Source organism: Arthrobacter koreensis (assembly GCF_009193255.1).
GTDB classification, from domain to species: domain Bacteria; phylum Actinomycetota; class Actinomycetes; order Actinomycetales; family Micrococcaceae; genus Arthrobacter_B; species Arthrobacter_B koreensis.
On sequence record NZ_WACG01000006.1, the window covers coordinates 57178 to 114848 of the forward strand.

A 57671-nucleotide genomic window follows, 5' to 3' on the forward strand; every position below is an offset into this window, starting at 1 on the left:
CCCGTCCGTGGGCCTGTACCCCTAGCTATCGACACCTGTGCCGGTGGTGTTAGGAATTCGGGAAAGATTTTTCAACCATGTTGAGAGCTAGGACACGGCGGCGTTCAGCCCGTGCCCCGGAACGTGGAAAGTGGGTCCGTGGTGCGGATCCTGGCGCGTCAGCCCACCCGCGGTCCACTCCCCTACCGAGGCGAGGTAGGCGTTCCGGCGGGCCGGCGAAATCCGCGACTCGATCGGCGCCGGAGTGTCAGTATCCGAGTAGTGGGTTCCCAGGCCGTCACGGAGCAGGCGAACAGCTTCAGCCCGCTGCTGCGATATAGCAGAGTGCGTAGCTCCCAGTTCAGCGGCGAGATCCTTGACTGACCGGTCATGGAAGTAGACCTGCTCCACGATGTACCGCATCTTCTCCGGCAGGGCCGCCACAGCCGCACGCAGATACTGCATGCGCTCCGCCGAAAGCGCGGAACCTTCAGGTGACGGCAGGGCACTCACCAGCGAATCCGCGGCGGCGTCGTCCAGGTGGGAGACGGTGCGCGAGGCGTCGGAAAGCGCGTCCTCGGCCGTTGCGCGGTCAACGCCCATGGCAGAAGCGATCTCGTCCACCTTCGGGCAGCGGCCCAAGGCAGCCGTCAGTGCTTCCTTGACTGCGAGGGTTTCCTTGATGCGCTTGCGGGCGGTCCGGGTGGCCCAGTCATTCGAACGCATTTCGTCAGCGAAAGCGCCGACAATCCGGCGTCGTGCATAGGCACCGAACGGCACACCCAGCTCCGCGTTAAAGGAGTCGGCGGACGTAATCAGGGCCATTGCCCCAACTGACGCAAGGTCATCCCTGGACAGATGCGTGGCCTTTGCACACACCTCTGAGACCAGGTAACCAACCAAAGGTAAGTTCTCCACAACCAAAAGGTTGCGTTCTTCGCGATTCAACTAGTGGACCCCCAAGTCCTTGTTCCCCAACAAAATACGCTGACCGCTTGGACAGGAGCTGAGTCTCCCGGTACGTCCCTTACTTTGGCGCAATAGCTGCAACATACCACTAACATTGGGAGTACAAGCGCCGATAGGTGTTTCTGACGGATTAAGTTTTCTGGGCCTGCACGCGCGGGTGTCTGTGAACCCGTTGCCGGATGTGCCAACACATCCGTCGGAGACAGAGACATTTGCGTGCGTCGCAGGAGGTGAGCAAGGCATGGGAACCCAGAAATTGTCCGCATTACTCTGGGAAGAACGGGAGCTGCTGGAGCTCTTAACCTTCAAGCTCGAAGAAGAACAACTACTCCTTACCTCCGGAAAAACCCGCTGGCTGCAGCACGCCACCCGGGAAGTCGAACAGGTTTTGGAACGCCTGCGAGCAGCGAATCTGGCCAGGACGGTGGCCGTTTCCGAGCTCGCGCAGGAGTGGGGCATAGCCGAAGATGCAACTCTTCGGCAGATCATTGCCGCCGCTCCTCCCGGACCGTGGACTGAGATCTTCACGGCCCATCTACAGGCGATGACGGAACTGACGGTAAAAATCCGCGATCTGCGCGACACGAACGAGCAGTTCCTGCGGACTGCCGCGCGCTCCGCCCAGGAAACCCTCGCGGGCCTGGGCACTGAAAGCAAGACGTACACGTCCAACGGCACTTCGACCGGCACCGGCAGCGGCGCCCGGATCGTGGACAAGCAACTCTAAAGACCGTGAACAAAGGAACCAGCACGCCATGAGCACCTTCAGCGGCCTGAACACCGCGTATACCGGTCTGAGCGCAGCCCGCAAGGGACTCGACGTCGTCGGCCAGAACATCGCCAACGTCAACACCCCCGGCTATACCCGCCAACGGGTCACCACCTCCGCCATGGGCGGGGCGGCAGTCACCGGCAAGTTCGCCACCGGTGCCCGCGTGGGCCAGGGCGTCTCCGTGGACGGCATCGCCCGCTTGGGCAGCATGCAGCTGGACACCCGGGTACGGGCCACCGCAGCGGCGTCGGGCTTCTCGGCCGTACGCGCCAACGCCCTGGCCGGACTTGAGACCAGCCTCAACGAACCGGGCAAGAACGGCATTTCTGCCTCCCTCACCGAGTTCTGGGCAGCCTGGCAAGGTGTTGCCAACAAGCCCGGCAATGAGGCGGCTGCCACTGCGCTGATCGGGCAGGCCAACATCATCGCCACTCAGCTGGCCACCGGCTATAACTCCGTGAAGGAACAGTGGGCCAGTGCGCACAAGCAGCTGACGGACATGGAAGCCGAGCTGAACGGCGCTGCCTCCCAGATCGCCTCGCTGAACGCGCAGATCCGCACCACGCTGGCCTCGGGCGGTACTGCCAACGAACTGATCGACCAGCGCAACGCCCTCACCACCACCATCGCCGCGCTGGCCGGCGGCACCGTCCGCGAATCGGACAACGGCATGGTGGACGTACTGATCGACGGCAACGCAATCGTTTCGGGGGACCTCGTCCGTCCGGTAAAGGTTGCCGGCGGCAGCGAGATGGGCGGAGAAGCTCCCCGGCTTGAATGGGCGCACCGGCCCGGCAGCAACATGGCCGCCAGCGGTGAAGTCGCCGGCGTGCTGAGTGTCCTGGCACCGGCAGCCGACGGCGGTATCCTCGCCACCGCGGCGGAGGGCTACAACAACTTCGCCAAGGATCTGGCCAGCGCCGTAAACGATGTGCACAACGGCAGCATCAACACGGCCGGGGCTGCGGTGGGCAACTTCTTCAGCCATGACACCGATCCTGCGGCGCTGTCGCTCAAAGTCGTACCGGCCAACGCTTCCGGTATCGCCACCGGAGCGGCGAACATGGGCAACCTGGACAGCTCGATAGCGGACAGGATAGCCCAGCTGGGAACCGGCCCCGATTCCCCCGACTCCGCCTGGGCAAACTTCGTCAGCGGCATCGGTGCAAGCACCCGCGTGGAGATGCAGCAGGCGGAGCTCGCCGGGGTCGCTGCTTCGGCCGCCGTCGACATGCAGCTCTCCAACTCCTCCGTGGACCTGGATGAAGAGAACCTGAATCTCCTGGCCTACCAGCACGCCTATCAGGGCGCGGCCCGGGTCATGACTGCCATTGACGAAATGCTCGACACCCTCATCAACCGCACCGGCATTGTGGGAAGGTAACCCCGTGATCACCCGCACCTCCAACCTGATGCTGACGCGCAACGCGCAGCAGAACCTCCAGGCCAACATGTCCCGGCTGGCCAAGCTGCAGGAACAGGCCCAGACCTCCGCAGCCATCACGCGGCCGTCGGACAACCCCACGGGAACCGCCGACGCCCTGAAGGTGCGCGCAGAAATGCGCGCCAACACCGCGTACAAGACCAACATCTCGGATGCGAACAGCTGGCTCGCTACGCTCGACAACGCGCTGACCCGCACGAGCGACATCCTCACCCGGATCAAGGACCTGTCGATCACCGCATCGACGGCAACCACAACGCCGGCCAGCAAGGCTGCGATTGCCACTGAGATCGAGGGCCTGAAGAAGGACCTGCTGGGCCAGGCCAACACCACCTACCTGGGCCGGAACGTCTTCGCCGGGAATTCCGACGCCGGTGCCGCCGTCGTCGAGAATCCGCCGGCCCCGCCCGCAACGGTACCGACCTACACCTTCACCGGTGACGGGCACGGCACGGTCAACCGGCGGATCGACGCCAATACCGTGGTCCGTGTCGACGCGAGTGCCGAGGAGGTCTTCGGTGACATGTTCACCAGGATTGATTCCCTGGTGGCAGACCTGCGTAACAACGGCAACATCAGTGCCCACCTGGGCGGCATCGATGAGAGCATCAACACCGTGCTGACTTCGCAGACCGATGTCGGTATCCGCCACGCCCGTGTCCTGAAAGCAGAGGAAGCCAACTTGGAGCAGTCCGTCAGCCTGGAGACCCGGCGCTCCGGCATCGAGGACCTGGACACGGCCCAGGTCATCCTGGACCTGAAGCTCCAGGAGCTCGCCTACCAGTCCTCCCTCGCTGTCACCGCTAAGGTACTGCAGCCCACCCTGATGGACTTCCTGCGATGAGCACCGTGACCCCTGTGTCCTTCCTTGCACCGCCTCCCGGCCTGGAACCGCTGACCGAGTTCGCGCTGGAAGATGTCGACGGCGCCACCGGCCTCTACTCCCTCACCGGGACGGACGTCTCCGCTGGCGTGCGGCGCTTCTACGCCATCGATGCCTCGGTCTACCTGCCGGAGTACAACCCGGAAATTTCCGATGAGCAGGCCCGCCAGCTCCAGCTGGAGGACCCGGCCGACGCCCGCGTGCTGGTGGTCGCGAACCCGTCCGACGCCGGGACCACCGTCAACCTGCTGGCCCCGGTGATCGTGAACACCCGGACCTGGCAGTGCGCCCAGGTGATCCTCGAGGGCCGGGACCTTCCGCTGCGGGCACCGCTGGAAGCCGTCGCCGCCGCGTAGGCCCCCTCCCCTTCCCGTTCACCCCCCATCGAGATAGCAGAAAGTGCACGTCCCAGAGCTGGGACGTGCACTTTCTGTTATCTCGTTTTGAGGAGGAGCTAGGCGAAGTCGGACGTTGCCGGGTCCGCACCGAAGCGGGTGCCGTTGTCCAGGGCGTTGATTGCCTGGATGTCCTCATCGGAGAGCTTGAGGTCCAGTGCTGCCCAGTTCTCGCGGATGCGGGACTCGGTGACGGACTTCGGGATCACGATGTTGCCCAGTGCCAGGTGCCAGGCGATGACCACCTGGGCGGGCGTGGCGCCGTCGTACTTGGCTGCGATGTCCTTGAGCACTGCATCGTCCAGCAGGCCCTGGCCGGAGCCCAGCGGAGAGTAGGACTCGTGCTTGATGTTGTGCTTGGCCTCGAACTCGCGCAGTTCGGTCTGGGCCAGGTACGGGTGGGTCTCCACCTGGTTCAGTACGGGGACGACGCCGGTGGCGTCGATGATCTCCTGCAGGGCCTCCACCGTGAAGTTGCAGACGCCGATCGACTTGACCCGGCCGGACTTCTGCAGCTCAACCAGTGCCTTCCAGGTATCCACGTACTTGCCCTGCTTCGGCTGCAGCCAGTGGATCAGGTACAGGTCGAGGTATTCCAGGCCGAGACGCTCCATGGAGGCGTCGAAGGCAGCCAGCGTCTCTTCGTAGCCCTGGTCTGCGTTCCAGACCTTGGTGGTGATGAACATATCTTCGCGCGGCAGGCTGGATGCGGCGATGGCGCGGCCGACGCCTGCTTCGTTGCCGTAGATCTTGGCAGTGTCGATGTGGCGGTAACCGGCTTCGAAGGCCATACCAACGGTCTTTTCTGCGAGTTCGTCCTCAACCCGCCAGACGCCGTAGCCGAGCTGGGGAATCGTGTTGCCGTCGTTAAAGGTGACGAGAGGAGATGTAGTCATGCTCCCCATCCTCCACCCGGTGCGGCGGTCCCGCTGACCAAAAGTGCCGGTGTTTGCTGGGCGCGAAATTACGGCTGCTGCTCTTGTGGAGGGAGTGCCTAGGTGCGGGAGTCCGCCAGGACGCGTTCTGCTTCTGCGACGTCGTCCTGGACCAGCGCCGCCCGGCGACGGACATTTTCAACTCCTGCGGAGGCAATGCCCCAGCGTTCGCCCTCCAGCCGGGACATGGCCGCGGCCTCCGCTGCGGCCGCCAGGGAATTACCGGAGCGGGAGAGCGCCCGGTGGACGGCGATCAATCCGCCGGGAATGTCCTGGCCGGAGCTGGGGAGCTGTTTCTGGGCTCCGGCACAAACGGCCCGGACGCGTGGGAGGAGGGCGGACAGGTCATTGGCAACCAGCGCCAGCTCGTTGTACAGGGCGTCGTCCTCAACCCCTTCCAGCATCTGGTGGTAGCGGTCCAGGCCGCGGGTGAACCGGTCGTGGGCACGGCGCCACACACCCTTGCCGAGTTCGGTGTCGTCCTTGCGCCCCTGCCGGGCTGCTGCGAAAAGTGCCATCCTGCGGGAAATTCTACAGACCCACGCTACAAATACTGCCCCGGACCGGCGTGGGGTTCCACGCGCGCACCGGCTCCGGGCTGCTGGCCGGGCTGTGCGGCCGTGCCGGTCCGCCGCGGTTCACCGTTTTCACCGATGACGACGCCGGGGGCCAGCACGGTGCCCGGTGGCAGCTGGCGCAGCTGGAGCCGGCTCTGCAGCTGCTGGTTGGCGGTTTGCTGCGCGGCGATCGCTGTCTGGATTCCGCGGAAGAGCCCCTCCAGCCAGCCGACCAGCTGGGCCTGCGCAATGCGCAGCTCCGCGTCTGTCGGTGTGGAGTCCTCAGGGAACGGCAGGTTGATCCGCTCGAGTTCGGTCACCAGTTCCGGGGCGAGTCCGTCGTACAGCTCCTTGAGCGAGCGCTCGTGGATTTCGGCAAGCCGGTTCCGGGCTGCATCGTCGAGCGGCGCGTTGCGGACTTCCTCCAGCAGCTGCTTGATCATGGTGCCTATCCGCATGACCTTGGCGGGTTCGTCCACCAGCTCATTAAGCTTTGCCGGCCCCGGCCGGCCGCCGGTGGGCGGAGCAACTCCCGCATCCTGGGACTGTCCGTCAGTGCCGGCGCTGTCCTGGCCGGAACCGTCCTGGCGCGGCCCGTCGTGTCGCGGGGCCTGGACCTGCTGATCCGTCCCGTCCCGGTCCGGGAATTCCGACGGCCTGGCTTCCGGTTCGCCGGGGTTAGCCGGTTCGGGAAATCCCGCAGATCCGTTCTGTTCAGTCATGAATTAATGCTCTCACGCCTGGTGCCGGTTGGGCCGGGAGTCAGTCGCTTTCCAGCTCTTCCTCGCGCATTTGTGCGTATCCGCCGTCGGGGCTCAGCCCGGCAGCGTACTGTCCGGCGTTGAGCTGTCCCGCCGTGTAATGGTGCCCGTCGAACTCGGGGCCAGTCCTGGTGTCCTCCGGGATCCCGGCGTCCTGGGCCAGGTGCTCGTCCTCGTTGTCCGGCTCGGACAGTGGAAGGCTGATGTCTTCGCGCAGGTGGGGATCGTCCGGGAGGTCCTTGTTCTCTGCCATTCCTCCAGCAAAGCAGTATCCGGCAACCGCCTCAACCCTCTCCCCTTACCACCGAGAGGCCAGTTGCGGCTCTTTTCAGGGCTGAAACGAGCCGCAACTGGCCTCTCGATGGGTTGTGCGGGAGGATGCAGCGTCAGCAGCAGCGCCCGCCGGGGTTGGCGTCCTGGCGGTCCATCTTGTCCCGCCAGAACTCCCGCTCGGTCAGCGGCGGAGACGAACAGCCCGACGCCGCGTGGTGCTCCTGGTATTTCCGGTACGCGTCCTCGCCCATCACGTCACGGAAGAAGCGGACAAAGCCACGCAGGTGCCCCACGACGGCGGTCATCAGTGCCCCGTCCGCGCCGGCTGCTGGTCCTCCGGCAGGGCGTCCCACTGCGCCTGGATTTCCTTTTCCTCCGGTGTGGCCAGGAAGCCGGCCGGCGCGAAGGTCCGCGACGGCACGGCCGGGTCTTCGGCACTCGGCGCCCCGCCGGAACGGTAGGAGCGGACCGACGCGATAACGGCCGTGACGATCACGATGATCGCCAGGGTCACGAACAGGATGGACAGCACACCCTGCACGAAGGTGTTCCGGACCACCGCCTCCATGGCCTCAACGGTCTTGGCCGTGCCGAAGCTGGTCTCGCCGGCCTCGAGGGCGTTCCGGAACGCGTTGTGCTGCGCCCAGTAGCCCACGGCCGGGACCGGGGAGAAAATCTTGTACATCGAGGCCGTGATGGTTACGACGGAGGCGAAGCCCAGCGGCAGCACCACCACCCAGATGTACTTGAAGACATTCTTCTTGGCCAGGATCGCCAGGCAGATGGCCAGCGCTATGGCTGCGAGCAGCTGGTTGGCGATGCCGAACAGCGGGAAGAGCGTATTGATGCCGCCCAGTGGATCGGTGACACCCATGATCAGGATCGACCCCCAGCCGGCAACCATGATCGCCGTACATATCCAGGCCCCTGTCCGCCATCCGGTGTCCCGGAACTTCGGGATGAAGTTCCCAATCGAGTCCTGCAGCATGAAGCGGGCCACGCGGGTGCCGGCGTCGACGGCGGTGAGGATGAACAGCGCCTCGAACATGATGGCGAAGTGGTACCAGAACGCCATCATTGCCGGTCCGCCGATGAAGCTCTGCATGATCATCGCCAGGCCGACGGCGAGGGTGGGCGCACCGCCGGTGCGCGAGACCACGGACTCTTCGCCGACGTCGGACGCCAGCGAGGTGAGCATGTCAGGGGTGAGGTTCACGCCCACCAGGCCCAGGGAGTTGACGAAGGCGACGGCGCCCTCCACGGTGCCGCCGGTGGCAGCAGCGGAGGAGTTCATGGCGAAGTAAATGCCGCGGTCCAGGGAGATCGCCGCGACGAGCGCCATGATCGCTACGAAGGACTCCATCAGCATGCCGCCGTAGCCGATGAACCGGGTCTGGCGCTCCTTCATGATCATCTTCGGAGTGGTACCCGAGGAGATCAGGGCGTGGAAACCGGACAGGGCGCCGCAGGCAATGGTGACGAAGAGGAACGGGAAGAGCGGGCCGGCAACTACTGGGCCGTCGTTCCGGGATGCGAACTCGCTGAACGCGGGAACGCTGATCTCCGGACGGACCACAATGATGGCGACTGCCAGCATGACGATCGTGCCGATCTTCATGAAGGTGGAGAGGTAATCGCGCGGGGCCAGGAGCAGCCAGACGGGCAGAACGGCGGCGATGAAGCCGTAGATGATAATTCCCCAGGCGATGGTGACGCGGTCCAGGGAGAAGATCGCCACGCCCCACTCGGTATCGGCGATCCAACCACCGCCAATGATCGCGAGCATCAGCAGCACGAAGCCGATGATCGAGACTTCGCTGACCTTGCCGGGACGCAGGTAGCGCAGGTATACCCCCATGAAGAGGGCGATCGGGATGGTCATGGCGACGGAGAAAACGCCCCACGGGCTTTCGCCGAGTGCGTTCACCACCACCAGGGCCAGGATCGCGACGATGATGATCATGATGGTCAGGGTGGCGATCAGGGCGGCAGTGCCGCCGATCAGCCCGAGTTCCTCGCGGGCCATCTGGCCCAGGGAACGTCCGCCGCGGCGCATGGAGAAGAACATGACCAGGTAGTCCTGGACGGCGCCGGCAAGGATGACGCCGACGATGATCCACACGGTGCCGGGCAGGTAGCCCATCTGCGCGGCCAGGACGGGGCCCACCAGCGGGCCGGCGCCGGCGATGGCGGCGAAGTGGTGGCCGTAAAGCACCCGGCGGTCGGTGGCGGCGTAGTCCTTACCGTCCGCCTTGTACTCCGCGGGTGTGGCCCGGCGGTCGTTCGGCCTGAGCAGGTGCCGCTCGATGTACTTCGAATAGAACCGGTAGCCGATCAGGTACGTACAGACCGCGGCAAAGACGAACCAGATGGCGTTCACGGTTTCGCCGCGGATGATTGCGAGCATGGTCCAGCTGATGCCGCCCAGCAGGGCGATGCCTAACCAGACCGCGATCTTCAGCGGAGTCCAGGTGCTGCGGTTGGCGTCGTCATCGTCGACGGCGACCGGCGGCAGGTCCGGATCCTGCGTGAGGATGTCTGCGCCTCCGGCTGCGGGGTCCGGACGGTCCGGGTCCCTCCGTCGCCGCTTGTCTTCACTCATGGTGCTACCCCTTGTCAGCAGTGCGGTCCCTGCGGGTGCAGGGCGTGATGTGCGCATGAGGGTAGCACCGGGGATGCGATGTGGGTCACATACACGCCGGCAGGTGGGGAAGGGCCCGCCGAGCGGTCCTGTTTCGGCGCCGAGCGGCGGGCGAACGGCGCTGGCGGGCGAGCAGCGGGCGACGGCGGGCCGGCGAACAGCGCCGGCCGGCGGGGCCGGGTGGGCCCCGCCGATCTTCGGGCTACAGCGTCAGCAGGACCTTGCCGGTGTGCTGGCCGGAGTCGAAGTACTCGTGGGCGGCTGCCGCCTCCGCCAGGGGGAACGTGCGGTCCACCAGCGGTTTGACGCTGCCGTCCTTGATCAGCGGCCAGACGTATTCGCCGACGGACGCCATGATGGCGCTCTTTTCCTCTACAGGACGTGCGCGCAGCGTGGTTCCCATAACTGCACAGCGCTTGCGCATCAGTGCATTGAGGTCCAGTTCCGCCCGGGTTCCGCCCTGCAGTCCGATGATCACCAGACTGCCCGCGACGGCGAGCGCGTCGACGTTGCGCTGCAGGTACTTGGCGCCCATCACGTCGAGGATCACGTCTGCCCCGTGCCCGTTGGTGGCGGCACGGACTTCCTCGACGAAGTCCTGCTCCTTGTAGTTGATCAGCACCTTGGCACCGAGGCTCCGTGCCAGCTCGAGCTTTGCCGGGCTTGAAGCCGTCACCATGGGTACGGCGCCGAAGGCAGCGACGAGCTGGATAGCCATGGTGCCAATGCCGCCGGCACCTCCATGGATCAGCACGTATTCGCCTTCATGGACTCCGGCCGCCATGAAGAGATTCGAGAACACGGTGGCAGCCACCTCAGGCAGTGCCGCGGCGGTCACGAGATCCATTTCCGGCGGAACCGGAAGCACCTGGCCGGCTGGAACGGCCACCTGTTCGGCGTAACCGCCGCCGGAAAGCAGTGCAACGACGTCGGCACCCACTTCCAGCCCCTCCACCCCGGTGCCTACCGCTGCCACCCGGCCGGAGACCTCCAGGCCCGGATATTCAGGAGCGCCCGGAGGCACCGGATAGTTTCCGTGACGCTGCAGCACATCGGCACGGTTGAGTCCCGCCGCTGCAACGTCGATGAGGACTTCACCGGGGCCGGGTACGGGTGCGGGCACGTCGCGGAGTGCCAGGACCTCCGGGCCGCCGGGTTCGGTGATGACTATCGCTTTCATGGAACCTCCTGCGGAAGTGGAGAAAATTTTGGTGAACTGCGCTCATCTGCCAGACTACTAAGCGGAGGAAGGTTGTCCGAGCGGCCGATGGAGCTGGTCTTGAAAACCAGTGTGCGGTAACCCCGTACCAAGGGTTCGAATCCCTTACCTTCCGCTCACAGGCACCCCGGTCATCGGCCGGGGTGCCTTTTCCTTTGCCCCCTTCGATGCCATTGCATATTGCGTGCGGATGTTACTTCGCCGATTTATAAGCATGCTTGCGCTGCACATAACCTCTTCTGGTGGTTTCCGGCCCATTGGGGGGTGGATAACCAGGACCAATTACCGCAGAAGGAGCTATTCGCATGAATTCCGCCCGCCAGCTGAACCTGGCCCGCGCCGGAAAAGCCGTCACGGCTGCCGTCTTCGCCCTCGCACTCGCAGGGTGCGGAGCAGCCGCAGACAAGGACGAACCAAAGACCAGTGAATCAGCAGCTTCGGCCTCGCCGGAAGCAGAGACCGTAGCTGACGGGACAGCTGAGGAAGAGGTGTCCGCCGAATCCGTCGACGCCGTCGACCTGAAGGTTGGCGACTGCCTGGTCGATGACCCGGATGCCGAACAGATTGAAGCTGTGGATGTGCTTCCATGCACCCAGCCGCACGATACCGAGGTCTACGCTGCCATGGACATGGACCGCGGCTCGTTCCCCGGCGAGGAAGCCATAGACGCCGCGGCACAGGAATTCTGCCTCGCTGAATTCCAGCCTTACATCGGCACGGACTATTCGGAGTCCGCCCTGGACATCGGCTACCTCACGCCGACCCCGACGTCCTGGACCCTCGGCAACGATCGGGAGATCCTCTGCACGGTCTACCGCATGGACGGCGAGAAGCTCAGCACCACGGTGAAGAACTCGAACGTCTAGTTCATTCACGCCAGAAAGGGGGCCTAACCAAAACGGTTAGGCCCCCTTTCTCGCATTGTCAATAGTTACCGGCCGTTAGGGCACCAAAGGGGTCGAATTCACATGCCTGTCACCCCGGGGTGGTATCCAGAAGGAGTTCACCGCACCCCTTGCCGATCTACCAGGGCCACTACCGCGTGCCCCCACACCGGCATCCGTTCCCCAAAGGAGCAATGAGGCATGAGATTTACCCGATGGAAGGCAGTGCTGGGCACAGCTCTGTCTGCCGGCCTGCTGGCCGGACCGCTGGCGGCGCTGCCCGCCCACGCGGAGGAATTACCTTCCGGCGTCGTTATCAACGAGGCCTATCTGAACGGCGGAAGCGCCAACGCTCCGTTCACCAACAAATTCGTGGAACTTTACAACCCGACCAGCGCCGCGGTCAGCCTGGAGGGCTGGTCCCTTCAGTACCGGGCCGCAGGCAGCACCGGTGCACCCACCGGAATCGCCCGGCTCTCCGGGAACATTCCGGCCGGCGGCCACTACCTGGTCCAGGGCGCCAGCAACGGCACCAACGGTGTTGCCCTGCCGGCACCCGACGCCACCATCGGCGCCAGCTTCTCCGGATCCGCCGGAACCATTGTCCTGGCGAACCAGCCCGGAGCCGTGAATCCGCTGCCCACCGGCTCCGTGACGGACCAGCCCGGCGTGGTGGACCTGCTTGGCTACGGCACCTCCAATACCTTCGAGACCGCTGCGGCCGCCGCCCCGGCCAGCAACTCCGATCCGAAGTCCCTGAACCGCACCGAATACGCGGACACCAACAACAACGCCTCGGACTTCACGCTCAGCGCCTCCGTCACTCCGACGAACACGTCCGGAACCGGAACCGTCCCGGATCCGGAGCCCACCGATCCCGAACCGACCGATCCGGAGCCCACTGATCCTCCGGCCGGGGTGCGTCCCATCGCGGAGATCCAGGGCACCGGCGACGCCAGCCCGCTCGTTGGCCAGACCGTCACCACCCGCGGCAAGGTCACCGCCGCCTATCCCACCGGCGGCTTCAGCGGCTACTACATCCAGACCCCCGGCACCGGCGGCGAACTGGACCCGGCAACACACACTGCTTCCGACGCGGTCTTCGTCTTCTCCTCGGCCACTGCCGGCCAGGTTGCAATCGGCGACTACGTTGAGGTCACCGGAACCGTCGGCGAGTACTTTGGCCTGACGCAGCTGACCGTTCCTGCCGGCGCCATGACCAAGCTCAGCGAACCGGCGGAAGAGGTCAAACCGGCCGCTGTTGCCTGGCCGGCCACCGACGCCGAGCGGGAAACCCTTGAAGGCATGCTGCTGGCTCCGCAGGGCGAGTTCACCGTCACGGACAACTACACCCTGAACCAGTACGCGGAAATCGGCCTGGCCGCCGGCGGTGAGACGCTCGTGCAGCCCACCGCCGTCGCGCCGGTGGGAACGCCGGAGCACGCGGCAGTTGTCGCCAACAATGCGGCGAAGGCCGTAAAACTCGACGACGGCGCTACAACGAACTTCCTCTCGGCCGCCAACCAGGCCAAGCCGCTTCCGTACCTGACGTCCACCGACCCGGTGCGCATCGGATCCTCGGCTACCTTCACCACCAACGTGATCCTGGACTACCGGAACAGTGCCTGGCGGTTCCAGCCGCTGACCGAGCTGACTCCCGCCAACGCGGAGACGGTCCAGCCGGCGTCGTTCGAGAACACCCGCACCGCTGCTCCGCAGAGCGTAGGCGGCAACCTGAAGCTCGCCGCCTTCAACGTGCTGAACTACTTCAGCACCACCGGCAGCGATCTCTCCGGCTGCACCTACTACAACGACCGCTCCGGCGCTCCAGTGACCGTCCGCGGCGGCTGCGATGCACGCGGCGCGGCCAATGATGCGAACCTTGGGCGCCAGCAGGCGAAGATCGTTGCCGCGATCAATGCCCTGGGCGCCGACGTCGTTGGCCTCATGGAAATCGAGAACTCCGCTGAACTGGGACAGGACCGGGACACCGCCCTAGCCCACCTCACGGAGGCATTGAACGCGGCCGCACCGGGCACCTGGGACTACGTCCGCTCCCCCGCAGCCCTGCCGGACGACGAAGACGTAATCCGCACTGCGTTCATCTACCGGACCGCCACCGCCGAACCCGTGGGCGATTCAGTCATCCTGAACGATGAGAGCGTGTTCTCCAACGCCCGCGAACCCCTGGCCCAGGCCTTCAAGCCGGCCGGCGGAGAAGACAGCGAGAGCTTCGTGGCAATCGCCAACCACTTCAAGTCCAAGGGCTCGGCACCGTCCAGCGGAGAGAACGCAGACAACGGACAGGGTGGCTGGAATGCCGACCGCGTCCGCCAGGCACAGGCCGTGGCCGCCTTCGCGGACACCGTGGCGCAGGACGCCGGAACCGAGCGGGTCTTCCTGCTCGGCGACTTCAACTCCTACGCCGCGGAAGACCCCATGCAGGTCTTCGCCGAAGCGGGCTACGTGAACCTGGGCAAGGCGACCGGAAAGCACTCCTACGCCTTCAGCGGTCTGGTTGGCTCCCTGGACCACGTCCTGGCCTCGCCTGCCGCGGCTGAGGATGTCACGGGAACCGATATTTGGAACATCAACTCGGTTGAGTCGATCGCTTTCGAATACAGCCGGTACAACTACAACGCCACGGATTACTACGCAGCGGATCCCTACCGCTCCTCGGACCACGATCCGATTCTCGTCGGCATGGACCTGACCCCGGCCGAAGCCGAAGTCACCGACCTGAACCTGCTCAACATCAACGACTTCCACGGCCGGATTGACGCCAACACCGTCAACTTCGCCGGAACCGTCGAGCAGCTCAAGGCCGCCGCACCTGAGGGCAGCTCACTGTTCCTCTCCGCCGGCGACAACATCGGCGCATCCCTGTTCGCCTCCTCGGTGCAACAGGACCAGCCCACCATCGACGTCCTGAATGCACTCGGCCTGCGGGCCTCCGCAGTGGGCAACCACGAGTTTGACGGCGGCTTCGCGGACCTCACCGACCGGGTGGTTCCTGCCGCGCAGTTCGATTACCTGGGCGCCAACGTGTACCTCAAGGGCACCACCACCCCGGCACTGCCGGAGTACACGATCCTGAACGTGAACGGCGTTCGGGTGGCCGTGATTGGAGCAGTGACCGAGGAGACCGGAACCCTGGTTTCCCCGGGCGGCATTGCCACCCTCGAGTTCGGGGATCCGGTGGAAGCCGTCAACCGGGTCGCCGAACGCCTGGATGCAGAAGACCTGGCAGACGTCATTATCGCCGAGTATCACGAGGGCGCCGGATCGGGAACGCCCGACGGCGCCACACTTGAGGAGGAGATCGCCGGCGGCGGTGCCTTCGCGGAGATCGCGACGGAAACCAGTGCGCTGGTCGACGCCATCTACACCGGCCACACGCACAAGCAGTATGCGTGGGATGCCCCGGTTCCGGGTGTGGACGGCAAGACCCGTCCCGTAGTCCAGACCGGTTCCTACGGCGAGTTCATCGGACAGATAGAGCTGCAGTACAACGCCGAAACGGACGAGGTCCTCTCCTACACCGCAGGCAACGTGGCGCGTACCACCACGCCGGCGGCGGATCTGGTAGCTGCCTACCCGGCAGTCGCCGAGGTTCAGCGGATTGTCGACGCCGCCCTGGCGTTCGCTGCCGAAGTGGGCAACCAGCCCATCGGCTCTGTGACTGCAGACATCACCACGGCGTTCGCCGGGACTTCCCGCGATGACCGCGGCAACGAATCTACCCTGGGCAACCTGGTGGCCGATTCGCTGCTCTCATCCCTCGGTTCTCCCGAGCGCGGCGGTGCCGAGATCGGCGTCGTCAATCCGGGCGGACTCCGCGCCGAGCTGTACTACGGTGAGGACGGCGTGATCACCTACGCCGAAGCCAACGCAGTATTGCCGTTCGTGAACAACCTGTGGACCACCACCCTCACCGGCGCGCAGCTGAAGTCGGTGCTGGAGGAACAGTGGCAGCCGGACGGAAGTTCCCGGACCTTCCTGGCACTGGGACTTTCCGACAACGTGACCTACACCTACGATCCGGACCAGCCGCGCGGCTCCCGCATCCAGTCGGTCACCGTCAACGGTGAAGCGCTCGATCCCAACCGGGCCTACCGGGTAGGTACGTTCAGCTTCCTGGCCCAGGGCGGAGATAACTTCTCCACCTTTGCGCAGGGAACGGACACCCGTGACTCCGGACTGATCGACCGCGATGCGTGGATCAGCTACCTGCAGGCGAGCAGCCCGGTCTCCCCCGATTTCGCCCGCCAAGGTGTCATCGTCAAGGGTGCTCCCGCCACCGCGCAGGCCGGTTCCAGTGTCACTCTCACGGTAGACAAGCTGGACCTGACCTCGCTGGGCAGCCCGGCTAACACCACGCTGGCCGTCAGCTGGGTCCCGGCCGGTGGAACCGCCGTCGCGCTGGGATCCGTTCCGGTAACGGCCGGTGCCGCCAGCGTCACCGCCGCCATTCCGGCGTCGGCGTCCGGCCCCGGTGCCCTGGTGCTGACCGCGGATCCCTCCGGCACCACGGTGAACATACCGGTCACCGTTGATCCCGCACCGGAACAGCCCACCTGCGTCCGTCCCGTCCCGCCGAAGAACTGGTGGGACGTCCGGGGCTGGCTGAAGTACGCGGTGGACTACGCCCGATACCTGGTCTGCACCCTCAGCCGCGGCTAGTGCACACCGGCTAGGCGATAACGGAGCGGCGCCGTCCGGACCTTCGGGTCCGGGCGGCGCCGCTTTTAGTTCGACGGTTTCGGGGGCAGGAGTCAGCTACCGGCCGACCGGCCCAGCCGACCCTTCAGCCGACGGTATCGGCGCCGCAGGAGACTGACCAAACTGGCGTCGCTGATTGAGTTCTCCAGCGCTGTCATCCGTTCCTCCGACCGGATGGCCCGTTCCCGGAGTTCATGCAGAAGTTCCTCGGAGTAGTTGAGCCGCTGGTGGAGGTGGTCGGCCTGCGCCTTGCCCTCACCTGCGAGGAACAGCACCCCTCCAAGCCCGTGCTGCTTGACGTAATCCTGCAGATAACGGTCCCGCACCAGCTTGTCGAACCGCTGATGTTCCTCCTTGCCGGTCAGGACACTGTTGCCCTCAGTACCCTGTGCTCCGTGGCGGTGGTGCCAGAACGCCAGAGGCTCACCGTCGATGAAGCCGAGGGTGTGCTGTTGGAGCAGCCTCAGCAGGAACTCCCAGTCCCCCACGGCATTGAGTGTCTCGTCGTAACCGCCTACTAGGGTGTGCACGTCCCGCCGGTATAGCAGTGAGATGGGCACACAACGGTTGTAGCGCAGCGCATCCCCCAGAACCAGTGACGAAACATCCTCGGCGAAGGGAACCCGGCCTGTCTCCTCGATCCGGCTGCCGTCGATTTCTTCGAGGACGATTTCCGTCCGGACGCCCACGCCGGCGTCGTCGTGGGTACGGAGGTACTCGACGGTCTGCGCCAGGAACTCCGGATGCCAGGTGTCATCGTCGTCGTGGATGCTCAGGAACTCCGACTCGCTGGACTCGATACCGGCGTTGGAGGCGGCTTCCATGCCCAAACTCCTGGCATGGTGGAGGACCGTCACCCGGTTGTTCAGTCCGGTGGCAGCGGCAACGATCGCGTCCACCTCTGCAACTTCGCCGCCGTCATTCACGATAATTAGGTGCCAGTTCGAGAATTTTTGGGCCAGGACATCCTGAACCGCCCGCCGGAGCAGTACCGGCCGGTTCTTGGTGCGGGTGATGATGGCGACTTCAGCAGGGCCGACCGTATGTTCTTTCATTTCTTACCTCTTAGTATCCGCCGTGCCGGGGCCAGTTTCCGCAGCAGAGCAAAGGAACGCGAATTCTTCCAGGCCTGCAGTTCTCCCCGGGCATCATCCCGTTCGCTGGAGGCCTGGACGTAGTTTCCACATAGGTGTTCGTGTTCGATCCGCAGCCGGGCTAGGGCCGAGGCCAGGGGCAGGAACGTGAGGCGGTGGGCAGCGTCCCGGCGCTGCCAGCCGCTGTCCAGCCCCTCCGGGAAGCCTTCCGGGAGTGTCCCTAGGCCCGCCTGCTTGTCTGGTTCGTGTCCGGTCAGTGCCGCGGCAAGAGTGTCCCACCAGGAGTCGAAAACAGCTTTGCGCCCCTGCCTGGTGCGGCCCAGAAAGCTGCTTACGGCGTCGCGGTTTTTCCACACATCCACCGCTGCCTCGGCGAAGGACTCATCGAACAGGGCGGGCAGAGTCAGCGCGAGCCTCCCAGCTCCCCAGTTCTCAAGCGCTCCGCGGATACGCACGTCGCTGTAACCTTCCGGAGCGAGCGCGACCACCGGCACCGCGGTGTCCAGCGCAAAGACCACTGGGTGGTACCGGGAGGTTAGCACCATGGCAGCACGGCCGGTCAGGGCTGCCGTGCGGGCGGCATTTTGGATGGGCAGTATGCGGCTGGGCATTTTCATGCGGGCCGCGATGTCTTGATGCATCTGCTCGTCCACGTCAGAGTTTGTGGCTCCGGGGGCTTTCTCTTCCCCGAAGAGCGCGGTGCGCGGCGTTGCCATATGCGGCAGGAACACCACGCTGCAACCGGTGGTCTCCGCTACCCGGTCGAGGGCACCGGCTAGAGCATCCAGGTAGGCATCCCGGTCCGCTTCACCATGGGCGGGGCCGAACGTTGCAGCGATGAAGGAGCCGTCCGGAACCGCAGGATCCTCACGCTCACCAGCTTCCACTGAGGCCGATGCGAAGAAGGACGCATCATCGAGGCAGTGGACAATGCCGGCTTCATTACCGGCAACATCCTGCATCAGGTGCAGCGAGGGTTCTTCGCGCGCCCCGGTGAGGCCGGCCTGCTGCATCAGGTCCCGGGCAACGTCCCGATCCGGACCGTGAAGGTCAGGCCCCAAGGTCTGCCCGGACACAACCACGTTGAGGCCCAGTTTACGGGCCACGGCGACGGCTGCCGCACGTTCGTAGAGGAGCCAGCCATAGAGGGAGTTCATGTTGCCGCCGCCAGCCACCAGCAGCGCTCCGCAGCCGCGCAGGGTTTCAACGAAGTTCCAAGCCTGGTCCGATTCCGGGAGCGCGGACCTGTCGCCGTCTGCCGCCCGGAGAACCCGGTCCAGGTAATCGGAACGGTCCGCAGGAGGCCAAGGGAAGGGCAGCGTGGGCGCCGAATCAGTTCCGAAGGCGCGGCGGGACTCAGCTGGGTTCCGGCTCAGCACCAACAGGTCCTCGAAACCGCGGCGGCGCAGTTCCGCGACCGCCGCATGGGTCATCGCCTCGTCGCCAACGTGGTAAATCGGCTGTCCAACATCGCCCAGTATGGCTATCTTCATGCCCCCCATTGTTCCCCACTCGCGCGGGGCGGCCCTAACACGGACTCCGGGCACTCCAGAAACTTATGGACAGAAAACCCTCCAAACCCCATAATTGCCGAGGATTACTAAAATGGGGGAAAATTGATTACACCGTCGTGGAAGCCACTCCGCCTTGTTTCGGCCATGGCTATAGTTCTCGCCGGATCCTTGGGGCTGCAAACAGCGGCACAGGCTTTTGCGGGTGATGCCAGCGGCCACGCTTCGACTGAGGTCGTTGTTAACAATGGAACGGCTTTCCGGGACGTAGGCCCCGGAACGCAGTTCTACTCGGAGATCCACTGGCTCGCTGCTGAAGGCATCTCCACGGGTTATCCGGACGGCACGTTCCGCCCGGTGGCACCAGTAAACCGGGATGCCATGGCGGCCTTCCTGTACCGGCTCGCCGGATCACCCGAATTCACGCCTCCTGCGCAGTCGCCCTTCAGGGACGTTGGAATTCATACCCAGTTCTATAAAGAAATTACCTGGATAGCCAGTGAAGGAATTACTACCGGCTACAGCGACTACACATTCAGGCCTCTGGAAAAGGTCAACCGCGATGCGATGGCGGCTTTCTTGTACAGGTTCGCGCACAAACCCGCATATGCGGCCCCGGCCCGGTCGCCCTTCAGGGACATCTCCTCGAACACGCAGTTTTATGCAGAAATGAGCTGGCTCTCGAATGTGGGGGTATCTACAGGCTGGGCGGAGGACAAGAGTTACCGACCGCTCCAGCCGGTCAATCGCGATGCCATGGCCGCCTTCATGTTCCGTTTCAGCACCAATCTCCCACCCAACCGGCAACCGGTACCGGGCGTGAGTGCCGCCCACGTTCTCTCGCAGATCCCCATTAAAGGCAGGGCACCAAAAACCGGTTACTCACGCGACCAGTTCGGGCCCGCGTGGTACGACGTGGACGCCAATGGCTGCGACACCCGTAACGATGTGCTGAGGCTGCAGCTCCAGTGGGTGTCAGGCAACGGCTGTGCTGTTGAAACCGGGGTGCTAGATGATCCGTACACAGGCACACAGATCGACTTTGTCCGTGGCACAACGACTAGTTCCCAGGTTCAGATTGACCATGTCGTAGCTCTCTCAGACGCCTGGCAGAAGGGTGCGCAGCAGCTTAGCTTTGAACAGCGCCGGCGGCTGGCCAATGATCTGCTGAACCTGCAGGCAACTGACGGCCCTACGAACCAGCAAAAGGGCGACGGCGATGCCGCCACCTGGCTGCCGCCGAACCGTTCCTACCGCTGCGAATACGTAGCCCGTCAGATTTCCATCAAATGGGTCTACGATCTTTGGGTGACACAGGCGGAGCACGATTCAATGGCGAATCTGCTCGCCGATTGCCCCGGTCAGCAGGCGCCGAGCAACCGTGAGGCTCCTGTGGTTCTGGTCCCGCCGCCGGCGCCCGCTCCGCCGCCCGCACCGGCACCCGTTCCGGTGCCCGCACCGGCACCTGCCCCGCCGGGACCGAAGATCCCGCCGAATCCCGGGGACTCGAAAAACTGTTCCGATTTCAGGACCTGGCGGGAAGCACAGGACTGGTTCGAGTACTACTACCCCTATTACGGTGACGTTGCACGTTTGGACGGCAACAAGGATGGCATCGCCTGCGAGTCCCTTCCTGGTGCTCCCTGACCTCCCGTTCCAAGTTTTCGCAACGGACCCAGGTCGCGCCTACTGCCGGGGATCCGGGTTCTTTGGATCCTCCGAACCCATGTCCGCGGCGCCGAGCACACTGGCCACCGGGTTGTCCGTCTTCTCATTGGCCCGCGGTTTGAGCTCCGGGTGGTGCAGGTCCAGGGCCGGCCGCTCGGAACGGATGCGGGGCAGGGAGGTGAAGTTGTGGCGCGGCGGCGGGCAGGAGGTTGCCCACTCGAGGGAGCAGCCGAAGCCCCATGGATCGTCCACTTCCACTTTCTTCCCGCGCCGCCAGGTGACGTAGACGTTCCAGAAGAACGGGATCAGGGAGAACCCGAGGATCAGGGAACCGATGGTGGAAAGCTGGTTCATTGCCGTGAAGTTGTCCTCCACCAGGTAATCCGCGTAGCGCCGCGGCATGCCCAGCACGCCGAGCCAGTGCTGGATCATAAAGGTCAGGTGGAAGCCGAGGAACAGGAGCCAGAAGTGGATCTTGCCCAGGCGTTCGTTGAGCATCTTGCCGGTCCACTTGGGCCACCAGAAGTAGAACCCGCCGAACATCGCGAACACCACGGTGCCGAAGACCACGTAGTGGAAGTGTGCAACCACGAAGTAGGTGTCCGAAACGTGGAAGTCCAGCGGCGGCGAGGACAGGATGATCCCGGTCAGCCCGCCGAACAGGAACGTGATGAGGAATCCGAGGGCCCACATCATGGGCGTCTCGAAGGTAATCGAACCGCGCCACATGGTGCCGATCCAGTTGAAGAATTTCACGCCGGTAGGCACGGCAATGAGCATGGTCATGATCGCGAAGAACGGCAGGAACACCTGCCCGGTGACGTACATGTGGTGCGCCCACACAGTCATGGACAGCCCGGCGATCGCGATTGTTGCGAAGATCAGGCCCTTGTAGCCGAAGATCGGTTTGCGGCTGAACACCGGCAGGATTTCCGAGATGATGCCGAAGAACGGCAGCGCGATGATGTAGACCTCAGGATGCCCGAAGAACCAGAAGAGGTGCTGCCACAGGATGGCACCGCCGTTTTGCGGGTCGAAGATGTGCGCGTCGAACCGGCGGTCTGCTCCGAGGGCAAAGAGCGCCGCTGCCAGCGGCGGGAACGCCATCAGCACCAGGATGGCGGTGACCAGCGTGTTCCACGTGAAGATCGGCATGCGCCACATGGTCATGCCCGGGGCGCGCATGCAGATGATGGTGGTGACGAAGTTGACCGAACCGAGGATGGTGCCGAATCCGGACAGCGCCAGGCCAAAGACCCACAGGTCTCCGCCTATGCCGGGGGAAAACGTGGTGTTGGACAGCGGAGCGTACGCCGTCCAGCCGAAGGACGCCGCTCCCTGCGGGGTAAGGAAGCCAGAGATCGCGATGAGGGAGCCGAAGAGGAAGAACCAGTAGGCCAGGGCGTTCAGGCGCGGGAACGCCACGTCCGGAGCGCCAATCTGCAGCGGCATCATGACGTTCGCAAAACCGGCGAAGAGCGGGGTTGCGAACATCAGCAGCATCAGCGTTCCGTGCATGGTGAAGAGCTGGTTGTACTGCTCGCGCGAGGAGACAATCTCGAGTCCGGGCTGGAAGAGCTCGGCCCGGATGATGAGGGCCATGACCCCGGCCAGGCAGAAGAAGACGAAGGACGTGATCAGGTACAGGTAGCCGATCTTCTTGTGGTCGGTGGTGGTCAGCCAGTCGACGACGATGCGGCCGCGCGAAACGGGCACCACGCGCGGCGGTACGGTTGTTCCTTCGTCTGCCGAATACTTCAACGTAGACATTCGCGCCGCCTAGGGGTCCGCAGGAGGTTCAGTCCGTACACGGGCTCCGCCGTCGCAGGCCAGTGTGCCTTGTATCGTAGGACCCGCTCCGGAGCAGGTCCATAGGCTGCAGGGGTTTTCCTGCGTCCGCCCGAGGTTAGCCGCCCGCCTATATTCCCGGAACCCGCTCCCCCGCCCGCCAAACGGCACTGGTCAGCGGCATGCCGGGCCGGTACGCGAGGTAGGCGGCGGACGGCGCGTTGAGCAGGTGGAGATCCGCCCGGTGCCCGACGGCGAGCGAGCCCACCGCCCGCTGCCCGTCGGCGTCGTTCCCTGTGTGCCTGCGCAGCGCCAGGGCACCGCCGTAGGTGGCCGCGCGGATGGCCTCGGCAACGCTGAGTCCCATCTGCAGCACGGCTGTTGTCACGCAGAAGGCCATGGACGTGGTGTAGGAGGTGCCCGGGTTGCAGTTCGAGGCAAGCGCAATTTCGACGCCGGCATCCAGCAGTTCCCGCGCCGGCGCCAGGGGCTGCCGGGTGGAGAGATCGCAGGCCGGCAGGCACGTGGCCACCGTTCCCGGCGTTCCGGTCCCGGTGCCGGCGTTCCAGTTTCCCCAGCTGGCCGCGAGGGACTGGACATCGGCCGCCGAAAGATAATTTACGTGGTCCACGCTCGCTGCACCGAATTCAACGGCCAGCTGCACACCGGCTCCCGGGCCGAGCTGGTTCCCGTGCACGCGCAGCCCCAGTCCGGCGTCCCGGCACGCAGCCAGGACCCGGCGGGACTGGTCTTCGGTGAAGGCTCCGCGCTCACAGAATACGTCCGCCCACCGGACGTAAGGCAGCACGGCCGCGAGCATCGGGCCGCAGACCAGGTCCGTGTAGTCCTCGGCGTCGATGCCGTCCGGCACCAGGTGTGCGCCCAGGAAGGTCACGTCGTCCACCACGCTGGAAGCGATCCGGGCACTGCGGGTCTCCTGCTCAACGTCCAGCCCGTACCCGGTCTTGGTTTCGAGCCAGGTGGTTCCGCCCGCAGCAGCCTCGGCCCGGCGGCCCAGCAGCAGCCGGGTGAGGTCGTAGTCCCCGGCAGCCCGGGTGGCCTCCATGGTCACGGCAATGCCGCCTGCACTGTATTCCTCGCCGGCCAGGCGGGCGGCGAACTCGGCACTGCGGTCGCCGGCAAACACCAGGTGGGTGTGTGAGTCCACCCAGCCGGGCAGCGCCGCCCGCCCGCCGGCGTCGTGCGCTTCATCTGCTGCGGGAGCCTGGGCGGCCGGCCCCAGCCAGGCGATCCGCTCGCCTTCGAATAGGACGGCGGCCTGCGTCAGCACGGATTCCGTTCCGCGGGCGGGGTCCATGGTTGAAAGTTCGCCGATGTTGGTGATCAGCACGGAACCCGTCACAGCCGCCCCTCCCGTCCCGGCGCCGGGACTGCTGCGGCGGCGTCGAGGTTCGCGGCAGCGGCGGCCAGCAGCGGCCCGGGGTCACCGAGGTGCAGGTGCCTGCCGCGTTCGGCGGCCAGGACACCCCCGACGACGACGGCGGTAACGTCCTGGGCGGTCGCTGCCAGTGCCAGCTGGACCGGGTCGGCTCCCGCAGTCCGGGCCGTCGCGGGGTCCATGGCCATCAGGTCGCAGGACCGTCCGGGAGCGAAGCCCGGTGCCCGGCGTCCCTGGGCGGCAGCACCGGCGTCGGACGCCGCACGGTGCAGGGCAGCCGGGGTGAACCGTCCGCGGACACCGGAGGCCAGGCGTTCGCCGTGTTCCAGTGCGCGCATCTCCAGCCACGGGTCCACCACGGCGTGCTGGTCCGAGCCGAGCGCAATGCGCGCTCCAGCGTCCGCGAGCGCCGCCGCCGGGCCGATTCCGTCGGCGAGGTCCGCTTCGGTGCTGGGACACATGGCCACGGTGGCACCGGCAGTCCCGAGCAGCGCGACGTCCTCCGGGGTCAGGTGCGTGGCGTGCACAGCGGTCAGGCGTGGGCCCAGCAGCCCGTAACGGTGAAGCAGCTGCGCGGGAGTCAGCCCGGTGGCAGCCAGGCAGTCCTGGTTTTCGGCCGGCTGCTCGGAGAGGTGAACGTGCAGGGGCAGGTCAGGATCCAGCCCGGAGGCGATGGCCTGCAGTGCGTCGTCGGGGACTGCCCGGACCGAGTGCAGCGCTGCACCGACTGTCACGTACGCCGGATCGAACTCGGACTCCACGGTGTGCCGCAGGTCCTTGAGACGGTCCAGCCACGCACCGGCGGAACCGTCACTGAAGCGGAGCTGGTTCTCCGCCAGCGGCTTCCCGAACCCGCCGGCGAGGTAGCACGTATCCAGCAGGGTGAGCCGGATTCCCGCAGCCTGGGCAGCGCGGCCCAGGGCCAGTTCCATGGCGTGCCCGGGATACGGCGAACCGTCCGGACGGTGGTGCACGTAGTGGAACTCGGCGACAGAGGTGTAGCCGGCCGTGACCATTTCGGCGTAGGCCGCCGTGGCCAGCTCCTCGTACAGCTCGGGTGTCAGGGCAGCCGCGGCCCGGTACATGCCCTGCCGCCAGGACCAGAAGCTGTCCGCCCCTCCGGTGTGGGTGCGGCCGCGCAGCACCCGGTGGAAGGCATGGGAGTGGGCGTTGGACGCAGCGGGGAAGACGACGCCGTTGAGCACCAGGTCCCCCGGCCGCGGCCGGGTGCCGGATTCCACGGCGGCGACGATGCCCGCGGAGTCGACGCTCAGCCGGACGCCGGTCTCAACCCGCCCGTCCTGGACGGCGTGTTCGCACCACACTCCCGTCCTCACAGCAGGCCCTCCAGGACGTCGGCAAGGGCTGTGGCGGAGTAGTCCGCGTCGGCGTCTTCCACGTATTCCTCCGGGGAATGCGAGACGCCGCTGGGATTGCGGATGAACACCATGCCGGCGGGCACGTGTGCGGCCAGGATTCCGGCGTCGTGGCCGGCACCGGTGGTCAGAACCGGCGCCTGCGGCAGGGCGAGCTGGAGCTGGCGCTGCAGTCCCGGGTCAAAGGTGGTGGTGGGGCTGAAGGATTCTTGGGCCAGCGTCACGGAGCAGCCTTCGAAGGCGGCGATTTTCTGCGCCTTGCCGTGGATGGTTTCCACCAGCTGGGCGGTGACGGCGTCCTCCTCATGCCGGGCGTCGAGCCACAGCTCCACCCGCGATGCAATGACATTGGTGCCGCCCGGAACAGCGTGGATCCGGCCGACGGTGGCACGCGCCCCGGGCTGGGCTGACGTAGCCTGCTGCACGGCCGTGATGATTTGCGCGGCGGCCACCATCGGATCTTCGCGGTCTTCCATCAGCGTGGTGCCGGCATGGTTGCCCTGGCCGTGCACGGTCAGTTTCCAGCGGCCGTGCCCCAGGATTGAACTGCCGACGGCGACGGATGGGCCGTCCTCGCCGAGCCCGCGGCCCTGTTCCACGTGCAGTTCCACGAAGTCACCGATCCGGGCGAGTGCGTCCTCGTCCCTGCCAAAGTGTTCGGGGTCCAGTCCGGCTGCACGGGCCGCATCCGCGAAGGTGGTGCCGCCGTCGTCCCGCAGGTTCCGGGCCTTGTCCGCGTCGATGGCGCCGGTCAGCAGCCGTGAGCCCAGGCAGGCCACGCCGAAGCGGGAGCCTTCTTCCTCGGGGAAGACAGTGATGGCCAGGGACCGGTTGCGCTGTACGCCGCGTTCCTTGAGGACGTCGACGGCGGCCAATGCCGCAGCAATCCCGAGCGGTCCGTCGAAGGCACCGCCGCCCGGCACGGAATCCAGATGGCTGCCGGTGACCAGCGCGCCTTTCTGCGGCTCGCCCCACCAAGCCCAGAGGATGCCGTTGCGGTCAGTCTCGACGTTGAGACCGCGGGCCTGCGCCTCCGCTATAAACCAGGCGCGCAGGTCAGTCTCGGCAGTTGAGAACACGGGGCGGCTGTAGCCGCCGCGGACCGGATCGCGGCCGATTCCGGAGATCGCGTCGAGAAGGGAGGTGACTGTGCTCATTGCGGGATGTTCCTCGGGGTGGTGCTTAATCGGCCATGGGGATGCGGACGCCGCGTTCTTTGGCGACCTGCTCGGCCTCGCCGTAGCCGGCGTCAACGTGGCGCATGACGCCCGTCCCTGGATCATTGGTGAGCAGGCGTTCAAGCTTTCGGGCAGCCAGGTCGGTCCCGTCCGCCACTGAAACCTGGCCGGCGTGCAGGGAGCGGCCAATTCCCACGCCGCCTCCGTGGTGGATGGATACCCAGGTGGCGCCGGAGGACGTGTTGAGCAGGGCGTTGAGCAGCGGCCAGTCAGCTATCGCGTCGGATCCGTCCCGCATGCCCTCGGTTTCACGGTACGGAGAGGCCACAGACCCGGAGTCCAGGTGGTCACGTCCGATGACGATCGGAGCGGACACCTTCCCCTCGGCGACGAGGCGGTTGAACAGCAGTCCGGCCTCCGCTCGTTCTCCGTAGCCGAGCCAGCAGATCCGGGCGGGAAGGCCCTCGAACTCCACGTGTTCGGCGGCGGCGTCCAGCCAGCGGTGCAGGTGCTCCTTTTCCGGGAAGAGTTCCTTCAGCGCAGCGTCGGTGACGGCGATGTCCGCGGGGTCCCCGGAGAGCGCCACCCAGCGGAACGGGCCCATTCCCTCGCAGAACAACGGCCGGATGTAGGCCGGAACGAACCCGGGGAAGTCGAAGGCGCGGCCGTATCCGCCGGAGCGTGCCTCGTCACGGATCGAGTTGCCGTAGTCGAAGACCTCGGCGCCGGTGTCCTGGAAGCCGACCATCGCCTCCACCTGCCGGGCCATGGAAGCCTGCGCCTTCTTGGTGAACCCTTGCGGATCGGCGTCCGCTTCGCAATGCCAGTCCTCGACCGCAATTCCTTCCGGCAGGTAGCTGAGCGGGTCATGGGCCGAGGTCTGGTCGGTGACGATGTCAAAGTCCGCGTCCTGTCCGGCTTTTTGGCGGCGGAGCAGTTCAGGGAAGACCTCTGCGGCGTTGCCCACCAGGCCCACGGAGAGTGCCCGTCCCTCGGCCTTGGCCGCCATCACCTTGGCGAGGGCGGCCTCGAGGTCCGTTTCGACGTCGTCCAGGTAGCGTTTGCCGGCGCGGCGCCGCAGCCGGGACTCGTCGACGTCGACAATCAGTACCGCACCCCCGTTGAGCGTGACCGCGAGCGGCTGGGCACCGCCCATGCCTCCGCAGCCGCCCGTCAGGGTGGCGGTGCCGGCCAGGGTGCCGCCAAACCGCTTGTTGGCGATGGCCGCGAAGGTCTCATACGTGCCCTGCAGGATGCCCTGCGTGCCGATGTAGATCCAGGAGCCGGCGGTCATTTGCCCGTACATGGTCAGGCCTTCGGCTTCCAGGCGGCGGAACTCGGGCCACGTGGACCAGTCCCCCACCAGGTTCGAGTTGGCGAGCAGCACCCGCGGCGCCCATTCGTTGGTGCGGAAGACCCCCACGGGCTTGCCGGACTGGACGAGCAGCGTCTCGTCGTCGTCCAGCGTTTTCAGGGTGCGGACAATCGCGTCGAAGGACTCCCAGTTCCGAGCAGCCTTTCCGGTGCCGCCGTAGACCACCAGGTCCTCGGGGCGCTCGGCGACCTCCGGGTCCAGGTTGTTCATCAGCATCCGCAGGGGCGCTTCGGTCTGCCAGCTCCTGGCATTCAGTTCGCTGCCGCGCGGGGCGCGGATGGTGCGCGGGGTTGGTGTTTGGCTCATGGGGTTCTCCGTCATCGTTGTCGGTTAGCCGTGTGTTTGGACTGCATTGGTTTCTGCGGTGAGGACCCGGCAGATCCCCTCCAGCCGGTCGGGAGTGATCCGGTAGCTGGGCACCACTACGCTCATCGCTGCCACGGGTTTCCCGCCGGCCCTCAGCGGGACGGCGACGGCGGTGATGTCCGGTTCGACGCCGTCGCTCACCACGGCGCACCCGGTCCCGTTCACTTCGCCGCGCATCGCCCTGCCGGCGGCGCTGGTTTCGAGGTCGAACCGCCGTCCCACCCAGTTGGCGTGCCGAACGGACTGAGTGCCTTCTGCGATGGCAATGTACAGGCCGTGCCCGCCGGCCGCGGGAATGCTGAGGTAAGTGGATTCACCGGTTTGCTCCACGATGCGGTCCATGGTGTCCCGGTAAGTGGAGATCAGGGATTCCGAGCTGAGGGCGAGGACGCCTAGCTGCACGACCGCCGGGCCGGGACGGTAGGTCCCGTTCTCCTCCCGCCGCAGGAAGTCGGTTCCTTCCAGGGTGCGGAGGAGCCGCAGCGCCGTGCTGGTGGACAGCCCGGCTGCCTTGGCCGCTTCGGACTGCGTGACAGCGCCCTGGCGGCACACGACGCTGAGCAGGGACAGGGCTCGTTCAACTGTCCGGGTGGTGCTGTCCGCCTTGGCTGCCATCCTGCTGCTTTCCTCACGGGTTACGTCACATGGGTTCTTTGCCACCTAGTAAAACAGCAATTTCACTAGGTGGCTAGGCTGCACTGTTGATTGAAGCTTCAATAAAGATGTGTCATAGTAGTTGAAGCTTCAACCTTCCGGTGGCCTTGTTCCCCGGATTACCCACCCTCCAACATGAGAAGAACCCAGTGACTTTCCGTTTCCCCCTCTTTCGAAAGAAGAAGAAAATGACTGATCTCACCATCATCGGTACCGGCAACATGGCCCGCGGACTGGCTGCCCGCGCAGTGGCAGCGGGACGTTCAGTCCAGCTCCTGGCCCACGAGGACAGGGCCAAGGCCGAAGCCCTTGCCACGGAACTGGGCGGCACCATCACCCCCGGCGTCCTGGGCGATCAGCTCACCGGCGCCATGGTCATCCCGGCGGTCTACTTCGATGCCTCCCGGGCCATCGCGGAACAGTACGTGGACGCACTGAACGGCAAGGTGTACGTGGACATCACCAACCCCGTGGACTTCGCGACGTTCGATTCGCTGTCGGTTCCCGCGGACAGCTCCGCAGCGGAGGAACTGCAGAAGGTGACCGGCGCAAAGGTGGTCAAGGCCTTCAACACGACCTTCGCCGCGACCCTGGCCAACGGGACCGTTGCCGGACATCCGCTTGACGTCCTCATCGCCGGGGACGACGCCGATGCGATCCAGGCCGTGGCCGGGTTCGCCTCCGCTGCCGGGCTGAACCCCGTCATCGTCGGCCCGCAGCGCCGTGCCCGCCAGCTCGAGCACATGGGCTTCCTGCACATCCTGCTCTCCGCTAGCGACGAACTTCCCGCGTACCAGTGGAACTCGGCGCTGAAGGTCATCCCGGCCGCGTAGCTTTGAGGTTCGCCAGGTTCTCGTGCAGCCGGCCCGTGCTCCGACCCGGAGTGCGGGCCGGCTGCCGTTTCGTCCGGGTTCCGCTTCATCGGGGATCTGCCGAGCCCCTAGCTCTTGGTGATGAAATAGAACACGACTCCGGCCGCGACCATAAAACCGAATCCTGCCGCCCCGATACGCCTCTGCTGCGCGCGGGTGGGCGGGTTGTTCCTGCGTACGAAAGTCTGGATGAGCCCGAGTGCGCCGAAGCCCAGCCCAATCAGCACCAGCACCACGAAAACGGGCACAAGCGGATCGGATCCCTGAGTCAGGGGGTTGGGGCCGCCGGGAACAGAATGTTGCAGCGCCCCCGTCAGGGACAGAATGACCAGTACCACTCCCATCACCATCCCGCCCAGGATCGGCAGCAGGAGGGCTGCCTTCATCCGCTCCGGGCCGGTGTCAGCCCTCTTCGCCATCTTGTCCCCCAAAAAGAATTCGGGCTGGGAGCTGGCAAAGCCACTGATGGCATCACGCTTCCGAAAAGCGAAGATGCAGGCGGCTGTCATCAGCGTTCCGACTATGAGCCCAGGCCAGAAAATGTCCACGAATCGCTCCTTATTGGTGATTGCCTGCCGGATGGGCGTGCTGGTCACAGCTGGTCACAGACCGACGAACGCCTGCCCATTCCAAACCTGCACATGAATTCCGGGTCGTTGATGTCGCCGCCGTCGAGCAGAAGAATGACCCCCAGCACCATCAAGGCCACGCAGACGGCTGTGATCATCCAGAACCGCCGCCAGTTCACTGCCCGGCCGCCAGCACGGACGCCGCGTTTGCCAAACGGGCTCACTCACCCCTCGTTTCCGCGTTTCTGCGATAAACGAGCCTGACCACATAGATGAGGAACAAGGTGCCGGGGACGCCGAGCAGCGGCGATCCGTCCGGCACGAGGAATGCGAGCAGCACGGTGGCGGCGGCACAGCACAAAAACGCAAGACCGATTGTCTTTGCGAGTCTCATTGCCGCTCCGTTCCGGCGAGACCAGCGCTGGCATAGCGGCTTGGAGCCGTTGCTTCCATCATCGATTCCCCCGGATACGAGACTGTGCCGGAACGGGCGTTCCGGTGGGCAGAATCTAACCCACATCCGACCGGCAGTCTGCGGTTGCAAGTACCTGCTTCCAGCCGTTGCCTACTTGAAACCCAGCTGTTTTTGCTGCTTATCACCGGCCCTGCTCTTCAGAAGCGCACGGATTCCCGACCGCCGTTTCCTCTGGTGCACGTGGGGTCACGATAGGACCCGGCAGCAACAACGGCTGGGAAACCGCGCGGACTTTCGGAGGTTGTTGGAACGCAGAAAGCTCTGGGATCCAGTTCGCCTCGCCTGAACCGGAACCCTCGGTGGTTTAACGTCGTTTAGGCGTCAGGTGCTCGAACCTTCGGTGACTTACGGTCGCTTAGCCGCACCCAAAGCGACGTTTACTCCCCGAAGGTTTCGCCAAGCACCCCCAAAACAGCCGCATCTCCCCGAAGGTTTCGTCCGGGCAGACCCCCGGCAGTCCGCTGCTCTCCACCGCGGCCACGGTGACCCAGCAGCCCGGACCTCCAGCGAAACCGCTTCCCACCCAAAACCCCAGAACCGGGAACAAGAAGTAAGCATGCTTGGTTATACCCGGCATCGTCAGAAACGTACCCTTACAAAGGAGAGCGCCCATGACCGCCGCTAACCCCGCAGCATCCGGCTGGATCCCGGCCAAGCAGTTCATCGCCGGAGAATGGCGCCAGGGCCGCTCCGAGAAGACCCTGCCGGACACCAACCCGTTCACCGGCGAGGATCTCCTCGGCCTGCAGCTGGCCTCCATCGAAGACCTTAACGACGCCTATGACAGCGCACGGGATGCCCAAACCGAGTGGGCCGCCGCTCCCCCGGCCGAACGCCGCCGCGTCCTGGAACGCGCTGCCGAGATCCTGGATGAACGGCGGGACGAAATCGCCGCGTGGCTCGCAGCCGAATCCGGCAGCACCGTGGTGAAGGCCAACATCGAGATCGATTCCGCGATCGGCATTACCCGCGAAGCAGCGTCCTACCCGCACCGGGTCCACGGGCAGATCCTCGACTCGGACATTCCAGGCAAAGAGGACCGCGTCTACCGGGACCCGCTCGGCGTCGTCGGTGTCATTAGCCCGTGGAACTTCCCGCTGCATCTCTCCCAGCGCTCAGTGGCACCTGCCCTGGCACTGGGCAACGCCGTCGTGCTGAAGCCGGCCAGCGATACCCCGGTGACCGGAGGCCTGCTTATCGGCAAGGTCTTCGAGGACGCCGGGCTGCCGGCCGGCCTGCTGAGCGTCGTGGCCGGCGCCGGGTCGGAAATCGGTGACGCGTTCGTGGAGCACCCCGTCCCGTCCCTCATTTCCTTCACGGGCTCGACGGCGGTGGGCAAGAACGTTGGTGCCCTTGCCGCCAGCGGCGAGCACCTGAAACACACGGCCCTGGAACTCGGCGGCAACGGTCCGTTTGTGGTCCTGGCGGATGCGGACGTGGACCAGGCCGTCCGGGCCGCGGTGATGGGCAAGTTCCTGCACCAGGGCCAGATCTGCATGGCCATCAACCGGATCATCGTCGAGGACGCCGTCCATGACGAGTTCGTGCAGAAGTTCACCCAGCACGTCCGGTCCCTGCCTGCCGGTGACCCTACCGATCCGAAGACCGTGATTGGCCCGATCATCAACGCCAAGCAGCTCGAAGGCCTGGAAGGGAAAATCAGCACCGCCAAGGACGAGGGCGCGAAAGCAGTTCTGGAGGGCAGCACCGACGGACAGGTGCTCAGCCCGTGGGTCTTCACCGGCGTCACCCCGGAGATGGAGCTGGCCCGCGAGGAGATCTTCGGCCCGCTTGCCGGCATCCAGCGCGCCCGCGACGCAGAGCATGCCCTGGAACTGGCCAACGCCACTCCCCAGGGACTCTCCGGAGCGGTCTTCACCGAATCAGCCGAGGCCGGCCTGAAGTTCGCCCGGCGGCTGCAGGTGGGCATGGCCCACGTGAATGACATGCCGGTTCACGACGAGCCGCACGTGGCGTTCGGCGGGGTGAAGAACTCCGGCCTGGGCCGGTTCAACGGCAGCTGGGCCATTGATGAGTTCACCAAGGACCAGACGCTTACGCTCCAGCACGAACCGCGGCAATACCCGTTCTAGCCCTTTCCCCGCTGTCCTGCTCCCGGGGGACGCTGTTTCCCCGGGAGAGGATGGCGGCGGCTATGTCGTCGGCGTCGCGCAGGGTCCGGGACCCGGCCGACGCTGGCGCACCGGCTTCGGCGGCGATGGCAGTTCCCCACTGAACCGAGGACAGCTGCAGGCCAAGAATGTAGAGGTTCTCCTGAGGCTGGCCCTTCACATCCAGCGGGCGGTACGGCGGCAGGGAAACGTCCAGCCCGGGAGTCAGCACCGGGGTGCCGTTGGGGGCCATCATGACCTTGGGCCGTGCTTCACCGCGGTGCAGCAGGTCTCCAAGCAGCGGCGAGAGCGTGGCATTAACGCGGTTCGGCGGCATCATTGCTTCCACCAGCGTGGACGCCGCGTATTCCCCTGTCACCCAGGGTGAGGACGCGGTGAAGACGGCACGTGCCTCATCGACGTCGAAACGCGGATCAGGCCCCACGAAATGGACCAGCCCGGCACGGACCAGGGCGGCGAGCTGTTCGATCCGCTCCGGCGGCGGCCCGGAGGCCAGGCCTTCCACCAGGGGTTCAAACCAGCCCCGCAGCTCCGTGAGCCAGGACTCTTCCGCCAGCCCGCCGTCGGCCACTACTGCCTTCAGGACGGAACGGCCCGCGTTCAGCGCACCGATCGCCATCTTCAGCGGATCGTCCTCGCCCTTCGCCGAGCCGGCGGCGTCGTCCTCCAGGTACCGCAGGATTTCGGCATCCAGGTCCTCGGGACCGGCGAACGGCCGGCGCCCCAGCGGTTGTGCCAGCGCTTCCATGCTGGTCCGCCGGGCCGGCGGGACACAGCGCGCCAGCACGTCTTCCTTGGCCGCGTCCCACTCCGGGCCGGGAAGGCTGAGCGCGGTTTCCAGCTCCGCCAGGAAGTCACCGGCCGGGACATTCAGGCACTGTGGGTTGGTGCGGGCCAGGGTTGAGTAATACGCCCACACCGAATCGCGGTGGAGCAGCGGCCAGAGGTCGTGGTCGAAACCGGGCTGGATGCCTTCCGCGGCGAACCTACCGGCAGTTTCCTCGGTAAACCAGCGAAGCGTCACGCTGCGCGGCACATAGCTCTCAAGCTTTGCCTTGGCACGGTACGGGGTTCCCCGGCGCGAGGCAGCAACCAGCACCGGTTCACGCCCGGAGGGTTCGTAGCGCAGGGCATGCCCGGCCGGTTCCCCGGTCGGCACGAAGACGCCGCCGCGGCCCAGGGTCACGTGCGCCATGATGTCGAAAAAGTTCAGGCCCAGCCCGCGCACCAGCACCGGTTCCCCGGAGGGAAGCACTGAAAAGTCCGCGTCGGACGGCACGGCAGGCGGCAGGTACTGCAGCCCCAGCCGGGACGCGGCGTCGCTCAGCCGGTTCTGTTCCGGTGTGAGCGCGGCCGGCAGGTGGCCCACGGCCAGCACGACGGCGTCCGCGGCCAGCGGGTCCTCGCCCGCCAGTTCAACGGTGAATCCTGTGCCTTGGCGGTGCAGTGCCAGCGCTTCGGCACGGTAATGCACGACGGCGGCGCCGGCCTGGGCTGCGGCGTCCACCAGGTGCGCGTAGGTCCACTCCAGATACCGGCCGTACAGGGCGCGGCTGGGGAACTCGGCAGGACCGAGCCGTGCGATTTCTTCCCGGTCTCCGGCACTTAGCGACGGTGCCGGCTCCCGGGCCATGCGGCGCACCCAATCGCCCAGCGAAAGACCCGTGGCCGAGGGAGCGAACTCCGTGGCCGTCCTGCCGGCCGGTACCACGGTGGGAAAAAGGCAGGGGGTGTTCATCAGGAACTGGCGGGACTGGCTGGTGCGCCAAACGTGCCCGGGGCCCGGATTGAACGGATCAACCATGCAGACCTGCAGCGCAGGCCGGTCTTCAGCGGGCATTTTCAGGTAGCGGGCAAGCAGCCGGTCAAGGACCGAGACGCCGCGGGGGCCGGCACCGATGACGGCAACGCGGAGATTTTGGCCTTTGTCCATTCTTCTAGGGTATCCGCCGCTCCTGCCCCGGTTGATCCCCCCATGCAGAGGGCGGATGTCAGGTGAAGGACAGATAAAAGAAGATGGCGGCTACGAAGACTCCCAGGATCCAGAACCAGCGGTTCACCCGCTTGCGCCGCGCCACATCCTCCACCGGAATGCGGGACCCGCGGAATATCAGCACAATCAGGATGACTGACGCGATGATGCCGGCCAGCGACAGCACCGGAGCGAGGATCGACACGGGCAGGGTTCCTCTCACAGGGGTCTGCGTTCCCAGCACCCTACGCGCAGGGCCGCCGCGGCGGAACGGCCCGGCCCCGGATCCAAGCCGCGAAGGGCAAACCGCAGGGATTTTGTTATGGTCCGCCCGCCCTGCGTTAGGAATGCGTGAGGATTCGCCCAGGGGTCCGGATAGGGGGTTCTACTGAGTTCGGCGCTCCACAGCGCCCTCCTGCCGAAGCGGTGGGAGCAGAACGATTTTGTGGGGGCACCCCTTGCTGGATGTACTGATAACCGCAGGAACGGCGGCGTTCTTCGCCGGACTCACCCTGCTGGCCCGGGCGGTGGAGAAGCTGTGACCTTCTTCGACTACGCCGCGCTGATCCTGGCCGCCGGCTCGGCGGTCTACGTACTGGCTGCGCTTCTGCGGCCGGAGAAATTCTAATGGCGGGCTGGCTGGCGCTCGGCCAGTTCCTCGCCGTCGCGCTGGTTCTAGCCCTGGTCCACCGGCCGCTGGGCGACTATCTGGCACACACCTACACCTCGGGCAAGGACCTCGCGCCCGAGCGGGGCGTGTACCGGATGCTGGGTGTGGCGCCGCGCTCGGGACAGACCTGGCAGTCCTACCTGCGGTCTGTCCTGGTGTTCTCCGCACTCGGAGTCCTGGCGCTCTATCTGCTGCAGCGTATGCAGCCGCTGCTGCCGGCGTCGCTGGGACTGCCCGCCGTTCCCGAAGGCCTAGCCTTCAACACGGCGGTGTCCTTCGTGACCAACACGAATTGGCAGTCCTACTCTCCGGAAGCAACCATGGGCTACGCCGTCCAAGCCGCGGGGCTGGCGGTACAGAACTTCCTTTCCGCCGCCGTCGGGCTCTGTGTGGCCCTTGCCCTGGTGCGCGGATTCGCGGGCCGCGGGGCACAGACCATCGGCAATTTCTGGGTGGACCTCACCCGCTCCGTGACCCGTGTCCTGCTGCCCGGAGCCGCGCTGGGAGCACTGGTCCTGCTGCTGGGCGGGGTCATCCAGAACCTCAACGGTTTTACGGAGGTTGCCACCCTGGCCGGCGGCACCCAGTCCATACCGGGCGGTCCGGTAGCCACACAGGAAGCCATCAAGCTGCTGGGCACCAACGGCGGCGGTTTCTTCAACGCGAACTCTGCCCACCCCTTCGAGAATCCGAACGCGTTCACCAGCCTGGTCTCCGTGCTGCTGATGCTCATCATTCCGTTCTCACTGCCCCGCACGTTCGGCACCATGATTGGGGACCGGCGCCAGGGGTACGCCATCCTCGCTGCCATGGCAGGCATCTTCGTCCTGTCCCTGGCCACGATGACGGCGTTTGAATTCGCCGCCGCGGATGGTCCCGCCGGTTCCATGGAAGGCAAGGAAACCCGTTTCGGGATTGCCGGCTCCACGCTGTTCGGCAGCACCAGCACCCTGACTTCCACGGGTGCCGTGAACTCCATGCATGACAGTTTTGGGGCGCTGGGCGGCATGATGGCCATGCTGAACATGATGCTGGGCGAGATCGCCCCCGGCGGTGTGGGTTCCGGGCTATACGGCATGCTCGTCCTGGCCGTGGTGGCGGCCTTCGTGTCCGGGCTGCTGGTGGGACGCACCCCCGAATACGTAGGCAAGAAGATCGGCCCGCGGGAGATCAAACTGGCCTGCCTCTATGTGCTGACCATGCCCGCCCTGGTCCTTGCGGGCACCTCGCTCAGCTTCGCCCTGCCGGGTATCCGCACGGAAATCGAAGAGACCTCCATGCTCAACGACGGCCAGCACGGCTTCAGCGAGGTTCTCTACGCGTTTACGTCCGCCGCCAACAACAACGGTTCGGCCTTCGCCGGCCTGACCGCCAACACTCCGTGGCTGAACACGGCCCTCGGCCTGGCCATGCTGCTGGGCCGCTTCCTCCCCATCATCTTCGTCCTCGCGCTCGCCGGAACCCTGGCGGCCCAGGACAAGGTGCCGGTAACCGCCGGGACCCTGCCTACCCACCGGCCGCAGTCGGTGCTGGTGCTCAGCGGTGTCACCGTCCTCGTCACCGCCCTCACGTTCTTTCCCGTACTCGCGCTGGGTCCCCTGGCAGAAGGACTGATCTGACATGTCCACCCTTACCAAGCAGCAATCTCCGCGGCCCGGCAACGCCCAGGCACCCGTGCCCGCTCCGCCGTCGTCGTTGGGCCTGAAACAGGCAGCCGCCGCCTTCCCGGTGGCCGTGCGCAAACTGGATCCCCGCAGGATGTGGCGCACGCCGGTCATGTTCGTCGTGGAAGCCGGAGCCGTCCTGATCACCGCAATCGCCGTGGCGGAATCCTTCTCCGGCTCCTCTCCTTCGTCCGGCGGCTCGCCCGTGCCAGCCGGATTCACCTGGCTCATAGCCCTCTGGCTCTGGCTCACGGTGCTCTTCGCGAACCTGGCCGAAGCCGTGGCCGAGGGACGCGGCAAGGCGCAGGCCGCTTCGCTGCGCGCCACCCGCACCACCACGGCCGCCCGCCGCGTCCGCGGCTATGATCCGGATTCCGATCCCGGCGCGTTGCAGGCCGCGGTGGAAGACGTGGCGTCGGCAGACTTGCTGCTGGGCGACGTAGTAGTCGTGAGAGCAGGGGAGGTGATTCCCGGCGACGGCGACATCGTGGAAGGTATCGCTTCCGTGGACGAGTCGGCCATTACCGGCGAATCCGCCCCCGTGGTGCGAGAATCCGGCGGCGACCGGTCCGCGGTCACCGGCGGAACCCGCGTCCTGTCGGACCGGATCGTCGTCCGGATCACCAGCCGCCCGGGCGAAACGTTCGTGGACCGGATGATCTCGCTGGTGGAAGGAGCAGCGCGCCGCAAGACCCCCAACGAGGTGGCACTGGACATCCTGCTCTCCACCCTCACCCTCGTGTTCCTGCTGGTGGTGCTGACCCTGAACCCGATGGCCGAGTATGCCGGTGCCGCCATCAGCGTCCCCGTGCTCACGGCCCTGCTGGTCTGCCTGATCCCCACCACCATCGGCGCCCTGCTCTCAGCCATCGGCATCGCGGGAATGGACCGGCTGGTGCAGCACAACGTGCTGGCGATGTCCGGCCGGGCCGTGGAAGCGGCCGGGGACGTGACCACCCTGCTGCTGGATAAGACCGGCACCATCACCTATGGCAACCGGCAGGCCGCGGAGTTCTATCCGGTGGCCGGTGCTCCGCTGGAGGAACTCATCCGCGCCGCTGCGCTGTCCTCGGCGCTGGACCCCACTCCGGAGGGCAGGTCCATCGTTGAACTGGCAGCATCCCGGGGCGTGGCCGCTGTTCCTGCTTCGGGCGCGGCCGGGATTCCGTTTACGGCCCAGACCCGGATGAGCGGACTGGATTTCCAGGATGGTTCCAGCGTGCGCAAGGGCGCGGGTTCCGCGGTGATGGACTGGGCGGCAGAAGGCGAGGGAATCGCCGTCGACGTCCTCTCCGACCTCACCTACCGGGTGGACACTGTCTCCGCTGCCGGCGGTACCCCGCTGGTGGTTGCCGAACGGGACGCGACAGGCACTTCCCGCATCCTCGGCGTCGTCTACTTGAAGGATGTGGTGAAACAGGGCCTGAAGGAGCGCTTCGCCGAACTGCGCCGGATGGGCATCCGGACGGTGATGGTTACCGGTGACAACCCCCGCACCGCCAAGGCCATTGCCGCCGAAGCCGGGGTGGACGACTACCTGGCCGAAGCGACTCCGGAGGACAAGATCGCCCTGATCCGCCGGGAGCAGGAAGGCGGGCGGCTCGTCGCGATGACCGGCGACGGCACGAACGATGCGCCTGCCCTCGCCCAGGCGGACGTGGGGGTCGCCATGAACACGGGAACCTCCGCTGCCAAGGAAGCCGGCAACATGGTGGACCTGGATTCGGACCCCACGAAGCTGATCGACATTGTCCGGATCGGCAAACAGCTGCTCATCACCCGCGGTGCGCTGACCACGTTCTCCATCGCCAACGACGTCGCCAAGTACTTTGCGATCATCCCGGCCATGTTCATGGGGCTTTTCCCCGGGCTGGCGGTCCTGAACATCATGGGGCTGCACTCGCCCGCCTCGGCGATCCTCTCCGCAGTGATCTTCAACGCCGTCGTCATCCTGGCCCTGATTCCGCTGGCGCTGCGCGGCGTGAAGTACCGCGCGGCGGGCGCCGCCGGTGTCCTCAGCCGGAACCTGCTTGTTTTTGGTGTTGGCGGAGTGGTGGCCCCGTTCCTCGGCATCAAACTGATTGACCTTGCCGTTTCCCTGCTTCCCGGTTTCTAGCACCCAAGGATTTCCCATGACCACGTTCCGTTCCACCGCCCGGCAGATCGCCGTCGCCGCCAAGGCCCTGGCGCTGTTCACCCTGCTGCTGGGCATCGCCTATCCGCTGCTTGCCACCGCCGCTGCCCAGACGGCCGCCGGCCACCTGGCCAACGGCTCACCCGTCTCCGCAGCGGGGAGCGCCGGCGGGAATGCCGCCGGCTCAGTCCTGCTCGGCCAGTCCTTCACGGACAGTTCCGGTGCTGCCCTGCCGCAGTGGTTCCAGTCCCGCCCCGGAACGTACGACGGCGCTGCCTCCGGCGGCAGCAACCTTGGCCCGTCCAGCACCGAACTGGCGGCGGCTCTCGAGGACCGCCGGCAGGCTGTGGCCGCGCTCGAATCGGTCCCGCCTGAAGACGTCCCGGCCGACGCGCTCACCGCCTCGGCATCCGGACTGGATCCGCACATCAGCCCGGAATACGCGTACCTCCAGGCGGCGCGGGTGGCACGGGTCCGGGAGCTGCCCGAACCCGCCGTCCGGGCCCTCGTGGATGCGGCGGTGCAGGGCCGGATTGCAGGCTTCCTCGGCGAACCGACCGTAAACGTGTTGGAACTGAACATGGCCCTTCAGGAGCTGGACACTTAAGGAATGACACGAGGAGAACTCCGGGTGTTCCTGGGCGCTGCCCCGGGCGTCGGGAAAACCTACACCATGGCCGAGGAAGGCCACCGCCTGCGCAGCGAGGGCCGGGACGTGGTGGTGGCCGTGGTGGAAACCCACGGCCGGGCCGCGACGGCCGCGGCAGTGCAGGGCCTGGAACACGTGCCCCGGCGCCGGCTGGATCACCGCGGCCTGGTCCTGGAGGAACTGGACCTCCCCGCGGTCCTCGCCCGGCACCCGGAGTATGCGCTGGTGGACGAACTGGCGCACACCAACGCCCCGGGCCTGGAGCACGCCAAACGGTGGCAGGACGTCCAGGCACTGCTCGACGCCGGAATCAATGTGCTCTCCACCGTGAACATCCAGCACATCGAGTCCCTCAACGACGTGGTGGAAGGCATCACCGGCACCATCCAGCGCGAAACCGTACCGGACGGCGTGCTCCGTTCAGCGGACCAGATTGAACTGGTGGACATCGCCCCGGAACTGCTGCGCGGCCGTCTGGCCGAGGGGATCATTTACCCGGCCGCCCGGGTGGATGCGGCGCTGTCCAACTACTTCCGCGTCGGCAACCTGACCGCCCTGCGCGAGCTGGCACTGCTCTGGCTCGCGGATGAGGTGGACAGCGCCCTGAACCGGTACCGGACGCAGAAGGGAATCCGCAGCAAGTGGGAGGCCCGCGAGCGCGTAGTGGTGGCGCTCACCGGAGGCCCTGAGGGGCAGACCCTGCTGCGCCGCGGCGCCCGCATCGCTGCACGTTCAGCGGGCGGCGAACTGCTGGCCGTGCACGTCACCAACCCGGACGGGCTGCGTGGAAGCCATCCTGGCGAGCTGGCCGTACAACGGGCCCTGGTGGAGAAACTCGGCGGTACCTTCCACCAGGTGGTGGGAGCGGATGTTCCCGGTTCCCTGGTGGATTTTGCCCGCTCCGCGAACGCCACTCAGCTGGTTATTGGAGTCAGCCGCCGGGCCAGGCTGAAGGCCCTGTTCGGCGGACCCGGCATTGGCGCCACCGTGATTCGGCTGTCCGGGGACATCGACGTGCACATCGTGAACCACGGCGCCGCCGGAGGCAACCGCGGGCTGCCCCGGCTGGGCGGGGCGCTGAGTGCCCGACGGCGGCTGGCCGGGTTCGCCCTCGCCCTCGCCGGGGGCCCGCTGCTCACCTGGCTCCTGGTGGGGGTGAGCACTCCTGAATCCGTCACCAGCGATGTACTTTCCTACCAGCTGCTGGTGATCCTGGTGGCGCTGGCCGGCGGGATCTGGCCTGCGCTCTTCGCGGCCCTGCTCTCCGGAGTGACGCTGGACTACTTCTTCATCCAGCCGCTGCACACCGTGACGGTCTCCGAACCGCTGCACCTGTTCGCCCTGGTGCTCTACTCCGCCAACGCCATGCTGGTCAGTTTTGTGGTGGACCGCGCGGCCCGGCGCTCGCGTGCCGCCCGCCGGGCCGCGTCGGAATCGGACCTGCTTGCCTCCGTGGCCGGCAACGTGCTGCGCGGCGAAGATGCGGTGGAAGCCCTGGTGGGCCGGGTCCGCGAAGCATTCAACCTGGACGCTGCCCGGCTGCGGACCGGGGACACGGACCTGGCTGTCTCCGGGACTCCGCGCGGCAGCGCCGCGCACCGGGTTGAGGTGGACGAAGCGGTCCTCGAGCTCTTCGGCAGCGTTCCCGGGCCGGCGGATCTGCGTCTGCTGGAAGTGATCACCGCACAGCTGGGTGCGGCGCTGGATTACCGGGAACTGTCAGAGCGGGCCGAGGGCATGGGACCGCTCGCCGCCGCGGACCGGGTCCGAACCGCCCTCCTCGCCGCCGTCGGGCATGACTTGCGCCGTCCGCTGACTGCGGCAACCGCAGCCGTGACCAGCCTGCGGGCCGAGGACGTGAACTGGAGCGAGGCGGACCGCCAGGAGCTCCTCGCCACCGCGGAGGAATCCCTGGCCACCCTCTCCGAACTGGTGACCAGCCTCCTGGACGTGAGCAGGCTCCAGGCCGGGGTCCTGGCCGTCTCCCTGGCCCCGCTGGAGACTGCCGACGCGGTTCTTCCCGCACTGGAGGAACTGCGGCTGGGCCCGGGACAGGTGCAGCTGGACCTGCCGCCCGGGCTCCCCCCGGTGCTGGGCGATGCGGTGCTGCTGCAGCGGGTGCTGGTGAACGTGCTGGCGAACGCCGTGCGGTTCTCCCCTCCGCAGGAAAAGGTGCTGCTGGCGGCGAGCGAGTTCGGCGGCAAAGTGGAAGTGCGCGTCATAGACTGCGGGCCAGGGATTTCCCCGGAGCGGGGGGATGAAATGTTCGTTCCCTTCCAGCGGCTTGGGGACACCGATAACCAGACCGGGCTGGGCCTGGGGCTGGCAGTGGCAAAAGGATTCATGGAAGGCATGGGCGGGACCCTGGAAATGGAAACGACCCCCGGCGGCGGACTCACCATGGTGCTGGGCCTGCCCGCGGTCCCCGCGGCCGCGCCGGCAGAAAGCGCGGAGCTGCGGTGAGGATCCTGCTGGCGGACGACGACGTCCAGATCCTCCGTGCCCTCAAGATCACCCTGTCCGCGTACGGATACGAGGTGGTCTCGGCGTCCGACGGCGCAGCGGCGGTGCGCCGGGCGGTGGACTGCCATCCGGACCTGATGGTCCTGGACCTCGGGATGCCCGGGCTCAGCGGCATGGAAGTCATTGAAGCCGTGCGCGGCTGGAGCACCATGCCCATCCTGGTGATCTCCGGCCGGTCCGACTCCGCGGAGAAGGTGCGGGCACTGGATCTGGGGGCGGACGACTACGTCACCAAACCCTTCTCTGCCGAGGAACTCCTGGCCCGGATCCGTGCCCTGAAGCGCCGCACCGGCGCTGCCCAGGACAGCCCTGCGGTGACGTTCGGCGACGTCACCGTGGACCTCGCTGCGCGCCGGGTGTCCCGGCTCAGCGACGGCACCGCCATCCGACTCACCCCCACTGAATGGCATCTGCTGGCGGCATTGCTGCGCAGTCCCGGCCATCTGCTCACCCAGGCCCAGCTCCTCAACGATGTTTGGGGACCGGGCACCAGCGATTCGGGCTACCTGCGCCTGTACATGGCCCAGCTGAGGCGGAAGCTTGAACCGGATCCCTCGCATCCGGTCCACTTCCTGACCGAGCACGGCATGGGGTACCGGTTCCAGCCCTAGATGCCGAGGACTCTCCGGCGCGGGGACAAACGGCACCGTGCCGCCTGCGCCCGCCCAAACACGGGTAAGCCGACACACAGATCATTTGTCCCGTAGAACATCTACTCCTCCGCATTGCAGGGCTAGGATGTTCTGCATGACAATCGGCGGCACCTCCAGCCCGGACGTCCGGCCAGGAAGCCTGGGCTGGGACCTCGGCATGGTCGCGGGCGGCTATCAGTCCAGAATGGAAGCTGCCCTGGGCGGTTTCGCCGGCGGGCTGCGCGGCTTCCTGGTCCTGTCCACGGTCGCCTACTGTGATCCGCCCAATCAACAGGCACTCGGCGCCCACCTGGGCATCGACAGGACGGTCCTGACCTACCTGATCGATGCGCTGGCAGAGGCTGGAGAAGTTGAACGGATTCCGGATCCGGCTGACCGGCGGGCCCGCAAAGTGGTGGCCACCCCGGCAGGGCTCGCCAGACTGGCAGCCTGTGAAGAACGCATTGCTGCAGAGGAAGCGGCGCTGCTCTCCGGGCTCGAAGCCGAAGACGCAGACCTGTTCCGCGCCCTGCTCCACCGTCTCGCGGGGCAGGCCCACCAACCGGCGTCGGGCCTGAATCCCTGCGCGGCCATGGACCACGCCTAACCAGTCCCAACTGGCCATTTGGCCGCAGACTTCGTAGAGTCGGCTGCAGTGACACGGGGTGCCGCAAGGCTGAGATGAGACCCGTCGAACCTGATCTAGTTAGAACTAGCGAAGGGATGTCGCCGATGACTATTGGCCTGACACCATTTTCTGTATCCACCCTCCTTTCCCGCGTGCGCAGCGAACCGCCGCTGGTGCAGTGCCTGACCAACGCTGTGGTCACCAACTTCACCGCCAACGTGCTGCTCGCCCTTGGCGCGGCACCGGCCATGACGGACATTCCAGGTGAAGCGGGGCCGTTCGCGCGGATCGCTTCAGGAGTGCTGGTCAATCTGGGTACCCCGCACGCCGAGCAGCGCACGGCCATGCTGGAGGCCGCCTTGGCAGCGAACGACGCCGGCACTCCCTGGGTCCTGGACCCGGTGGCAGTGGGCAGCCTCCCGGTCCGCACCGCCCTGGCCGCCGAACTGCTGGCGCTGCGGCCCACCGCCGTGCGTGCCAACGCGTCCGAGATCATGGCCCTGGCCGGTCTGGGTGCCGGCGGGCGCGGGGTGGACGCCACGGACAACCCCGAAGATGCCCTCCCCGCCGCCGACCTACTGGCCGCCAAGTACGGCTGCGTGGTGGCGGTCTCCGGTCCCACGGACGTGATTACCGACGGCGAATCCACCCTGCGGATCAGCAACGGAGATGTACTGCTGACCAAGGTGACCGGAGGGGGCTGCGCCCTGGGCGCGGTGACGGCCGCGTTCCTGTCCGCGGCGGAGGACGGCGAAGGACTCACCGCCGCCGCGGCGGCTACGGCCGTGTACACCATTGCCGCCCAGCAGGCCGCGGCGGGCGCGGCCGGGCCCGGTTCCTTTGCGCCGGCCTTCTTGGACGCCCTGGCCGGTCTTTCGGACGAACAGATCACCACGATGCTGGTGAGCGCATGAGCGCCGAGGCGCAGTCCGGGCTGACCCGCCGGCCCCGCGCCCTGGCACGGAACACCGGCATTTACCTGGTCACGGACACCACGCAGTGCGGGGACCGGGGCGTTGCCGCGGTAGCGGCCGCTGCCGTGGCCGGCGGTGTGCGGACGGTCCAGGTGCGGGAGAAACATGCCTCGGCGGCAGACTTCTACGCGCTGGTCCTGGCCGTGGCGGACGCCGTCGGGAACCGCGCCCTGGTGCTGGTGGATGACCGGGTGGATCTATACCTCGCGGCCCGGGCCGCCGGTGCCCGGGTGCACGGCGTCCACGTGGGCCAAAGCGACCTTCCCGTCTCATCCGTTCGCTCCCTGGTGGGCCCGGACGCCGTCGTGGGCCTGACCGCCAATACGCCCGCCCACCTGGATGCCGTGCGTGCACTGGCTCCGGGAACCGTGGACTACCTTGGCGCCGGGGTCATCCATCCCACCAGCACTAAACCGGACCATCCCGCACCGCTCGGCGTGGACGGGTTCCGCGCCTTCGCTTCCGCCGCTCCCGTGCCCACCGTGGCGATCGGTGGGATCGGGCTGTCCGACCTCCGTGGCCTGCGCGCCGCCGGCGCCTCCGGTGCCGCCGTCGTATCCGCCATCTGCACCGCCGCCGATCCGCGGCGCAGCGCCGAAGAACTGGTGGCAGCATGGGAGGGGTAAGCGTCCGGGACGTTCCGCGGATCCTGAGCATCGCCGGAACCGATCCAACCGGCGGAGCCGGAATCCAGGCCGACCTGAAGTCCATCGCTGCCAACGGCGGGTACGGGATGGCAGTCGTCACCGCTCTCGTTGCGCAGAACACCCACGGCGTCCGTTCAGTGCACACCCCTCCTGCGGCGTTCCTGCGTGAAGAGCTGGACGCGGTGAGCGACGACGTCGTTCTTGACGCCGTGAAAATCGGCATGCTGGGCAGCGCCGGGGTCGCCCAAACGGTGGGCGCCTGGCTGGCCGACGTCCGGCCCCCTGCCGTGGTGCTGGATCCGGTGATGGTGGCCAGCAGCGGTGACCGGCTGCTCAGCCGCGACGCCGAAGACGCTTTGCGCGGGCTGCTGCACGGTGTTGACCTGGTAACCCCGAACCTTCCAGAACTGGCTGCGCTGCTCGGGGAAGAACCCGCGCGGGGGTGGGAACAGGCGCTGGACCAGGGACGCCGCCTCGCCGGTGCGTATGACACGGCCGTGCTGGTCAAGGGCGGGCACCTCGCCGGAGCCGCGGCACCGGATGCGCTGGTGATGCCCGACGGCGGCGGCTTCACTGTCTGTGAGTTCAGTTCAGTGCGGGTGGAGACCAAGAACACCCACGGCACCGGCTGTTCGCTTTCCTCCGCAGTAGCCACGCTGTTTGCGCGGACCGGCAGCTGGGTGGCGGCGCTGGGGGCCGCCAAGGCCTGGCTCCAGGAAGCCCTGGAAACCGCGGACCTGCTGGAGGTGGGGACCGGGCACGGACCGGTGAACCACTTCGCCGGGCTCTGGCGGCGCGGCCTTGCCCCGCTGCCCATCCCCTCCGGCACCGGTGTTCCTCCCGCCGGGGACCGTACTGCGGAGCTTTGGTCCCGGACCGCGGGCGTCCGGAAGGAAATCGCCGCCCTGGACTTCGTCCGCGGCCTCGGCGACGGGACCCTGGATTCGGCAGTTTTTGGAAGATATCTCGCCCAGGACGCGATATATCTGCGCGGATATGCCCGTGCCCTGGCACGGGCCAGCGAACTCGCACCGACGCTCCAGGAACAGCTGTTCTGGGCCGAAAGCGCCCGCGGGGCACTGGAAGCTGAACTTGAACTGCACCGGAACTGGCTGCATGCCATCGCCGGACACGGCGGTGTCCCCGGTACCCGGGACGTGCCGGCGGATCCCGCCGAGGGGCTTGCCCCCGGACCGGTGACCCGCGGCTACCTGGACCACCTGCTGGGAACCGACCGGCACCGGGATGACCGGCTGGAGTACGCGCGGCTGGTGGGCGCGGTGCTCCCCTGTTTTTGGGTTTATGCCGACGCCGGTGCGGAACTCGCCGCCGGGAACCACGCCTCGCATCCGTACCGCGAGTGGCTGGACACCTATGCCGATCCGGCCTTTGCCGCGGCCACTGTCCGGGCTGTCGGCATCCTGGAGGGTGTGCTCGCCGGGAATGAGAACCAGCGGCGGGCGGCCGAGGAAGCGTTCGCCCAGTCAGTGCAGTGGGAGCACGACTTCTTCGCGGCCGGCTAGGATTCCTGCCGCTTGGTGCCTTCGTCAGCCCTCGACGTCGGTTTCAGTATGCGCGGCACCCACCGGCTTCGATTCCGGAGAACCACGCTGCCGCAGATACACCGCGAGGATGACCATCGAGGCCACAGCGAGGAACTCGGACTGCCAATTCTGCAGGGTCCGGGCCCAGAACTCCGGCGACAGGACGTATTCGCCCCATGTTCCCGGATCCTGCAGGTTGGCAAGCTGCTGCTCCGCAAAGGCGCTGAACCCGGCAATTGATTGGGCCAACCAGGACAGCAGGAAAATCGTGCCCATGACGAGGGCCAGGGAGTTTGAGTACACCAGCGTCCGCCAGCCTCCTGCGCGGGCCCAGGAGGGCGAAGCAGCGGTGGCATGCTGTCCGAGCAGCTGGTCCTTATCAGTTTCCAGTCCTCGCCTCCCGACCTTCTTGGACTCAGGCGAGCCCTTCTGCACGAACCAGACCGATGCGACGATGAGCAGGAGGAACTGGAGGAACTCGGACTGCCAGTTCTCGGCGACGTCCACGGCGAAGCTGGACGTCGCCAGGTACTGCCAGATGCTGACCTTCTCCAGCCCGGCAGCAGTCTGCTGCTCGTTGAAAAGGGCTACGCCTGCGGCTGCCTGTCCTGCCAGGGAAAGCAGGAACAGGGCGAAGAAGACGAGGAAGAGGCCATTGTCCCGGAGCGTCTTCATCGAGCAAGCACCCCCAGCGTGATCATGTAGGCAAGTCCAACACTGATGAAGGACAGGCACAGAACGAATGCCCAGCGTGCGCGCAAGTCAATCTCCTTCCACCCTGCAGCTGTACGGGCGGTCTCCCCGGGCCGTGCATCCAGCGGCCATCACTTTCCAGTTGGAGCTGGACAGCGTGAGGAACACCGTCTCCGAGCCGAACTCCACCTGTGCGTTCCGGCCGAAAGCCTGCGCGGAAAGAGGCTCGCCGGGGTCCTGCAGCGAGACCTCCCGGAGCCCGTCGGCACAATCTTGGTCTCCCCCGTTTTCAGACTGCTGGACACCCTCGAGTGTCGCCGGGGCCAGCATTGCGCATGCACGGGCGTAGTCGCCGTTTTCCAGGGCGGCGTAGAAGGACTCTGCTGTCTCCTCCGCACCGTCCCGCGCCGGACCACTGCCGCCGCAGGCTGTAACCGCCAACAGCAAACCCGCCGTACACAGCGCCAGCCCCAGGGAACGCAACACGACTCCTCCCGTCTTAGGACACCTGCAGGTCTCCTAAGTTAGTCCAAGTCCCCCAGCAATATCACGGCTGCGCGTTTCGGCCGGCTTCCGTCCGGCCGGCCAGCGGAATCCGCCACCCGTAGCGCAGGGAGAGGATGCGCAGCGTGAACACCAGCGCCGCGACGGCAATGCCCAGGACAGGGCCGAACACGCCGAGGGCCGTGAACAGCGATACCAGCCCGGCGCCCAGCAGGGCCGGAATGGCGTAGACGCCGCGCGGGTTGAAGACCTGCGGCACTTCATTCGCCACCACGTCACGCAGCAGCCCGCCGCCCACCGCAGTGGTGACCCCCAGCAGCGCGGCAGACACCGGGTTCAGCCCGGCCTGGTGCGCGGTCAGCGTACCGGTGACGCAGAACAGGGCCAGCCCCGCGGCGTCGAACACCAGGAGGGTACGCCGGTACCTCTGCACCCCCAGGGCGTGGGTGAACACCAGGATGGCAGCAAGGAGCGGAGGCAGCAGGTAGACCGGTTTCGAGAATGCCAGCGGCACGCCCTGGTTGATGATCAGGTCCCGTATCACCCCGCCTCCCAGCCCCACGAAGGAACCGAGCATCAGGGAGCCCACAATGTCGAAGTTCCGCCTCGCCGCGAGGAGGGAACCGGAGACGGCGAAGAAGAAGATTCCTGCCAGGTCAAGGATCAGGAGTGTCACGGCTGCCCTCCCCGATAAGCGGCTAGCGCCGTTCCAGCCGGGACAGGATGGCCGCCACCGCGGCTTCTACGGCCGTGGAAAGGGTCGGTTCCAGGACGGGGGCGAAGTAGGGCGAGTGGTTCATGGGAACCTTTTCCCTTTCCAGCGTTTCGGCGCTGTGTCCGCCGAAGAACCAGTAGACCGAGGGAACACCAATTGCTTGGGCGAGGTGGCCAAAGTCCTCCGATCCCATCAGCGGGGCCACCTCGGTCACGCGTTCATCTCCCAGTGCTTCCCGCATGGCCTCCATGACCCCGGCTGTTTCCTGCGGGTCGTTGTAGTTCAGGGGAAAGGTGTAGAGCTCTTCGATCTCCGGTTCCGGTGCCGCGGACGCCGCGGCCTCGGCGGAAATGATGCGGCGCAGGGCATCCAGGACGTGGGTGCGGACGCCGTCGTCGAACGTGCGGATGTTGAGGGTGAACTCCGCTCGGTCCGGAATGATGTTCTCTTTCAAGCCGGCATGGAAGGTCCCCACGGTGACGACGGCGGCACGCCGGGGGTCCAGCTCCCGCGAGACGATCGTCTGGATGCGGGTGATGAGGTGCGCCCCCAGCACAATCGGGTCTACCGAGTCTTGGGGCTGTGAGCCGTGGGACTGGCGTCCGTGGAGCGTGACCTTCCAGGAGTCTGCCTGGGTCATGGCGTTCCCCGAGGCGTACTGGATGGTTCCGGCGAGACCGGGCATCACGTGCTGTCCAAGCACGACCCCCGGCCGAGGGGCTTTGTCCCACAGCCCGTCCTGCACCATGGCTGCCGCGCCGGCTGCGGTTTCCTCCCCGGGCTGGAACAGGAGCACCACGGTGCCTGCCCAGGCATCCCGGCTCCGTGCCAGCAGCTTTGCGGTGGTGAGCAGCGCAGTGACATGGGTGTCGTGGCCGCAGCCGTGCATCACGGGAACCTCGGTTCCGTCCTCCAGCCTCCCCGTAGCAGTGCTGGCATACGGCAGGCCGGTGTCCTCCCGGATGGGCAGGGCATCGGTGTCGGCCCGGAACGCGACCACCGGGCCTTCCCCGTTGGCCAGCACACCGACCACCCCGGTGCCGCCGCAGCGGAAGCTGCGAATGTCCAGGGCTGCGAGGCGCTCTTCGATGAAGGCTGCCGTGCCGTGCTCCTGCATGGACAGCTCCGGAGCGGCATGCAGGGTCCGGTAAAGCTCGTGCATCTCCGAGGAGTCCTCTGGCGTGAGGGCGGGGTGCGTGGGGTTCGGCATGGGTTCCTCTCGTTCAGCTCCGCCCGGGGGCGGCAGGTGCACTGCGGGGTGCGCGTTTGCGGGTAAACCAGGCGATCAGGATAGTCCCGATTACCGAGATGGCGGTGGAGATCATGGCAAGACCGGGGACGAGGGGCAGAAGTATGTACTGCACGGCAAGGACCACGCCCAGCGCCGCAAGGGTGGGACGGAGTGCCTTCATGGACACGATGGCCTGGACAATGACGGCCCCCATCACCGCGGGCAGGACGTAGACCCGGGCCAGGGCGGTGAGTTCCGCGGGAATGACGCTGACCAGCCAGGTGCCGAGCAGGCCCACAAAAACCAGCAGGGACAACAGGTGCACTGCGGCCGCTCCGCAGATCGCCATCACGGCGGCGAGGTCTCCGCGCTTTGAGCCGGGGAGGGCGCCGACGCTGGTCTGGGCGACCAGGGCCGAGGGCAGCAGCTTGTTGGAGATGTTGCCGATCATAAAGGCCTGGTACATCGCCGCAGGTCCCAGGATGGGGTAGTAGGTCAGCGGCTCCACAAGCCAGATGACGAAGAACGTTGCGGCAACGGCGCCGAACGCTGTCCAGAGCTGGGCGGAAGTTACCCCGAGATTGCCGAAGAGGACCAGGTACACCGGCCCACCCACCGAGATGAGCAGGCCGGCGATCATGGTGAGCCGGCCCCACCGTGACGTTGTTCGGTCAAACCTGTCCAGTTCGGCTGCGGCAGAGCGCCCGGTTTGGGCGGTTCCTGTTTCCAGCATGATGGTTCTCCTTAGGTCCGGGGAGCTCATTTAGGCGGGTCCGAGGCCGGCTGTGTGGGCGGTGTAGGCCGCCAGCAGTCCGGCAACGATGGCAATGCCCAGGCCCCACTCGCGCAGCCATGGCCGGTGCAGGATCCGTGCCAGCAGCAGGCAGGCACCCATGGCGGCGGCTGCCGCCAGCAGGGTCAGGGCGTGCGCGGTGCTCTTGGGCGCTTCGGCCAGCCCCAGGGAGATAAACGCGGCAAGCAGGGCCGACGCCGGCACAATGGTCATGACCAGCGGGTTCACCGTGGCAAGGCGGTGTCCGCCGCGCTTAAGCAGCGGGGTAAAGACCAGCGTGGCGAGCATCCACATTGCCCCGCCCAGGCTCATGGCAAAGAACGCGATGGCGAAGACCTGCTGGGTGTAGGTATCCCCGCCCAGTTCGGCCCCGACAGTGGCTGCGGCGACATTCGCGGCTCCGGTTTCATACGCTGCTGAACCGATCAGGCCAATCCGCACCAGGACTGCCGGCGTTCCGAACAGTGCCAGCAGGGCGATGGCCACCAGGACGACTGCCAACGAGGGCCCGATCGCTGCCACGGCTCCGGAGCGGAAGGAGATCCGCAGCTCGTCCGGCGTCATTCCCACCGCAGGCGCCACCCGCCGCGCCGCACGCATGTAGATGAGTGACTGGACCACGACGACGCCGAAGACACCCAGCGCGCAGATCCACAGGACAGGCGTGTTGGCTATGGCCAGGACATCGGTGGAACTTCCGTTCAGGGGAAGAACGCTGTGCATCGGAATTCCTTTCGCTCGGCCCGGCGGGAAACCGCCGGTGCCCGGTACTGCGATAGGAGCAATTGTTGGGTTTACTTCGCCGTATCGATGAAAACTTCTGAAATATTGCACAAAGATCCGATAATCATGAGAAAACAGACACATGAACCGCCAACTGGACGAGGATGACCTGCTGCTCATCAATGCCCTGCAAATCGGTCCGCGCCTGCCGTGGACGGCCATTGGTGCAGTCCTCGACCGGCACCCGACGTCCCTGGCCCTGCGGTGGGAAAAACTGGTGGCCGCCGGTGCCGCCTGGATCACCTCCCACCCCGTGGGCGACCCGGAACAGATGTCCCTCTCATTCCACGACGTGCAGTGCGATCCGGCCCAAAGACGCTCCGTGGTACAGGCGCTGGCGGCCCTGCCGGACGTGTTCAGCATTGACGAATGCCACCGGAACCGGGACATGATGCTCACAGTCATCACTCCCACCCCTGCGTGGCTGGCGGAGTCGGTGTATCCGCTCTTCGACCGGATCCCCGGGCTGACCCGCTATGAAACGTCCTTCTGCACCCAGCTGCACCACGGTGCCGACTCGTGGCAGCTCGGTGCGCTGAATGCCGCTCAGCGAAAGAAGCTCAGCCAGCTGGCCGGGAACCAGACCGCCTACCGGGGCCCGCTGCCACCCGCATACGGGGAAATCCTTCAGGTCCTGTCCCGGAACGGACGCGCCTCGGCCGCAGACATCGCAGCCGAAACCGGACTGCATCCCGCCACCGCCAGGCGGCAGCTGCAGAAAGTACTCGGCAGCGGATCGCTCGCCCTGCGCTGCGAAGTTGCCCACGGGCTGGCGGGGTTCCCCATCATTTGCCAGTGGTTCGCCCGTCTTCCTGCGGCAGAACACTCCCGGACGGCGTCCGCACTCGCAGACTCCGGGACGCTGAGGCTGTGCGCCTCAACTACCGGACCCACGAACTTCACCTTCATGATGTGGCTGCGCAGCGCGGCGGACATCATGAACACCGAGCGATCCCTCGGGGAACGGTTCCCGGCCCTTGAGATCACCGAAAGCGTGGTCGTGGCAACCGTGGCCAAACGGGTGGGGTGGATCCTGAACCGGAACGGGACGGCCGCCGGGAACCTCACTGTTCCCGGAGAAGCCTGGAAACACGGAGTCTCCTGAGCGGTGTGGTGCAGCGCACAGGCCAATGTCTCCGGGCACCCTAGGATTGGCTCATGACTTCAGCGAGCGCAGAAATTCCGCAGGACACCGAGGACGAATTCCTATGGCTTGAAGACATCTACGGGGACAGGCAGCTGGACTGGGTCCGGGCGCAGAACGCCGAAACCGAAGCACTGCTCTCCGACTCCGGCTTTGAACAGACCGAAGAGCGGCTGCTTGAAGTCCTGGATTCAACGGACAGGATCCCCATGGTGGTCAAGCGCGGGGACTGGTACTACAACTTCTGGCGGGATGCGGAGCACCCCAAGGGCCTCTGGCGCCGCACCACGTGGCAGGGATACACGGACTCCGCCACCGAGTGGGAAGTCCTGCTGGATGTTGACGCCCTGGCTGCTGCCGAAGGCACCGAGTGGGTCTGGGGCGGCGCCCGGTTCCTCCGGCCGGCGGACGGCACCTCCTACCGGCGCGCCCTGGTAATCCTCTCCCCCGACGGCGGGGATGCTGCCCGCTACCGGGAGTACGACGTCGAGGACCGCGCCTTTGTGCCCGGAGGTTTCGACCTGCCCGTCGCCAAGACCCAGGTCTCCTGGGCCGGGCCGGACACCCTGTACGTGGCCACGGACTTCGGGCCGGGGAGCATGACTACGTCTTCCTATCCCCGGACCGTCCGGACGCTGCACCGGGGGGAGGATCCGGACTCCGCCGAACTCTACTTCGAAGTCCCCGAGGACCACATGATGGGCTACGTCCACCATGACCAGACTCCGGGCTTCGAACGGGACGTTGCCGTGGACATCATCGACTTCTACGACAGCGTCACCCATCTGCGGCAGGACGCGGGATGGACGCGGATCGAGGTGCCGCTGGACGTGAACGTGGATTTGCACCGGCAGTGGCTGGTGCTGCGCCCGCGCACCGACTGGCTGGTGGGCGGCACCCTGCACAAAGCCGGTTCGCTGCTGGCCGCAGAGCTGACCGCTTTCCTGGCCGGAGACCGGAACCTGCGCACCCTGTTCACCCCGGAACCGGCTGTTTCCCTGCAGTCCTGGAGCTGGACCCGGGACTATCTGCTGCTGAACCTGCTCCGTGACGTCTCCTCCGAGATACAGGTGCTGGACCCTGCCGCGGACTGGCGTGCCACGGAGCTTGATGCCTGCCCGCCGCTGCACACCGTGGACGCGTACGCCGTGGACGATGAGGATGAAGCAGCCGGAAACGACTACTGGCTGGTGAGCACCGGTTTCACCACGCCGTCTACGCTTTCGCGCGGAAGCCTGGGCGAGCAGGGAGAACCGGCAGTACCGGTCAAGACCTCCCCTGCGTTCTTCGATGCCTCGAGCTGCACCGTGGAGCAGCACTTTGCAGTATCCGAGGACGGCACCCGCGTGCCGTATTTCCAGGTGGGGCACAAGGACATGGTGCTCGACGGCGGCAACCCCACGGTCCTGTCCGGTTACGGCGGGTTCGAGCAGGCCCTGACACCTGCGTACTCCGGCGTGGTGGGGCGCGGCTGGCTGGAACGCAGCTTTACCGACGGCTCAGGGATTCTGCGGCGCGGAGTCTATGTACTGGCCAACATCCGCGGCGGCGGCGAGTATGGCCCGGACTGGCACCGCGCCGCACTGCAGCAGAACCGGCACCGGGCGTACGAGGATTTCGCCGCCGTTGCCCGCGACCTCACCGCTCGGGGTGTTACCTCCCGGGAGCATCTGGGCTGCACCGGCCGCAGTAACGGCGGCCTGCTGGTCGGCAATATGCTCACCCTGTACCCGGAGCTCTTCGGCGCCGTGTCCTGCGGTGTCCCCCTGCTGGACATGCGCCGGTACACCAAGCTGTCCGCGGGCGCGTCCTGGATTGCCGAATACGGCGACCCGGATGATCCCAAACAGTGGGAGTTCATCAAGACCTTCTCCCCTTACCACCTGCTGCGCGAAGGCGTCCAGTACCCGCCGGCGCTGATCTGGACGGCCACGAGCGATGACCGCGTGGGGCCGGTGCAGGCACGGAAAATGGCAGCCCGGATGAAGGCGCTGGGAGTGGACCGGGTGTGGTTCCACGAGGCCCTGGAGGGCGGCCATGCCGGTGCCGCCGACAACCGCCAGTCAGCTCGCATGCACGCGATGTCCTATGAGTTCCTGTGGGAGGCGCTGACCGGCCGGTTGTCCTGAACCTGTTTTGCTGAAAGCGCCCCGTTGTGGGTAGTCTTGACAGGCTGGCAGCGTGAGTTTGCCAGGGCAATTGGAGACGTGCCAGAGCGGCCGAATGGGCTTCACTGCTAATGAAGTGTGGGCCTAAAGCCCACCGGGGGTTCAAATCCCCCCGTCTCCGCCAGTGGAACACCCCGGTCTTCGGACCGGGGTGTTTTCTGTATCGGACCGCTCCCCCACGAGCTGCAGGAGGTGAACCGCACGCATGGATGACGGAAACAGTCGATCTACCGCGCCGCGCGGGCCTCGCCAGCGCATGAGGGAAGCCCTTCTCCCCAGCCTCTCCTAAGGCTGATTCCGGTCTGCGTCATCACGCAGCACCTGCTTTCCTGTGCCGGCCGCCCGTACGGCTGCGGTCTTCAACCGGCACCACCTCACCACTGATGCACACCCGCGGTTCTCCGCGGCCTTGCCTGTGTGCGCCCCGTAGGAAAGCGGATCATGATCAAGTCACCGAGCCTCTCCTTCGACACCACCGCTGCGTTACTGGCCCAGGCCCTCAGCAGCGGCAATCTGTCCCGCGTAGCCCGCGCCCTCCAGCCGCTGGACGTAGCGGAAACCCTGGAACAGCTTGAACGCCTGAGCACCATCGACCGGGCGGTGGCCTACCGCACCCTGCCCAAGGACCGGGCGCTGGACGTGTTCGAGCGTTTTGACGCACCGGTGCAGGCAGACCTCCTGACTGGACTGCAGGATGCCCAGGTGGCAGAAGTCTTCTCGGCGTTAAGTCCCGAAGACCGGGTGCCGCTGCTGGATGAACTGCCGGCGACCGTGGCCAGCCGCCTGGTCCAGGGACTGGGTGAAGAAGACCGGGCGCTCACCACCGCTGTGCTGGGCTATCCGCGCCGCGCGGTGGGCCGTTACATGAGCCCGCGGGTTGTTACCGCCCGTCCCGAAATGACGGCCTCCGAGGCGCTGGACCGGGTACGGCAGCAACTGGACGAGGCGGAGAGCGTCTACGTTCTTGCCGTGACCGATTCCAGCCGCCACCTGCTCGGCGTCGTGCCGCTCCGGGATCTGCTCCGTGCCGGCGGCACGGAGCAGGTCGCGGACCTCATGAAGCCGCCGTCCTTCGTTCCTGCCACACTGAACGCGGAGGAAGCAGCCCGCTACTGCGCCGACGCCAAGGTCCTGGTGCTTCCCGTCGTCGACGCCGAAGGCCGGCTGGTGGGTGTGCTGACCGTGGACGATGCGCTGCGGATCCTCGAAAGCGCGGAAAACGAGGACTCGGCGCGCTCCGGCGGCTCCGAGCCCCTGCGCCGGCCGTACCTCGCCACGCCGATACGGTCGATCGTCCGCGCCCGGGTCGTCTGGCTGCTGGTCCTGGCCCTCGGGGCCACCCTCACGGTCCAGGTCATGGATATCTTCGAGACGACCCTGGCCGAGCAGGTAGTGCTGTCACTGTTCATCCCGCTGCTGATCGGCACGGGCGGGAACACCGGCAACCAGGCTGCGACCACCATCACCCGGGCGCTGGCGCTGGGCGACGTGCGCCCCCGCGACGTCGTCAAGGTGGTTGCCCGCGAGGTGAGGGTGGGCGCCCTGCTGGGCCTGCTGCTCGGCGGCTCGGGATTCGTCATCACGTCCGTGATCTTCACCGTGCCGCTCGGGACGGTGATCGGTTTGACGCTGCTGGGCGTGTGCACCATGGCTGCCGCTGCGGGCGGGCTCATGCCGATTCTCGGGAAGACCCTGAAGGTTGATCCGGCGGTGTTCTCCAACCCGTTTATTTCAACTTTCGTGGACGCTGCCGGCCTGATCATCTATTTCCTGATCGCGTCTGCCGTACTGGGGATCTAGCTCCTGCCATCGCTGACTGTTCCCGGCGCGCCCCGGCCCGGCCTGTTCCGCGCCGCCGAAAGCGGCATAGGCTGGAGCGCACCACCACGAACCGGCCGGAAGGAAATACCCATGGAGATGCGCCTGCTGGGCAACAGCGGAACAGCTGTCAGCAACTACGCCCTAGGCACCATGACATTCGGCAACGAGACCGATGAGAAGACCTCGCACCGGATGCTGGAGGATTACCTGGCAGGGGGCGGCAACTTCATCGACACCGCGGACATTTACAACGAGGGCGCCTCGGAGGAAATTGTCGGCAAATGGCTGCATTCGAACCAGGCTGCGCGCAACACCGTGGTCCTGGCCACCAAGGCCCGCTTCCCTACCGGTGGCAACGTGAACGACGCCGGCAACTCCCGCCGCCATCTGCGCCGCGCCCTCGAGGCATCGCTGCGGCGGCTCGGAGTTGACCACATTGATCTGTACCAGCTGCACTCCTGGGACCCGCTGACGCCGCTGGAGGAGAGCCTGGGCTTCCTCCAGGACGCCGTGGCCTCCGGGCTGATCAGCTACTACGGTTTTTCCAACTTCACCGGATGGCAGCTCACCAAGGCAGTCTGGACGGCGAAGCTGCACAACTGGCAGCTTCCGGTCACCCTGCAGCCGCAGTACAACCTGCTGGAACGGGAAATCGAATCCGAGATTGTGCCGGCAGCGCTCGACGCCGGACTGGGCCTGCTCCCCTGGTCACCGCTGGCAGGCGGCTGGCTGACCGGCAAGTACCACCGCGAGACCGTGCCGTCAGGAAACACCCGGGTGGGAGAAAACCCCACGCGGCAATTCCAGGGCTGGGAACTGCGCAGCTCCAACCCGCAAACCTGGGACGTGCTGGATGCCGTGCACCAGATCGCGTCGGCCCACGGCTCGGCG

General features: G+C 66.3%; 50 protein-coding genes, 2 tRNA genes and 1 riboswitch (1 of these 53 running past the window's edge). Of the genes, 25 read left to right on the forward strand and 27 right to left on the reverse strand.

Annotated features, from left to right (window positions below; all coding sequences use genetic code 11):
• Positions 1-87: 87 nt before the first annotated feature.
• Entirely contained in the window at positions 88-927 is an 840-nt protein-coding gene (locus GD628_RS12905; RefSeq protein WP_091608105.1) for a sigma-70 family RNA polymerase sigma factor, read from the reverse strand.
• 262 nt (positions 928-1189) lie between these two features.
• Here GD628_RS12905 and GD628_RS12910 point away from each other — a divergent pair, with 262 nt between their 5' ends.
• Genes GD628_RS12910 through GD628_RS12925 form a run of 4 tightly spaced genes read left to right on the forward strand, consistent with a single transcriptional unit; the run spans position 1190 to position 4403 of the window.
• Positions 1190-1675, forward strand: coding sequence for a flagellar protein FlgN (locus GD628_RS12910; protein WP_152274998.1), 486 nt, complete (start codon positions 1190-1192; stop codon positions 1673-1675).
• A 28-nt stretch (positions 1676-1703) separates the two neighbouring features.
• Complete coding sequence (flgK, locus tag GD628_RS12915) at positions 1704-3104, forward strand: flagellar hook-associated protein FlgK (protein WP_152274999.1); 1401 nt, start codon at positions 1704-1706, stop codon at positions 3102-3104.
• 4 nt (positions 3105-3108) lie between these two features.
• On the forward strand, positions 3109-4008 hold the full coding sequence (gene flgL / locus GD628_RS12920) for a flagellar hook-associated protein FlgL (RefSeq protein WP_226802546.1): 900 nt from the start codon (positions 3109-3111) through the stop codon (positions 4006-4008).
• Positions 4005-4403: a flagellar assembly protein FliW gene (locus GD628_RS12925; RefSeq protein ID WP_091608112.1), complete on the forward strand. Its 399-nt coding sequence runs from the start codon at positions 4005-4007 to the stop codon at positions 4401-4403. Before flgL ends, GD628_RS12925 begins: the two co-directional genes overlap by 4 nt.
• A gap of 98 nt (positions 4404-4501) precedes the next feature.
• Here the strand turns inward: GD628_RS12925 and GD628_RS12930 are convergent, their stop codons facing one another.
• The 7 genes from GD628_RS12930 to GD628_RS12960 form a co-directional block, all read right to left on the reverse strand.
• Positions 4502-5338, reverse strand: coding sequence for an aldo/keto reductase (locus GD628_RS12930; RefSeq protein ID WP_091608115.1), 837 nt, complete (start codon positions 5336-5338; stop codon positions 4502-4504).
• A gap of 98 nt (positions 5339-5436) precedes the next feature.
• Positions 5437-5895, reverse strand: coding sequence for a hypothetical protein (locus GD628_RS12935; protein WP_091608117.1), 459 nt, complete (start codon positions 5893-5895; stop codon positions 5437-5439).
• Positions 5896-5921: 26 nt separating this feature from the next.
• Positions 5922-6656 (reverse strand): bacterial proteasome activator family protein, encoded by a 735-nt coding sequence (locus tag GD628_RS12940; RefSeq protein WP_226802547.1) that lies wholly within the window; start codon positions 6654-6656, stop codon positions 5922-5924.
• Between the two features lie 40 nt (positions 6657-6696).
• Positions 6697-6948 (reverse strand): hypothetical protein, encoded by a 252-nt coding sequence (locus GD628_RS12945; RefSeq protein WP_091608120.1) that lies wholly within the window; start codon positions 6946-6948, stop codon positions 6697-6699.
• Between the two features lie 133 nt (positions 6949-7081).
• Positions 7082-7273 carry a YbdD/YjiX family protein gene (locus tag GD628_RS12950; RefSeq protein WP_152275148.1) on the reverse strand — a complete coding sequence of 64 codons (192 nt, stop codon included), beginning with the start codon at positions 7271-7273 and terminating at the stop codon, positions 7082-7084.
• The gene (locus GD628_RS12955; protein ID WP_152275000.1) at positions 7273-9570 is read right to left on the reverse strand and encodes a carbon starvation CstA family protein; all 2298 of its coding nucleotides are present in this window, start codon (positions 9568-9570) and stop codon (positions 7273-7275) included. The genes GD628_RS12950 and GD628_RS12955 overlap by 1 nt, the downstream gene beginning before the upstream one ends.
• A 241-nt stretch (positions 9571-9811) precedes the next feature.
• The gene (locus GD628_RS12960) at positions 9812-10789 is read right to left on the reverse strand and encodes an NAD(P)H-quinone oxidoreductase (RefSeq protein ID WP_152275001.1); all 978 of its coding nucleotides are present in this window, start codon (positions 10787-10789) and stop codon (positions 9812-9814) included.
• A 66-nt stretch (positions 10790-10855) separates the two neighbouring features.
• On the opposite strand from GD628_RS12960, the gene GD628_RS12965 reads away from it, so the two are divergent.
• From GD628_RS12965 to GD628_RS12975, 3 genes are all read left to right on the forward strand, one after another.
• Positions 10856-10943: transfer RNA gene (locus GD628_RS12965), tRNA-Ser, on the forward strand.
• Positions 10944-11133: 190 nt separating this feature from the next.
• Positions 11134-11694 (forward strand): septum formation family protein, encoded by a 561-nt coding sequence (locus GD628_RS12970; protein ID WP_152275002.1) that lies wholly within the window; start codon positions 11134-11136, stop codon positions 11692-11694.
• 219 nt (positions 11695-11913) lie between these two features.
• Positions 11914-16395, forward strand: a complete 4482-nt coding sequence (locus tag GD628_RS12975) for an ExeM/NucH family extracellular endonuclease (protein WP_152275003.1) — start codon at positions 11914-11916, stop codon at positions 16393-16395.
• Between the two features lie 92 nt (positions 16396-16487).
• Here the strand turns inward: GD628_RS12975 and GD628_RS12980 are convergent, their stop codons facing one another.
• Together GD628_RS12980 and GD628_RS12985 are read right to left on the reverse strand one after the other, a co-directional pair.
• A complete protein-coding gene (locus GD628_RS12980; protein ID WP_091608131.1) occupies positions 16488-17489 on the reverse strand; it encodes a glycosyltransferase family 2 protein in 1002 nt (333 codons plus the stop codon).
• Positions 17486-19021, reverse strand: coding sequence for a polysaccharide pyruvyl transferase family protein (locus tag GD628_RS12985; protein ID WP_193313275.1), 1536 nt, complete (start codon positions 19019-19021; stop codon positions 17486-17488). The genes GD628_RS12980 and GD628_RS12985 overlap by 4 nt, the downstream gene beginning before the upstream one ends.
• Before the next feature lie 189 nt (positions 19022-19210).
• Between GD628_RS12985 and GD628_RS12990 the strand changes: the two genes are divergently transcribed.
• A complete protein-coding gene (locus GD628_RS12990) occupies positions 19211-20686 on the forward strand; it encodes an S-layer homology domain-containing protein (protein ID WP_193313276.1) in 1476 nt (491 codons plus the stop codon).
• A 39-nt stretch (positions 20687-20725) separates the two neighbouring features.
• On the opposite strand, the gene ctaD is transcribed toward GD628_RS12990, so the two are convergent.
• The 6 genes from ctaD to GD628_RS13020 form a co-directional block, all read right to left on the reverse strand.
• Positions 20726-22477, reverse strand: coding sequence for an aa3-type cytochrome oxidase subunit I (gene ctaD, locus GD628_RS12995; protein WP_152275006.1), 1752 nt, complete (start codon positions 22475-22477; stop codon positions 20726-20728).
• A 148-nt stretch (positions 22478-22625) separates the two neighbouring features.
• On the reverse strand, positions 22626-23813 hold the full coding sequence (locus GD628_RS13000; RefSeq protein ID WP_152275149.1) for an amidohydrolase family protein: 1188 nt from the start codon (positions 23811-23813) through the stop codon (positions 22626-22628).
• Between the two features lie 41 nt (positions 23814-23854).
• Entirely contained in the window at positions 23855-25231 is a 1377-nt protein-coding gene (locus tag GD628_RS13005) for a formimidoylglutamate deiminase (protein WP_226802548.1), read from the reverse strand.
• Complete coding sequence (locus tag GD628_RS13010; protein WP_152275007.1) at positions 25228-26427, reverse strand: allantoate amidohydrolase; 1200 nt, start codon at positions 26425-26427, stop codon at positions 25228-25230. The genes GD628_RS13005 and GD628_RS13010 overlap by 4 nt, the downstream gene beginning before the upstream one ends.
• A gap of 25 nt (positions 26428-26452) precedes the next feature.
• On the reverse strand, positions 26453-28129 hold the full coding sequence (gene hutU, locus GD628_RS13015; RefSeq protein ID WP_152275008.1) for a urocanate hydratase: 1677 nt from the start codon (positions 28127-28129) through the stop codon (positions 26453-26455).
• Between the two features lie 24 nt (positions 28130-28153).
• Positions 28154-28804 carry an IclR family transcriptional regulator gene (locus GD628_RS13020; protein WP_152275009.1) on the reverse strand — a complete coding sequence of 217 codons (651 nt, stop codon included), beginning with the start codon at positions 28802-28804 and terminating at the stop codon, positions 28154-28156.
• A gap of 227 nt (positions 28805-29031) precedes the next feature.
• Between GD628_RS13020 and GD628_RS13025 the strand changes: the two genes are divergently transcribed.
• A complete protein-coding gene (locus GD628_RS13025; RefSeq protein ID WP_152275010.1) occupies positions 29032-29676 on the forward strand; it encodes an NADPH-dependent F420 reductase in 645 nt (214 codons plus the stop codon).
• Positions 29677-29783: 107 nt separating this feature from the next.
• Here the strand turns inward: GD628_RS13025 and GD628_RS13030 are convergent, their stop codons facing one another.
• The 3 genes from GD628_RS13030 to GD628_RS16540 are packed head-to-tail and all read right to left on the reverse strand — an operon-like array spanning position 29784 to position 30678.
• On the reverse strand, positions 29784-30263 hold the full coding sequence (locus tag GD628_RS13030) for a hypothetical protein (protein ID WP_193313277.1): 480 nt from the start codon (positions 30261-30263) through the stop codon (positions 29784-29786).
• 44 nt (positions 30264-30307) lie between these two features.
• Positions 30308-30508 (reverse strand): hypothetical protein, encoded by a 201-nt coding sequence (locus GD628_RS13035; RefSeq protein ID WP_091608157.1) that lies wholly within the window; start codon positions 30506-30508, stop codon positions 30308-30310.
• Positions 30505-30678: a hypothetical protein gene (locus GD628_RS16540; protein WP_176697657.1), complete on the reverse strand. Its 174-nt coding sequence runs from the start codon at positions 30676-30678 to the stop codon at positions 30505-30507. Before GD628_RS16540 ends, GD628_RS13035 begins: the two co-directional genes overlap by 4 nt.
• Positions 30679-31370: 692 nt before the next feature.
• Between GD628_RS16540 and GD628_RS13040 the strand changes: the two genes are divergently transcribed.
• On the forward strand, positions 31371-32852 hold the full coding sequence (locus GD628_RS13040; protein WP_152275012.1) for an aldehyde dehydrogenase family protein: 1482 nt from the start codon (positions 31371-31373) through the stop codon (positions 32850-32852).
• Here GD628_RS13040 and GD628_RS13045 read toward each other — a convergent pair.
• Together GD628_RS13045 and GD628_RS13050 are read right to left on the reverse strand one after the other, a co-directional pair.
• The gene (locus GD628_RS13045; protein WP_152275013.1) at positions 32815-34824 is read right to left on the reverse strand and encodes an FAD/NAD(P)-binding protein; all 2010 of its coding nucleotides are present in this window, start codon (positions 34822-34824) and stop codon (positions 32815-32817) included. The genes GD628_RS13040 and GD628_RS13045 overlap by 38 nt on opposite strands.
• Positions 34825-34882: 58 nt before the next feature.
• Complete coding sequence (locus tag GD628_RS13050; protein WP_152275014.1) at positions 34883-35068, reverse strand: hypothetical protein; 186 nt, start codon at positions 35066-35068, stop codon at positions 34883-34885.
• A gap of 333 nt (positions 35069-35401) precedes the next feature.
• Between GD628_RS13050 and GD628_RS16545 the strand changes: the two genes are divergently transcribed.
• The 10 genes from GD628_RS16545 to GD628_RS13100 all read left to right on the forward strand — a co-directional run bounded on the left by GD628_RS16545 (position 35402) and on the right by GD628_RS13100 (position 46907).
• A complete protein-coding gene (locus tag GD628_RS16545) occupies positions 35402-35491 on the forward strand; it encodes a potassium-transporting ATPase subunit F (protein WP_176697658.1) in 90 nt (29 codons plus the stop codon).
• On the forward strand, positions 35491-37152 hold the full coding sequence (kdpA, locus tag GD628_RS13060; protein WP_152275016.1) for a potassium-transporting ATPase subunit KdpA: 1662 nt from the start codon (positions 35491-35493) through the stop codon (positions 37150-37152). The genes GD628_RS16545 and kdpA overlap by 1 nt, the downstream gene beginning before the upstream one ends.
• 1 nt (position 37153) lies before the next feature.
• Entirely contained in the window at positions 37154-39313 is a 2160-nt protein-coding gene (gene kdpB, locus GD628_RS13065) for a potassium-transporting ATPase subunit KdpB (protein WP_152275017.1), read from the forward strand.
• Positions 39314-39329: 16 nt separating this feature from the next.
• A complete protein-coding gene (locus tag GD628_RS13070; protein WP_152275018.1) occupies positions 39330-39938 on the forward strand; it encodes a potassium-transporting ATPase subunit C in 609 nt (202 codons plus the stop codon).
• Positions 39939-39941: 3 nt separating this feature from the next.
• A complete protein-coding gene (locus GD628_RS13075) occupies positions 39942-42443 on the forward strand; it encodes a DUF4118 domain-containing protein (protein WP_152275019.1) in 2502 nt (833 codons plus the stop codon).
• Complete coding sequence (locus GD628_RS13080; RefSeq protein WP_091608181.1) at positions 42440-43114, forward strand: response regulator; 675 nt, start codon at positions 42440-42442, stop codon at positions 43112-43114. Before GD628_RS13075 ends, GD628_RS13080 begins: the two co-directional genes overlap by 4 nt.
• 136 nt (positions 43115-43250) lie before the next feature.
• Positions 43251-43742 (forward strand): MarR family winged helix-turn-helix transcriptional regulator, encoded by a 492-nt coding sequence (locus GD628_RS13085; protein WP_193313278.1) that lies wholly within the window; start codon positions 43251-43253, stop codon positions 43740-43742.
• Between the two features lie 44 nt (positions 43743-43786).
• Positions 43787-43876, forward strand: a riboswitch (TPP riboswitch).
• A complete protein-coding gene (gene thiM / locus GD628_RS13090) occupies positions 43868-44677 on the forward strand; it encodes a hydroxyethylthiazole kinase (RefSeq protein ID WP_091608187.1) in 810 nt (269 codons plus the stop codon). Its footprint overlaps the riboswitch before it by 9 nt.
• Positions 44674-45363, forward strand: a complete 690-nt coding sequence (gene thiE / locus GD628_RS13095) for a thiamine phosphate synthase (RefSeq protein ID WP_152275021.1) — start codon at positions 44674-44676, stop codon at positions 45361-45363. The genes thiM and thiE overlap by 4 nt, the downstream gene beginning before the upstream one ends.
• Complete coding sequence (locus GD628_RS13100; RefSeq protein WP_152275022.1) at positions 45351-46907, forward strand: bifunctional hydroxymethylpyrimidine kinase/phosphomethylpyrimidine kinase; 1557 nt, start codon at positions 45351-45353, stop codon at positions 46905-46907. The genes thiE and GD628_RS13100 overlap by 13 nt, the downstream gene beginning before the upstream one ends.
• A 24-nt stretch (positions 46908-46931) precedes the next feature.
• On the opposite strand, the gene GD628_RS13105 is transcribed toward GD628_RS13100, so the two are convergent.
• The 6 genes from GD628_RS13105 to GD628_RS13130 form a co-directional block, all read right to left on the reverse strand.
• Entirely contained in the window at positions 46932-47603 is a 672-nt protein-coding gene (locus tag GD628_RS13105; protein ID WP_152275023.1) for a DUF6766 family protein, read from the reverse strand.
• An 87-nt stretch (positions 47604-47690) separates the two neighbouring features.
• The gene (locus GD628_RS13110; protein WP_091608193.1) at positions 47691-48107 is read right to left on the reverse strand and encodes a hypothetical protein; all 417 of its coding nucleotides are present in this window, start codon (positions 48105-48107) and stop codon (positions 47691-47693) included.
• Between the two features lie 61 nt (positions 48108-48168).
• On the reverse strand, positions 48169-48801 hold the full coding sequence (locus GD628_RS13115) for a trimeric intracellular cation channel family protein (RefSeq protein ID WP_091608196.1): 633 nt from the start codon (positions 48799-48801) through the stop codon (positions 48169-48171).
• 22 nt (positions 48802-48823) lie between these two features.
• Positions 48824-50050 carry an amidohydrolase gene (locus tag GD628_RS13120; protein ID WP_152275024.1) on the reverse strand — a complete coding sequence of 409 codons (1227 nt, stop codon included), beginning with the start codon at positions 50048-50050 and terminating at the stop codon, positions 48824-48826.
• Positions 50051-50063: 13 nt separating this feature from the next.
• Entirely contained in the window at positions 50064-50804 is a 741-nt protein-coding gene (locus GD628_RS13125) for a hypothetical protein (RefSeq protein WP_091608200.1), read from the reverse strand.
• Between the two features lie 30 nt (positions 50805-50834).
• Entirely contained in the window at positions 50835-51587 is a 753-nt protein-coding gene (locus tag GD628_RS13130; RefSeq protein ID WP_152275025.1) for a DUF5058 family protein, read from the reverse strand.
• 142 nt (positions 51588-51729) lie between these two features.
• Here GD628_RS13130 and GD628_RS13135 point away from each other — a divergent pair, with 142 nt between their 5' ends.
• The 5 genes from GD628_RS13135 to GD628_RS13155 form a co-directional block, all read left to right on the forward strand.
• Positions 51730-52752 carry an Lrp/AsnC family transcriptional regulator gene (locus GD628_RS13135; RefSeq protein ID WP_091608204.1) on the forward strand — a complete coding sequence of 341 codons (1023 nt, stop codon included), beginning with the start codon at positions 51730-51732 and terminating at the stop codon, positions 52750-52752.
• Between the two features lie 53 nt (positions 52753-52805).
• Positions 52806-54920, forward strand: coding sequence for a prolyl oligopeptidase family serine peptidase (locus GD628_RS13140; protein ID WP_152275026.1), 2115 nt, complete (start codon positions 52806-52808; stop codon positions 54918-54920).
• A gap of 72 nt (positions 54921-54992) precedes the next feature.
• A tRNA-Ser gene (locus GD628_RS13145) sits at positions 54993-55083 on the forward strand.
• Between the two features lie 317 nt (positions 55084-55400).
• Complete coding sequence (mgtE, locus tag GD628_RS13150) at positions 55401-56759, forward strand: magnesium transporter (RefSeq protein ID WP_152275027.1); 1359 nt, start codon at positions 55401-55403, stop codon at positions 56757-56759.
• 111 nt (positions 56760-56870) lie between these two features.
• Positions 56871-57671, forward strand: the 5' portion of a protein-coding gene (locus tag GD628_RS13155; RefSeq protein ID WP_152275028.1) for an aldo/keto reductase. It continues 219 nt past the right edge of the window; only the first 801 of its 1020 coding nucleotides appear in the window; its start codon is at positions 56871-56873; its stop codon lies off the right edge, out of view.

What these genes read in the sequence shown, in the direction of transcription:
- GD628_RS12910 (WP_152274998.1), top strand. Translation starts at nt 1,190, where the DNA reads ATGGGAACCCAGAAATTGTCCGCATTACTCTGGGAAGAACGGGAGCTG.
- flgK (WP_152274999.1), top strand. Translation starts at nt 1,704, where the DNA reads ATGAGCACCTTCAGCGGCCTGAACACCGCGTATACCGGTCTGAGCGCA.
- GD628_RS12925 (WP_091608112.1), top strand. Translation starts at nt 4,005, where the DNA reads ATGAGCACCGTGACCCCTGTGTCCTTCCTTGCACCGCCTCCCGGCCTG.
- GD628_RS12930 (WP_091608115.1), bottom strand. Translation starts at nt 5,338, where the DNA reads ATGACTACATCTCCTCTCGTCACCTTTAACGACGGCAACACGATTCCC.
- GD628_RS12935 (WP_091608117.1), bottom strand. Translation starts at nt 5,895, where the DNA reads ATGGCACTTTTCGCAGCAGCCCGGCAGGGGCGCAAGGACGACACCGAA.
- GD628_RS12940 (WP_226802547.1), bottom strand. Translation starts at nt 6,656, where the DNA reads ATGACTGAACAGAACGGATCTGCGGGATTTCCCGAACCGGCTAACCCC.
- GD628_RS12945 (WP_091608120.1), bottom strand. Translation starts at nt 6,948, where the DNA reads ATGGCAGAGAACAAGGACCTCCCGGACGATCCCCACCTGCGCGAAGAC.
- GD628_RS12950 (WP_152275148.1), bottom strand. Translation starts at nt 7,273, where the DNA reads ATGACCGCCGTCGTGGGGCACCTGCGTGGCTTTGTCCGCTTCTTCCGT.
- GD628_RS12955 (WP_152275000.1), bottom strand. Translation starts at nt 9,570, where the DNA reads ATGAGTGAAGACAAGCGGCGACGGAGGGACCCGGACCGTCCGGACCCC.
- GD628_RS12960 (WP_152275001.1), bottom strand. Translation starts at nt 10,789, where the DNA reads ATGAAAGCGATAGTCATCACCGAACCCGGCGGCCCGGAGGTCCTGGCA.
- GD628_RS12970 (WP_152275002.1), top strand. Translation starts at nt 11,134, where the DNA reads ATGAATTCCGCCCGCCAGCTGAACCTGGCCCGCGCCGGAAAAGCCGTC.
- GD628_RS12975 (WP_152275003.1), top strand. Translation starts at nt 11,914, where the DNA reads ATGAGATTTACCCGATGGAAGGCAGTGCTGGGCACAGCTCTGTCTGCC.
- GD628_RS12980 (WP_091608131.1), bottom strand. Translation starts at nt 17,489, where the DNA reads ATGAAAGAACATACGGTCGGCCCTGCTGAAGTCGCCATCATCACCCGC.
- GD628_RS12985 (WP_193313275.1), bottom strand. Translation starts at nt 19,021, where the DNA reads ATGAAGATAGCCATACTGGGCGATGTTGGACAGCCGATTTACCACGTT.
- ctaD (WP_152275006.1), bottom strand. Translation starts at nt 22,477, where the DNA reads ATGTCTACGTTGAAGTATTCGGCAGACGAAGGAACAACCGTACCGCCG.
- GD628_RS13000 (WP_152275149.1), bottom strand. Translation starts at nt 23,813, where the DNA reads ATGGACCCCGCCCGCGGAACGGAATCCGTGCTGACGCAGGCCGCCGTC.
- GD628_RS13010 (WP_152275007.1), bottom strand. Translation starts at nt 26,427, where the DNA reads ATGAGCACAGTCACCTCCCTTCTCGACGCGATCTCCGGAATCGGCCGC.
- hutU (WP_152275008.1), bottom strand. Translation starts at nt 28,129, where the DNA reads ATGAGCCAAACACCAACCCCGCGCACCATCCGCGCCCCGCGCGGCAGC.
- GD628_RS13020 (WP_152275009.1), bottom strand. Translation starts at nt 28,804, where the DNA reads ATGGCAGCCAAGGCGGACAGCACCACCCGGACAGTTGAACGAGCCCTG.
- GD628_RS13025 (WP_152275010.1), top strand. Translation starts at nt 29,032, where the DNA reads ATGACTGATCTCACCATCATCGGTACCGGCAACATGGCCCGCGGACTG.
- GD628_RS16540 (WP_176697657.1), bottom strand. Translation starts at nt 30,678, where the DNA reads ATGAGACTCGCAAAGACAATCGGTCTTGCGTTTTTGTGCTGTGCCGCC.
- GD628_RS13040 (WP_152275012.1), top strand. Translation starts at nt 31,371, where the DNA reads ATGACCGCCGCTAACCCCGCAGCATCCGGCTGGATCCCGGCCAAGCAG.
- GD628_RS13045 (WP_152275013.1), bottom strand. Translation starts at nt 34,824, where the DNA reads ATGGACAAAGGCCAAAATCTCCGCGTTGCCGTCATCGGTGCCGGCCCC.
- kdpA (WP_152275016.1), top strand. Translation starts at nt 35,491, where the DNA reads ATGGCGGGCTGGCTGGCGCTCGGCCAGTTCCTCGCCGTCGCGCTGGTT.
- kdpB (WP_152275017.1), top strand. Translation starts at nt 37,154, where the DNA reads ATGTCCACCCTTACCAAGCAGCAATCTCCGCGGCCCGGCAACGCCCAG.
- GD628_RS13070 (WP_152275018.1), top strand. Translation starts at nt 39,330, where the DNA reads ATGACCACGTTCCGTTCCACCGCCCGGCAGATCGCCGTCGCCGCCAAG.
- GD628_RS13075 (WP_152275019.1), top strand. Translation starts at nt 39,942, where the DNA reads ATGACACGAGGAGAACTCCGGGTGTTCCTGGGCGCTGCCCCGGGCGTC.
- GD628_RS13085 (WP_193313278.1), top strand. Translation starts at nt 43,251, where the DNA reads ATGACAATCGGCGGCACCTCCAGCCCGGACGTCCGGCCAGGAAGCCTG.
- thiM (WP_091608187.1), top strand. Translation starts at nt 43,868, where the DNA reads ATGACTATTGGCCTGACACCATTTTCTGTATCCACCCTCCTTTCCCGC.
- thiE (WP_152275021.1), top strand. Translation starts at nt 44,674, where the DNA reads ATGAGCGCCGAGGCGCAGTCCGGGCTGACCCGCCGGCCCCGCGCCCTG.
- GD628_RS13100 (WP_152275022.1), top strand. Translation starts at nt 45,351, where the DNA reads ATGGGAGGGGTAAGCGTCCGGGACGTTCCGCGGATCCTGAGCATCGCC.
- GD628_RS13105 (WP_152275023.1), bottom strand. Translation starts at nt 47,603, where the DNA reads ATGAAGACGCTCCGGGACAATGGCCTCTTCCTCGTCTTCTTCGCCCTG.
- GD628_RS13120 (WP_152275024.1), bottom strand. Translation starts at nt 50,050, where the DNA reads ATGCCGAACCCCACGCACCCCGCCCTCACGCCAGAGGACTCCTCGGAG.
- GD628_RS13125 (WP_091608200.1), bottom strand. Translation starts at nt 50,804, where the DNA reads ATGCTGGAAACAGGAACCGCCCAAACCGGGCGCTCTGCCGCAGCCGAA.
- GD628_RS13130 (WP_152275025.1), bottom strand. Translation starts at nt 51,587, where the DNA reads ATGCACAGCGTTCTTCCCCTGAACGGAAGTTCCACCGATGTCCTGGCC.
- GD628_RS13135 (WP_091608204.1), top strand. Translation starts at nt 51,730, where the DNA reads ATGAACCGCCAACTGGACGAGGATGACCTGCTGCTCATCAATGCCCTG.
- GD628_RS13140 (WP_152275026.1), top strand. Translation starts at nt 52,806, where the DNA reads ATGACTTCAGCGAGCGCAGAAATTCCGCAGGACACCGAGGACGAATTC.
- mgtE (WP_152275027.1), top strand. Translation starts at nt 55,401, where the DNA reads ATGATCAAGTCACCGAGCCTCTCCTTCGACACCACCGCTGCGTTACTG.